General features: G+C 53.0%; 45 protein-coding genes (2 of these 45 only partly in view). 34 read left to right on the top strand and 11 right to left on the bottom strand.

Annotated features, from left to right (window positions below; translation table 11 throughout):
• The 8 genes from ACFE8Q_RS19870 to ACFE8Q_RS19835 all read left to right on the top strand — a co-directional run.
• Window positions 1-159 carry the 3' portion of a hypothetical protein gene (locus tag ACFE8Q_RS19870; protein WP_375447183.1) on the top strand. The gene continues 1110 nt to the left of window position 1, outside the view, so the window shows 159 of its 1269 coding nt (coding positions 1111-1269); its start codon lies off the left edge, out of view; its stop codon occupies window positions 157-159.
• Window positions 160-311: 152 nt separating this feature from the next.
• On the top strand, window positions 312-686 hold the full coding sequence (locus tag ACFE8Q_RS19865) for a hypothetical protein (RefSeq protein WP_375447182.1): 375 nt from the start codon (window positions 312-314) through the stop codon (window positions 684-686).
• A gap of 96 nt (window positions 687-782) precedes the next feature.
• Window positions 783-2276: a hypothetical protein gene (locus tag ACFE8Q_RS19860; protein WP_375447181.1), complete on the top strand. Its 1494-nt coding sequence runs from the start codon at window positions 783-785 to the stop codon at window positions 2274-2276.
• A gap of 163 nt (window positions 2277-2439) precedes the next feature.
• Complete coding sequence (locus ACFE8Q_RS19855) at window positions 2440-6153, top strand: hypothetical protein (protein ID WP_375447180.1); 3714 nt, start codon at window positions 2440-2442, stop codon at window positions 6151-6153.
• Between the two features lie 146 nt (window positions 6154-6299).
• The gene (locus ACFE8Q_RS19850; protein ID WP_375447179.1) at window positions 6300-6680 is read left to right on the top strand and encodes an endonuclease domain-containing protein; all 381 of its coding nucleotides are present in this window, start codon (window positions 6300-6302) and stop codon (window positions 6678-6680) included.
• 80 nt (window positions 6681-6760) lie between these two features.
• Window positions 6761-8272 carry a hypothetical protein gene (locus tag ACFE8Q_RS19845; RefSeq protein ID WP_375447178.1) on the top strand — a complete coding sequence of 504 codons (1512 nt, stop codon included), beginning with the start codon at window positions 6761-6763 and terminating at the stop codon, window positions 8270-8272.
• A 92-nt stretch (window positions 8273-8364) separates the two neighbouring features.
• Entirely contained in the window at window positions 8365-9453 is a 1089-nt protein-coding gene (locus ACFE8Q_RS19840; RefSeq protein ID WP_375447177.1) for a glycoside hydrolase family 130 protein, read from the top strand.
• A gap of 57 nt (window positions 9454-9510) precedes the next feature.
• Window positions 9511-10797 carry a WG repeat-containing protein gene (locus tag ACFE8Q_RS19835; protein WP_375447176.1) on the top strand — a complete coding sequence of 429 codons (1287 nt, stop codon included), beginning with the start codon at window positions 9511-9513 and terminating at the stop codon, window positions 10795-10797.
• A 115-nt stretch (window positions 10798-10912) separates the two neighbouring features.
• Here the strand turns inward: ACFE8Q_RS19835 and ACFE8Q_RS19830 are convergent, their stop codons facing one another.
• The 3 genes from ACFE8Q_RS19830 to ACFE8Q_RS19820 form a co-directional block, all read right to left on the bottom strand.
• Complete coding sequence (locus ACFE8Q_RS19830) at window positions 10913-11776, bottom strand: hypothetical protein (RefSeq protein ID WP_375447175.1); 864 nt, start codon at window positions 11774-11776, stop codon at window positions 10913-10915.
• Window positions 11777-11784: 8 nt separating this feature from the next.
• The gene (locus ACFE8Q_RS19825; protein WP_375447174.1) at window positions 11785-12618 is read right to left on the bottom strand and encodes a hypothetical protein; all 834 of its coding nucleotides are present in this window, start codon (window positions 12616-12618) and stop codon (window positions 11785-11787) included.
• A 69-nt stretch (window positions 12619-12687) separates the two neighbouring features.
• Window positions 12688-13020 (bottom strand): PKD domain-containing protein, encoded by a 333-nt coding sequence (locus tag ACFE8Q_RS19820; protein WP_375447173.1) that lies wholly within the window; start codon window positions 13018-13020, stop codon window positions 12688-12690.
• A 327-nt stretch (window positions 13021-13347) separates the two neighbouring features.
• On the opposite strand from ACFE8Q_RS19820, the gene ACFE8Q_RS19815 reads away from it, so the two are divergent.
• From ACFE8Q_RS19815 to lpdA, 7 genes are all read left to right on the top strand, one after another.
• Entirely contained in the window at window positions 13348-16125 is a 2778-nt protein-coding gene (locus ACFE8Q_RS19815; RefSeq protein WP_375447172.1) for a 2-oxoglutarate dehydrogenase E1 component, read from the top strand.
• A 111-nt stretch (window positions 16126-16236) separates the two neighbouring features.
• Entirely contained in the window at window positions 16237-17868 is a 1632-nt protein-coding gene (gene odhB / locus ACFE8Q_RS19810) for a 2-oxoglutarate dehydrogenase complex dihydrolipoyllysine-residue succinyltransferase (protein ID WP_375447171.1), read from the top strand.
• Window positions 17869-17976: 108 nt separating this feature from the next.
• On the top strand, window positions 17977-18207 hold the full coding sequence (locus ACFE8Q_RS19805; protein WP_370721182.1) for a DUF4177 domain-containing protein: 231 nt from the start codon (window positions 17977-17979) through the stop codon (window positions 18205-18207).
• Entirely contained in the window at window positions 18200-18406 is a 207-nt protein-coding gene (locus tag ACFE8Q_RS19800; protein WP_375447170.1) for a hypothetical protein, read from the top strand. The genes ACFE8Q_RS19805 and ACFE8Q_RS19800 overlap by 8 nt, the downstream gene beginning before the upstream one ends.
• Window positions 18407-18418: 12 nt before the next feature.
• The gene (locus tag ACFE8Q_RS19795) at window positions 18419-19423 is read left to right on the top strand and encodes an ATP/GTP-binding protein (protein WP_375447169.1); all 1005 of its coding nucleotides are present in this window, start codon (window positions 18419-18421) and stop codon (window positions 19421-19423) included.
• A complete protein-coding gene (locus ACFE8Q_RS19790; protein WP_375447168.1) occupies window positions 19420-19881 on the top strand; it encodes a hypothetical protein in 462 nt (153 codons plus the stop codon). The genes ACFE8Q_RS19795 and ACFE8Q_RS19790 overlap by 4 nt, the downstream gene beginning before the upstream one ends.
• 12 nt (window positions 19882-19893) lie before the next feature.
• Window positions 19894-21297, top strand: a complete 1404-nt coding sequence (gene lpdA, locus ACFE8Q_RS19785; protein ID WP_375447167.1) for a dihydrolipoyl dehydrogenase — start codon at window positions 19894-19896, stop codon at window positions 21295-21297.
• A 115-nt stretch (window positions 21298-21412) separates the two neighbouring features.
• Here lpdA and ACFE8Q_RS19780 read toward each other — a convergent pair whose 3' ends face one another.
• Entirely contained in the window at window positions 21413-22270 is an 858-nt protein-coding gene (locus tag ACFE8Q_RS19780; RefSeq protein ID WP_375447166.1) for a neutral zinc metallopeptidase, read from the bottom strand.
• 417 nt (window positions 22271-22687) lie between these two features.
• Here ACFE8Q_RS19780 and ACFE8Q_RS19775 point away from each other — a divergent pair, with 417 nt between their 5' ends.
• The 4 genes from ACFE8Q_RS19775 to ACFE8Q_RS19760 all read left to right on the top strand — a co-directional run bounded on the left by ACFE8Q_RS19775 (window position 22688) and on the right by ACFE8Q_RS19760 (window position 30726).
• Window positions 22688-25102 carry an FtsX-like permease family protein gene (locus ACFE8Q_RS19775; RefSeq protein ID WP_375447165.1) on the top strand — a complete coding sequence of 805 codons (2415 nt, stop codon included), beginning with the start codon at window positions 22688-22690 and terminating at the stop codon, window positions 25100-25102.
• 18 nt (window positions 25103-25120) lie between these two features.
• On the top strand, window positions 25121-25750 hold the full coding sequence (locus ACFE8Q_RS19770) for a GIN domain-containing protein (protein WP_375447164.1): 630 nt from the start codon (window positions 25121-25123) through the stop codon (window positions 25748-25750).
• Between the two features lie 75 nt (window positions 25751-25825).
• Complete coding sequence (locus tag ACFE8Q_RS19765; protein WP_375447163.1) at window positions 25826-28210, top strand: ABC transporter permease; 2385 nt, start codon at window positions 25826-25828, stop codon at window positions 28208-28210.
• Window positions 28211-28275: 65 nt separating this feature from the next.
• Complete coding sequence (locus tag ACFE8Q_RS19760) at window positions 28276-30726, top strand: ABC transporter permease (RefSeq protein WP_375447162.1); 2451 nt, start codon at window positions 28276-28278, stop codon at window positions 30724-30726.
• 35 nt (window positions 30727-30761) lie between these two features.
• On the opposite strand, the gene ACFE8Q_RS19755 is transcribed toward ACFE8Q_RS19760, so the two are convergent.
• Window positions 30762-31985 carry an ABC transporter permease gene (locus ACFE8Q_RS19755; protein ID WP_375447161.1) on the bottom strand — a complete coding sequence of 408 codons (1224 nt, stop codon included), beginning with the start codon at window positions 31983-31985 and terminating at the stop codon, window positions 30762-30764.
• A 329-nt stretch (window positions 31986-32314) separates the two neighbouring features.
• On the opposite strand from ACFE8Q_RS19755, the gene ACFE8Q_RS19750 reads away from it, so the two are divergent.
• The 9 genes from ACFE8Q_RS19750 (at window position 32315) to ACFE8Q_RS19710 (ending at window position 42344) form a co-directional block, all read left to right on the top strand.
• Window positions 32315-32764, top strand: coding sequence for a MarR family winged helix-turn-helix transcriptional regulator (locus ACFE8Q_RS19750; RefSeq protein WP_375447160.1), 450 nt, complete (start codon window positions 32315-32317; stop codon window positions 32762-32764).
• A gap of 4 nt (window positions 32765-32768) precedes the next feature.
• Complete coding sequence (locus ACFE8Q_RS19745) at window positions 32769-33212, top strand: organic hydroperoxide resistance protein (RefSeq protein ID WP_375447159.1); 444 nt, start codon at window positions 32769-32771, stop codon at window positions 33210-33212.
• Window positions 33209-34210, top strand: a complete 1002-nt coding sequence (locus ACFE8Q_RS19740) for an NADP-dependent oxidoreductase (RefSeq protein WP_375447158.1) — start codon at window positions 33209-33211, stop codon at window positions 34208-34210. Before ACFE8Q_RS19745 ends, ACFE8Q_RS19740 begins: the two co-directional genes overlap by 4 nt.
• A 326-nt stretch (window positions 34211-34536) precedes the next feature.
• Complete coding sequence (locus ACFE8Q_RS19735; RefSeq protein WP_375447157.1) at window positions 34537-35154, top strand: DUF4145 domain-containing protein; 618 nt, start codon at window positions 34537-34539, stop codon at window positions 35152-35154.
• A gap of 286 nt (window positions 35155-35440) precedes the next feature.
• Window positions 35441-37864, top strand: a complete 2424-nt coding sequence (locus tag ACFE8Q_RS19730) for a beta-L-arabinofuranosidase domain-containing protein (RefSeq protein ID WP_375447156.1) — start codon at window positions 35441-35443, stop codon at window positions 37862-37864.
• A gap of 51 nt (window positions 37865-37915) precedes the next feature.
• The gene (locus tag ACFE8Q_RS19725; protein WP_375447155.1) at window positions 37916-40276 is read left to right on the top strand and encodes a beta-L-arabinofuranosidase domain-containing protein; all 2361 of its coding nucleotides are present in this window, start codon (window positions 37916-37918) and stop codon (window positions 40274-40276) included.
• A gap of 132 nt (window positions 40277-40408) precedes the next feature.
• A complete protein-coding gene (locus ACFE8Q_RS19720; RefSeq protein ID WP_375447154.1) occupies window positions 40409-41308 on the top strand; it encodes a helix-turn-helix domain-containing protein in 900 nt (299 codons plus the stop codon).
• Between the two features lie 238 nt (window positions 41309-41546).
• Window positions 41547-41744 (top strand): hypothetical protein, encoded by a 198-nt coding sequence (locus ACFE8Q_RS19715; RefSeq protein ID WP_375447153.1) that lies wholly within the window; start codon window positions 41547-41549, stop codon window positions 41742-41744.
• A 255-nt stretch (window positions 41745-41999) separates the two neighbouring features.
• Window positions 42000-42344 carry a nuclear transport factor 2 family protein gene (locus tag ACFE8Q_RS19710; protein ID WP_375447152.1) on the top strand — a complete coding sequence of 115 codons (345 nt, stop codon included), beginning with the start codon at window positions 42000-42002 and terminating at the stop codon, window positions 42342-42344.
• Between the two features lie 166 nt (window positions 42345-42510).
• On the opposite strand, the gene ACFE8Q_RS19705 is transcribed toward ACFE8Q_RS19710, so the two are convergent.
• The 5 genes from ACFE8Q_RS19705 to ACFE8Q_RS19685 form a co-directional block, all read right to left on the bottom strand.
• Window positions 42511-43452, bottom strand: coding sequence for a hypothetical protein (locus ACFE8Q_RS19705; RefSeq protein ID WP_375447151.1), 942 nt, complete (start codon window positions 43450-43452; stop codon window positions 42511-42513).
• Window positions 43449-44435 carry a DNA-methyltransferase gene (locus tag ACFE8Q_RS19700; protein WP_375447150.1) on the bottom strand — a complete coding sequence of 329 codons (987 nt, stop codon included), beginning with the start codon at window positions 44433-44435 and terminating at the stop codon, window positions 43449-43451. The genes ACFE8Q_RS19705 and ACFE8Q_RS19700 overlap by 4 nt, the downstream gene beginning before the upstream one ends.
• Window positions 44436-44534: 99 nt before the next feature.
• Window positions 44535-47408: a carbamoyl-phosphate synthase large subunit gene (gene carB, locus ACFE8Q_RS19695; RefSeq protein WP_375447149.1), complete on the bottom strand. Its 2874-nt coding sequence runs from the start codon at window positions 47406-47408 to the stop codon at window positions 44535-44537.
• 298 nt (window positions 47409-47706) lie between these two features.
• Window positions 47707-47970 carry a hypothetical protein gene (locus ACFE8Q_RS19690; protein WP_375447148.1) on the bottom strand — a complete coding sequence of 88 codons (264 nt, stop codon included), beginning with the start codon at window positions 47968-47970 and terminating at the stop codon, window positions 47707-47709.
• Between the two features lie 134 nt (window positions 47971-48104).
• Entirely contained in the window at window positions 48105-48926 is an 822-nt protein-coding gene (locus ACFE8Q_RS19685; protein WP_375447147.1) for a hypothetical protein, read from the bottom strand.
• A 245-nt stretch (window positions 48927-49171) separates the two neighbouring features.
• Here ACFE8Q_RS19685 and ACFE8Q_RS19680 point away from each other — a divergent pair, with 245 nt between their 5' ends.
• The 6 genes from ACFE8Q_RS19680 (at window position 49172) to ACFE8Q_RS19655 (ending at window position 56809) form a co-directional block, all read left to right on the top strand.
• Window positions 49172-50353 (top strand): CaiB/BaiF CoA transferase family protein, encoded by a 1182-nt coding sequence (locus ACFE8Q_RS19680; protein ID WP_375447146.1) that lies wholly within the window; start codon window positions 49172-49174, stop codon window positions 50351-50353.
• A 290-nt stretch (window positions 50354-50643) separates the two neighbouring features.
• The gene (locus tag ACFE8Q_RS19675; RefSeq protein WP_375447145.1) at window positions 50644-52350 is read left to right on the top strand and encodes a gliding motility-associated C-terminal domain-containing protein; all 1707 of its coding nucleotides are present in this window, start codon (window positions 50644-50646) and stop codon (window positions 52348-52350) included.
• Between the two features lie 173 nt (window positions 52351-52523).
• Window positions 52524-54938: an OmpA family protein gene (locus ACFE8Q_RS19670; protein ID WP_375447144.1), complete on the top strand. Its 2415-nt coding sequence runs from the start codon at window positions 52524-52526 to the stop codon at window positions 54936-54938.
• Window positions 54939-55021: 83 nt separating this feature from the next.
• The gene (locus ACFE8Q_RS19665; RefSeq protein WP_375447143.1) at window positions 55022-55330 is read left to right on the top strand and encodes a DUF3784 domain-containing protein; all 309 of its coding nucleotides are present in this window, start codon (window positions 55022-55024) and stop codon (window positions 55328-55330) included.
• A gap of 172 nt (window positions 55331-55502) precedes the next feature.
• The gene (locus ACFE8Q_RS19660) at window positions 55503-55877 is read left to right on the top strand and encodes a nuclear transport factor 2 family protein (RefSeq protein WP_375447142.1); all 375 of its coding nucleotides are present in this window, start codon (window positions 55503-55505) and stop codon (window positions 55875-55877) included.
• 203 nt (window positions 55878-56080) lie between these two features.
• Complete coding sequence (locus ACFE8Q_RS19655) at window positions 56081-56809, top strand: SDR family oxidoreductase (RefSeq protein ID WP_375447141.1); 729 nt, start codon at window positions 56081-56083, stop codon at window positions 56807-56809.
• Between the two features lie 78 nt (window positions 56810-56887).
• Here the strand turns inward: ACFE8Q_RS19655 and ACFE8Q_RS19650 are convergent, their stop codons facing one another.
• Window positions 56888-57671, bottom strand: the 3' portion of a protein-coding gene (locus ACFE8Q_RS19650) for an NAD(P)-binding domain-containing protein (RefSeq protein WP_375447140.1). Its footprint extends 383 nt past the window's final position; only the last 784 of its 1167 coding nucleotides appear in the window; its start codon lies beyond the right edge, outside the window — the gene reads right to left on this strand; the stop codon is at window positions 56888-56890.

Genomic DNA, 57671 nt, shown 5'->3' with positions numbered 1-57671 from the left:
GATTCATGGTACGCCGACTGGTCAACGATGGATGACAGAACGCCTACAGGGCGACGCAATAAAACGTTCGCCCTCGAACACCTGATGACCGGCGTTCGCGAGGCATACCAGACCAACGGCAACGAGTTTGCTTCGATGACTATTAAACTAAGTAAATAAATCAAATGAACAATGGCTTCGCGGGCGGTTTACCTCCAATCCCCTGAAGGGGGCTACTGCGTTGCCACGGTCATTTCGCGAAGCTTTAACCCCCTTCAGGGGATTGGGGGTAAACCGCCCGCGAAGCCATTGTTCATTATATTCTCCCTTCCATGTTCACATCTATCTACGAACTCTTCCTTGGTCAAAATAACGACCCGATCTACGTCGATGAAATATTTACGCCCGTTGGCACCGTGACGCTGCTTGTGGCGCTGGTGGTGGCTGTTCTTTTTTACGTGGCGCTGGGCCGCTGGAAACCCGTTTTTCACCGTGTTCTGCACTGGGCGATTACGCTCGTAGGTACGTTGATTTTTGCCTATGCCTATGCCGTCTGGTATGCCAAAGACCGCACCGGTGCCGATGATGCCGACTCGTACATGACTGGTTTCGGTGGAGTCAATGTATTACTAGCGGCTGTCCTGTTTTTTCTGTTTTCCCTGGCCCTGAAGAACGCATCCATCTTCGCCAGGAGAACGCCATTTTAAACAGTTGGTCAGTCTTCTGTCCTCTGTTGCGCTGCTAATTCACAGTTCTCGAATTAGCAGCGCAACAGAGGATAGAAGACTGACCAACATTTTCTTATGAAACTCTTCTTATTCGGTATTGGTGGTACGGGTGCCCGCGTGTTGCGGTCATTGACAATGTTGCTGGCCTCGGGGGCCAACGTACCCAGCGATCTGACGATTATCCCGATTCTGCTGGATATGGATATGCAGAACGGCGACACCGAGCGCGCTCTGCGGCTGGTGGAACTGTATCGTAGCCTCCGCACGGCGGGTTACCCCAATGGTCCGCAGGATCGTAACGGCACCAACGGTGGCACAAAGCGTCCATTCTTCGGTACGTCGTTGCAGCCGCTGGGTACGTTGCAAGCCGAGAATGCCCAACAGCAGATTGGTGATTCGGTATTGCCGAAACTGACCGATCATCAGGGCACGTTCGAGGAGTTTCTGAATGTGAGCAGCATGGAGGAAATCGACCGTGAATTTCTGAAACTGCTATACGATAACTCGGCCAAACCGACCAACGCCGAACTGAAGCTGAACCTGTCGGTAGGCTTTAAAGGCAACCCGAATATCGGTAGTGTGGTGTTCAATGCCCTGGAAGACTCGCCAGTCTATAAGTATTTTATCAGTGCGTTTAACGATCAGACCGACCGGATTTTTGTCATTAGCTCGATCTTTGGTGGAACGGGCTCGGCTGGCTTTCCGCAGTTGGTGAAACTGTTGCAGCATCCCAGCCAGAAAATGCCGATCCGCAACGCCAAAAAGGGCGCGGTAACGGTGATGCCCTATTTTGCGCTGGAAGAAAATAGCCAGAGCGCTATTGACCAGAACCGGTTTCTGTCGAAAACGAAAGCGGCGCTGTCGTACTACCAGAGCCAGATCGACCTCGACGCGCTGTACTACATCGGCGACCGGCCGGGTGCCAAGCTGTACCCAAACGTGGAAGGTGGTGCTAAGCAGGCCAACAATGCCCACGTGGTGGAAATGCTGGCGGCCGAAGCCGTGCTTGATTTTGCCCGTCGTGGTCCCGGTGAGTTCAGTTCAGACAAACGGTACCTCGAATACGGACTTCGCCGCAACGACCGGAGCCTTGACCTGGCGCATTTTGGCGATGTAACGTACCAGAACCTGCTTGAGCCGATGGTTCGCTTTACGTACGCCGCCAAATTTTACACCGATTTTGTGCCGAACAACCTCAGCGAAGCCTTCGCCAAAGAACTGAACCTGCCCCAGACACTGCGCTCAGGTACGTTCTACACGTCGCTCGATAACTTCATCAATGCCTATAAAACGTGGCTCCGCGAACTGGCCGTAAATGACCGTAGCTTTGCCCCATTCGATTTGGAAAGTGATTTTAATGGCCTTATCCGGTCGAAGCGAATCGAAACGAGTTTCTTCAGCAAAGGCATCAGTGAAGGCTTTTTGCAGGAAGCAGCGGGCAAAGCGCAAAACAATCTGAAAGCAGCTTTTCCAACCAACGAAGCCCGCTTTATGCAACTTCTGATGGAAGTTGCCGACAAGTGTATCGAAAAATTAGGTCCGCTGAATCGTCAGCTGGCAGACGCGTAAACAGTAGTTTAATGGTTCAGTATTACTTCACGTGCGGTATTACCCCCAACCCCCTGAAGGGGGCTAAAAGCTTCGCGACAGAATCTTGCAGCGCGTTAGCCCCCTTCAGGGGGTTGGGGGTAATACTGCACGCGAAGCAATACTGAACAGTAAACTTAAAAAAATGCCTCACATCCTTCGCATTGATACCGACCCAAACGTTAGCCAGCAGAACCATAATGGCTGGACGGGGAGTCCGGCGGGCCTGACGGGCAACCGCATTGAACATATTCCCGATACGCTGACGGCCGCCGCGGGTGGTGCGGCTGGGTCGGCGGGAAAGGCAGGTACGTCTATTCCGTCGCCGTTTGCGCGGTTATACCTGTTCGATACGGCGTTCAGGATGGTGAAAAATAACCTCCAGCCTGCCGAACTCAGCATGTACCACGTGCTGGTATCGCACACCCTCGATTTGCTTGAATTGCTGTTTCAGGCGGGTAACTCCGATGACCTGACCTATAAGCTCTGGAACCGGGGCGAACGGCTGGGCAAACTCGCGTCGGCAACGGGCGGGGGCGGTGCGACGGGCCTGACGCGGCATCCGCATCAGGTGCTGGCCAAAGCACTGGAGCTTGATTTTCGGAATGAACTGGCGGCGGTGCAAACCACTACGCTGATTTATTACAAAGGGGCGTTGCTCGGCGGCACGTCGCCGCTGACGCTGGTATTCACGACCCCAAACTGGGAGCAGGAACGCCAGAATAAGTTTATCGATCCGCCGAAGAGTAGCACCGGCCGCACGCTGTTTCAGAATGATTATGTGCCGCTGAGCGCCCGCGACGAAGGGTTTACGACGTACCTGCGCCGCTGGTATGAACAGTACAATAACCTGATGCCAGCGGGCGGTTTCAAGGAATATCTGTACCGCGTTTTCTTCGATAGTGCCGTGGTGCCGCCCGTCACGGCGGGTGTAACGCTGAGCAACTTTGAGCCGATCCAGGTACGTGGCGAGAGCACGTCTGTACTGCAGGTGTTGCCGGGTATGCCGCTCTACCGCGTTCGGGAAGACGATGTGCTGAACGACATCGAAGAAAACTCCGATTTCCTGATGGTGCCAACGGTGGATTACTACACCCGCGAAACCAGCAACGGAGCTGCAACCGGCGTACGCAAGCCGTTGGCGCTGGCCTCCCGGATGGACATGACAGGCCGGTACGTGAAGAACACAAACTGGAACACCAACACGGTCATTATGCGTCAGCGCGATCTGGGTGGTGGTTTCCTGCTGTCGGAGCGATTCCTGCCGGGGGTCGACAACGTGAAATACCCGTTTGTAACGACCGATGATTTCCTGGAGGATTTCCTGATCAAGATGCCCTACAAGCTCAACAGTGGCCGTTTCTTCACGGGTACACCGGGCGATATGGAGTTTCTGTTGCCAGTTCGGAAAGAGTATTTTAGCTTCTTTCGTATGGAAGATCTGGCGAAACAGCTTACCCTGCGCACCGAAGACCGGGGTATGGACCGTATTATCATTGCGGCGCTGAGTATTCCGGTGAAGAACAACCGGACGGTCATCTTCCGTAAAGAATATAACCTCGGCAACCCCGATACGATGATCGAGTTCCGGGCGGGGCTCGCGTGTTTCCCCTTCTATAAAATCACCGTACCCGACGCGACGCTACAGGCACTGAACGAGTACAACGTGATGCTGCTGGATGCCAGCAAAGACGACGCGAACTTCCACGCGGGCCGGTCGGTACGGTTTTTCCAGTTTCCGCAGGTGGTCAACAATCAGCCGTTGCTGGTGCCTGCCCCCGACCATCGTACCCCCAAGTCGGGGCCAACACAGGCGGCTTCGTATTATTACAAAGTACCGCAGGCGTTTGATCTGATGGAGGTTCAGCTTCAGCGAAATGGTGTGCCGTATCGCGGGCTGGTGCTTCCGAAATTTACGATCATCAGCGAGCGGGGCTACAAGCCGTTTACCTTCGCCATCGACTTCGGTACGTCGAACACGCACGTGGCCTACGTGGATACGAATCTCGGTAACGCCGATCCGAAGACGCTGACAATCAGTGACGATAAGGTCAACCTGGATGCCGACGAACTGCAAATGGTGTCGCTTGTGAAACCCTACGATGGCTACGAAGCACAGACGCCTTATGACCGGTATCGGTTGGGCGCGAAGCAGGGTCAATTCACTGAATTCGACACGTTTGTTCGCCGGGAGTTTGTACCGGCCATTATCGGTGGTCAATATGGGTCGCCGTTTACGTTTCCGTTGCGAACAACCGTCTACGAAAAAACGGGATCGGCTGACTCGGGCGATAACCTGTTCAGTAAGATCAACCTTGGCTTCAACATTGACCTCGAAACGGGCAGTACGGGTGTAAACAGGTACGTTACGAACCTGAAGTGGCTGTTCGAGAATCAGCCCGGCGACCCCATGAATCGGCCGCGCGTTCGGGCGTTCTTCGAGACGTTGCTGTTGATGATGCGGAACAAGATTCTGCTCAATCAGGGCAACCTCACCGATACCAAAATCACGTGGCTAGCCCCAACCAGTATGCAGGCCGACACGGAAGACAAGCTGGTGGCCGAGTGGGAAAACGCGTTCCGTCGGGTGTTTAAGTCCACGCAGTATTTCCGGCCAAACCCGATTCCTGAATCGCTCGCGCCGCATTTCTTCCTCGTCACCAAAGGCGTTAAATCCTTTGCCGACGCGGTAAACGTGGACATCGGCGGTGGTACTGCCGACATTATGCTGTTTATGAAGCAGCAGAATAAGTACCTCAACACCTCGTTCCGGTTTGCGGGGTACGATATTTGGGGCGGTGGCCTGAATCAGCAGGGGCATCCATCGCATCTGAAAGATAACGGCTTCATTCTGAACTACCTGCAATACCGCCGGACGCTGACGCAGGCCCCCGCACCAGAAGATCAGATCCTGGATACATTCCTGGCCAACAATGATTTGAGCGCCGAGGATATTGTCAGTTTGCTGTTCCGAAATGATACGCACTACAAGTTCACGCAGTCGATTGTGGATGGTCGGCCCGCGTTGCGTATTGTGTTGTTCCTGCATTATTCGGCCATCGTTTACCACCTGGTTCAACTGATCGAGGCGAACCAGATGGGCCTGCCGCGTTACCTGACCTTTACGGGCCGGGGGAGTCAATACCTGAAAATGCTGGGTTCGTCGCGCCGGTTGATCGAGTTTACGAAGATGTTGTTCCGGGCGTACACCACGCTGCCCGTACCGCCTGATTTCGAGGTGGTGCTCAGCGAAAACCCGAAGGAGACGACGGCCAACGGAGCGGTGTTGTTCGAGAATGCCAGCGCGATGGAGAAAGACAAGTACAACAGCCGCCAAACAACCTGCTACTGGGGCAATTCGCCAGTTGAGCAGAAGGCGCTGCCATCACCCGCCGAAGCATCGCCTACGCAGGATGCCACCGGTTTCGGTGCGCCCGTCGCGAGTTGGGGAACGTACCCAGGCCAGCCGGGTCAGGCTGCTTACGGATCAGTGCCTGCGCAGCCTACGTCGAAAGTCGTCAACGCACCATTCGAATACCGCCGGACAAAAATTGGCGAAGTAAGCGGCGACCGGGCGTTCCATGATTCGGTGCTGACCAACGTGAAAACGTTCCTCGAAAAAACGCTGACGGACCGTGATGTGGCTTATTTCCTCAGCGAGCACAACATCCAGACGCCCGAGCAATACCTGTCTTTCCTGGTTGGGCCCGACGTTACGCGCAGCGGTGCGTTGTATGACAGCTACATGCTGGCCCGGACTGGACTGGAGCAGGAACCGAATCAGGCAGTATCGGAAACGTACTTCTTCCTGCCGATCAAGCACGCGTTGTATGAACTATCGAAGCAAATAGCTTCCTGAACTGGTTACCCTGCCTCGGTTTTACCCCCAACCCGCTAAAGGGGGCTAAAGCTCCGCGATGTCAGAAGGCAACGCAGTAGCCCCCTTTAGCGGGTTGGGGGTAAAACCGAGGCAAGGTAAAGCCAACTGATTAAACGTTGTTCAATATGCCAGCGGACATGTTTTTTGGAGCAACGCCAACCATCTTTGCTAATGCAAAGCAATTAAGGAACGCGTTGACTCCGGCTGAAATGTTGCTTGGACGAAAATTGAAAGAACAATTCTCCAGCTATCGTTTTAGAGCACAACACCCAGTCAACTATTTCATTGCGGATTTTTATTGCCATCAAGCCAAACTGATTATCGAGATAGACGGAAGTGTGCATGATACAGTAGACCAGGTGGAGTATGATGCTAATAGAACCTATATATTGGAGGAGTTCGGGTTGACAGTCATTCGCTTTCGTAATGAAGAAGTCGAACAGGATATGAAGCAAGTGCTCACTAAAATAAGCCAGTTTTTGACAAAATTACCCTCAACCCCCTGAAGGGGGCTAAAACTTCGCGACAGCATCTCGCAACGCTTTAGCCCCCTTCAGGGAGTTGGGGGTGAAACTCCTTGACCACTATGAAAACTACCTTAACCCTTCTCTTTTGTGTGCTGACTGTAGCCGCCAACGCTCAGACGGCACCTGCTTCTGCACCGACCGGTATCGACGCAGGTACGTTCGGCATGGCAAAAGCAACGCTGGAATTTCTGGCGACTGACCAGAAAACGTTCGGTGCCGCGAAAAAGCTTGCCTGCGATGGCTGCACAACGTATGGTGATCTCACGGAATTCATCAAAGCCAATAACCTGAAAAAAGCCGACGGGCTGGTCAACGACATCAAGAAGCACAGTATGATGCTGAATGACGAGTTTGCCGCCGACGCGTTCTCCAGCGAAGGAGCCGTGTTGGATAGCCTGCGTCGGTACGTGTTGAAGCGGGTAACCAGTGGTGACGAACGTGTTCATCGTACTAAACTGGCTTCGTTTGGTGCCTATCAAACCCGCATGACTGCCCTGGCTGGGGGAGCCGATCCCGACAAAGCGGTGTCTGAGCAGGAGGCGGCCTTACAGGAAGGTGATGCACCCGTTGAGACGGCCGGAACGGCTGCGCCATCAACGGGTATGTCGCTGGGTACGTGGGCGTTCTGGCTGTCTTTGCTTAACCTGCTAGGGCTGGGCTACTTACTGCTGACACGTCGGCAGGGGGGAGGCACTGCTGCTGTATCAGATAAAGAAGATGCCCGCCTGGCTGGGTTGCAGGACGAAAACAGCCGGTTGAGCAGCACCGTTTCAGAACTGGCCAACCGCCTGACGATCACCGAAAAGAAACTGGCCGGTTCTGGTCCTGCTGGCCCCACCAACCGACCTGTTGAACGCCCCCCCGTTGCTTCTCAACCAATGAATGATCGTGGTCCGGTTGAGCGGGGTATGATGCCGCAGACGGAACCAGCCCGTCGGGCCGACGTACCTGCCGAACGTAGTCCGGTGCCTTCTCCGGCGCAGGGTGCTGGTAATCAACCGCGAACGGGTTATGGAAATCCGGCGAACCCCGTTATTCCAACTCAGTCTGTACCGGCTCCTGCTTCGGCAGCCAATGTACCGGTGGGCCCGTCGGCCAGCCAGATGCAGGGATCGCCTTTGCGCACGACGCCTGTTGTACCGCCTGCTCCGCCTTTGTCAGGTACGTTGTCTGGATCAATGGAGCAACCGGGCACGTTTGGGGGCCGTGATGCCGCTGCAACGCCTCCGCCACCATCCGCGCCGCCTGCGGCTCCGACCAGGCTGTTTGCCCGTACTGCCGATCTCGGGAACGGCTTCAGTGTGGCGGGGTTACTTTCTATGGCTGAACGCGGCACGGTCTATGAGATTGACTTGACGGGTCCCGGCACGGCTACCTTTCGTGTGAGCCAATCGCCCGAATCACAACAGTTGGCCATGAGTGACCCATATTCCTACCTTAGTGATGCCTGTTTGTACGAAAACCAGCCGGGTGGACCCAATAGCCGAATTCAAACCGTTACCCCCGGCCAACTGGCGTTGCAAGGCGATAAATGGCAGATTACGGATAAGGCTCGCATTGGCTTCATCTAGCGCAATTCTTTTGCTTGAGGCTGGTTAGAGTTATGCCCTATCTCGGAGATAGGGCATAACTCTAACCAGCCTTTTCCTCCTAACCCTACCTTATGAACAAGCGTCTACTCGTAGTATTCCTACTTTCTTTACCAACCTGGCTGTCAGCCCAGAAGACGCTTGAAAAACCGTGGATGATCGGGCCATTCCAGAAGCAGAATGCCGTTAATCCCATTCTGGACGCTAAAGCCAGCACTACGTTCTTTTGCCCGGTACGTCAGGCAACGGTGCGTTGGGAAGAGAAAGACGTATTCAATCCGGCCACGGTGGTACGGAACGGGAAGGTGTATATGCTGTATCGAGCCGAGGATACCGTGGGCAAGTTTGCCGGTACGTCGCGGCTGGGCCTGGCCGTTAGTACCGATGGTATTCACTTCAAACGCCGTCCAACGCCCGTGTTCTATCCCGAAAACGACGCGATGAAGGTGTATGAGTGGGAGGGTGGCTGCGAAGACCCCCGCGTGGTGGAAAGCCCGAACGGGGTGTATGTCATGACCTATACGACCTACGATGGCGACAAGGCGCGGCTGTGCGTAGCTACCTCCAAAGACCTGGTTGACTGGCAAAAGCAGGGGCTGGCTTTTGGGCAGGAAACCTACCGGAATAGCTGGTCGAAATCGGGTGCTATTGTCTGTCGGCAACAGGGCAGCCGGGTGGTGGCTCAGAAAATCAATGGTGTGTACTGGATGTACTGGGGCGACCAGCCTGATTTACGCATGGCTACATCGCCCGATCTGTTGCACTGGACGCCACAAACGGGTAACACTCCATCGGGATTTCTGCCCGTAGCCGAATCGAGGCCCGGTAAACATGATGCCCGCCTGATCGAGCCAGGACCGTTTGCGCTGTTAACGCCCGCTGGTATTGTGTTGATCTATAATGGGATGAACAACAAACAAGGCGACCCCGCCCTGCCTGAAGACGCGTATGCTGGTGGTCAGCTTCTTTTCGACAAGCAAAATCCTGCGAAGCTTCTTGATCGGTCGGCCTCGTATTTTATTAAACCAGATCAACCCTACGAAACGCAGGGACAGGTAAATCAGGTCGTTTTTCTGGAGGGTATGGTGCCGTTTAAGGGCCGTTGGTTTCTGTATTATGGCACCGCCGACTCGAAGATTGGCGTTGCCACCGCCCCCCACTGAACAGTTCAACGCTACCCGTTAACTTAGCAGTTTAAACGACAAACGTCGACGAAGTCAATGACGCTGGACGAACTCCGCGAACGGATCAAGAATGAATTTGTCCTGCACGAAGGCAATGTGGCCGACTGGCAGTGGACCCGGACAGGGCTACCTGCGGAAGCGGCCGAGCTTGGCATTCCCGACTTTCTGCGGCTGGTCGATGATGTAAGCCGACCACTGAATGCCCAGTTTGGCAAGATCCTCGATTTACAGGCGCAGATTCGGAAGGTGGCTACCGACAATCAGAAAAAGCTGTCGGATGTGCAGATTGGCGGTTTTGCGCTGGATGCCGAACGCCTGGGCCTTTCGCGCGCCTTCGTGACCGAGCAGTGGGTGCCGCGCCTGGTTGCTCAGCTTCCCGACGCGCCAACGACCGAATCACCAGTCGGTTCGGGTTCATCAGGTACGTCGACTGCCGCTACAACTACTGATCTGATGGGTGCAGGTACGTTGGCTTCGCCGGTGTCGGGCACTGGGCAGGCAGGTACGTTGATGGAGACGGCGGAGACGATGCAGCAGAAAGTCTGCGATATTCTGGACGATTATAAAGAACATATTCCGGCTCCCGCCATCAGGGCCTTGTTTCGGGCGATCAATTACGATGAAAAAGCACTTGCCGATGCGGTACTGGCTTACCTGACCGCTAATTTCTACGCGTCGGAAAAGGAGCCGCAGGGCAGCACACTACGCGAAAAGCTGACCTCGACCGACTGGCGGCATCTGGTCTGGTGGGACCGGGCAGGCCAACCCACCAACGTATCCCCGACGCCAATACCGGTTCAGGCAAGTGCCAGTCCGGCGCTGGGTACGTTGCCGCCAGTAGTAGCTACGAAGTCATCTTCTGGCTGGCGCGATTTTCTGGTGGCCCTGCTCATCGCCGGTGGCCTGATTGGCTTTGTGATCGTGCTGGTGAAAAGTAATGGCTCGTCGAAAACCGAAGAACCGGTTCCGGCAGAACAGGTTCAGCGCACGAATGACGAGGAGCCGCGTAAGAGTACTAAGCCGAAGCGAAAGAAACGGACGAAACCGCAGCAGGAAGTAACCCGGAATAACGACATTGAAGCAACGGCTACCGCACCCGCCTCACCGCGTGACGAACCCTACGAGGTCATGCTCGATGAGGTGGGGCAATATGGTGAACGCCCGGCGAAAAAAGATGGTCAATGGGGACTATGGCGCAAAGGCAGGTGGATGATTTTGCCGGTTTACGACAAAATAGACGTCTACAAAGAAGGCCGTGCCCGTGTCACAATCAATGGCAACAGCTACGACCTGGACCGAAACGGTGACCGGATCAGGGAGTAAAGTCGTACACGGCACCAGCCGTGTAGTCAGGGGAAAGTCAGCTTTTAAACGATGATTTCCTGAGCCAATCGTATTGTCATCTTACTACAAGGCTGGTGCCGTGTACGACTTGGGTTCACTTCCCTAACTGAATAGTCAGGTATTGAAACTTGACGGCTTCGGCAAAATTGATGAAGCCAATTCCGGTGCCTTTAAACGGCCGGTAAGGGTGCGGGCTGTCTTCGACCTCATTGCCGTTGATGTAAAAATGGAGTTGCTCACCCGTGCGACGAATCGTGAGGGTGTTGCGCGTGGGGGAGATGGCCACCTTGGCCGACGTTGGTTTACCCATCATGTAGCTGGCCTGAGCCACGCCATTAACCCGCGTATAGAGCGCCACCTTCGAGGTGCCGATCAGCCGGAACTGGCAGTAGTTGCTGGTGTCTTTCACGCCGATCAGCAGCCCGCCATCTGCCTCAACGTTGGGCGGAATAACCATTTCTACGCTGACTGTAAAGGTGTCGGCTTTGTTCAGGTTAAACTCGTCAGGGAGCTTGATGTAGCTTCGGCCGGGGCGGCTGGTAGTTTCTTTCTGTTTACGGACATAATAGCTGTCTTTGGCTATTTCCAGATCGAACCCATTGCGTTTGCCCGTCAGCCAGCCATTACGATTGTCGGCAAACGTTTCCAGAAAGGTACGCGTCGCCGTTTTGGTTGGGTTTGTCGAGCGGGTTGGAATTGTTGAGGCTGGCTTCTTTGAGGTTGCTTTTACATCCGTCGACGCTACGCTGGTTTTGCTGGCTGTGGTGGTTATTGTAGCCGATTTGGGCTTCGCTGTTCTCGCCGATTTTGTTTTAGCACTGGTAGTCGCTATCGTATCTGTGGCCGTAATGGTCAGCGTCGTCCAGTCACTGGCCGACGATACGACGGTTGGTTTCTGCGTTTGACAAACGCAGAAGGCTGGTAGTAAGAGACAGAGATAAACGAAAAAATAACGCATGGTATGGGTTAGAATATGTACCGAAACACGGCTACGGGGGTGTTGGCCTGGTAGTTCAGGTGATACGAAAGAGGCTGAACACTGCGTTTCTCGTCGCGCTGGTTGCGGAGGCCCCGGATAAACGTCAGTGTGAGGTCGGTCACCCAGATCGCTGCTGCCGCACGGGTAGCTATGTAATACCGCTGGTGGGCTGCGTTGGCTTTCTGGTAAAACGGCTCAGCGGCGGGTTCATTGCCTGCGCTGGCGTAGTCGGTGTAGGCTTGTGCGGCTTCGCCCTGCTGCCCGGCTCCGTAGATCAACAAACCATACGCCGCCACGGTCACCAGAGGCCGCAGGCCCACGCGAGGTTTGGGCGTTTGCACAAATATATTGCCTACGCCCGGAGCCAGCAACGACAACAACGTCCAGGCGGGGCCGCGGTAGGGTCTTTCAGAGGCCAATGCGGCTGAGTCGGGCAGGGCCGGGGCCATTTCGTCGGCCGGAGCCTGATTGAGCAGGCCGCCCTGCTTGAGCAGGACTACGGCGCGCACTTCTTCTTTAAGCAGCAACCCATTGCGGCGTAGGTTCCACACGATCCGCCGGTCGCGGCCATCCACACGGTTGGTACCCAGATCGCCACTGACACTCTTCAGGTCAGGCGCCACCAGTTTGCCATCGCGTCGTTGAAGCCTCACATAAATTGAGTCGGTGGGCGTACTATTCCGAAGATCATAGAATACCTCGATCGATTGCTGGTCGATGGCCCGCATCCGAACGTTACTGACCCGACCCTGCGCGATGCCGGCGCGTGAAAGGGTGAATAAAACGAAGAAGAGGAAGAGAGATCGTAGAGGAACTGTCATTTCGCTTACGCGGTCATTAAGTGGTCGTGGACTTGGGTTGTCAATAGGTGGTCTTTCTGACTATACCGGCTAGTTGGCTACGGTAATGGTTCGGGTTGCCGTAAAGGTCTGGTTACACCGGTTGGTTAGCGACATGGTCACCGTATAGCTGCCCGGCCGGTCGTAGGTATATGATACCTGAGCGCCCGTTTGCGGCAGACCACGCCCGTCGCCGAATGTCCAGCTAACGGTATTAATATCGCCGGTCGATTTGTCAACAAAGAAGTTAGCCTGAAGTTTAGTGATGGTTGCCCCAACACTGGCCGATGGGTTAGAGCACGTGCTAAAATTTATTCGCTCCAGATTAAACGGTTCGCAACTTAACAGCAAAACCGATAGCAAGAGCAGGAAAGTGGTTTTCATACAAATAGAAGGATACACGGCAAAGTACATTAATAACGCAGAATCCAGTTGGTCAGTACGCAATCTTCTGGCTTCACCGTTGGGTTAACAAAGATCTTTGCTAGTTTCCACAACTATTACGCCATGATTAGCGTGTTATACTGTGCGCGTTTTGCGCTTCTTTACCTCGTTATGGCGGGATTATTGACAGCAACTGGATAACCAATAAGTTAGTTAGTGCGTTAGTTGATCAGTGAATTGCTAAATAGGATAAAATCAGGAAGTTTTCACCCCGGTTCGTAGGGTTTACCTTACCTTTGTCGGCCAAACAGTGCGTTGAAACCAATCATGGATCAGTATTCATATGTAGCCAACTCTGATGCGGCTTATATCGACCAGTTATATCAGTCGTATAAGCAAGACCCCGCGTCGGTAGATACCAGTTGGCAGCAGTTTTTTAAAGGATTTGACTTTTCGCTTGCCTACGGCGAACACGGAGAGTCGGCCAATGGAAACGGAGCCACCGCCAATGGAACGGCTCAAACGGTTCCCGTTGACGCCAAACATAGTGAGAAAGAAGTATCGGTAGCCAGCCTTATCAAGGCCTACCGGTCGAGGGGCCACCTGCTGGCCAAAACCAACCCGATCGGTCCACGTAAAGATCGTAATCCACGCCTGGGCCTGGCCGATTACGCCTTGTCGGAAGCCGATCTTGACACCGTGTTCGAGTCGGGCAATTTGCTGGGTATTGGCGCCGCCACGCTCCGCAAAATCATGCAGTCGCTGGAAACCATCTACGCGGGTCGTATTGGCTTCGAGTATATGTACATCCGCGAAATCGACGTAAAGAACTGGCTGCGGAACAAAATTGAGAAAGAGGCGCTCACTTTTAGCCCCACGCCCGACGAGAAAAAGCGGATTCTGGAGAAGCTCAACGAAGCGTCGATCTTTGAGAACTTCCTGCATACCAAGTATTTAGGCCAGAAACGGTTTTCGCTGGAAGGCGGTGAAACAACCATTGCCGCGCTGGATGCCATCATCACCCGCGCGGCTGATATGGGCGTTGAGGAAGTGATGATCGGCATGGCTCACCGGGGTCGCCTGAACGTGCTGACCAACATTTTGGGTAAATCGTATGAAGCGATCTTCGACGGGTTTGAAGGCAGCGTACCCACGCAGGTGCACGGCGATGGTGACGTAAAATACCACCTTGGCTACACCAGCCTCACCAAGACGCCAAGCGGCAAAGAAATCAGCGTAAAGCTGGCACCAAACCCGTCGCACCTCGAAGCGGTAAACCCCGTGGTTGAAGGCTTTGTGCGGGCGCAGGCCGACGAAGAATACAAAGGTGACTTCGCCAAAATTATGCCTATCCTGATTCATGGCGACGCCGCCGTGGCCGGGCAGGGCGTGGTATACGAAGTGACGCAAATGGCCAAACTGGCTGGGTACCAAACCGGGGGTACGTTGCACTTTGTGATCAATAATCAGGTTGGTTTCACCACCGATTTTGACGATGCCCGTTCATCGATCTACTGCTCAGACGTAGCCAAGATCATCGACGCGCCGATTTTTCACGTCAATGGAGATGATCCGGAGGCGGTGATTTTCTGCGCCAAACTGGCCGTTGAGTTCCGCGAGATGTTCAAGCGCGACGTGTTCATCGACATGGTGTGCTACCGTCGCTACGGCCATAACGAATCGGATGAGCCGAAATTTACGCAGCCAACCATGTACTCGGTGATCGAGAAGCATAACAATCCCCGCGAGATGTACAGCAAGCTGCTGATTGAGCGTGGCGATGTAGATGCTGCCCTTGCCGCCAGCATGGACGCTGAGTTCAAGCAGATGCTTCAGGATCGCCTCGATCAGGTGAAGCAGAAACCCGGCCTGCCTTATAAGCCGCTTCGCCTCGACCAGCAATGGGCCGAACTACGCTACGCCGAACCCGCCGATTTCGATCAGTCGCCTCAAACGGGCGTGCCGATCGAAACGCTGGAGAAAATTGGGCAGGCACTTTCAACCATTCCGGCAGGATTCAAGCCGCTGAAACAGATCGAAAAACTACTGGCCGACCGCAAGAAGATGGTGTTCGACTCGCGGATGGTGAACTGGTCGGTGGCCGAGCAAATGGCCTACGGGTCTATTCTGCTTGAAAATAAAGTGGTTCGCCTGAGCGGTCAGGATGTGCAGCGGGGTACGTTCTCGCACCGGCATGCTGTATTGCATGATTCGACCAACAACCAGCTCTACACCCCACTGAACAATATTCAGGAAGGTCAATTACCGATTCAGATCTATAATTCGCACCTCTCTGAGTTTGGTGTACTGGGCTTTGAATACGGCTATGCCATGGCTGCTCCGCACGCGCTGGTGATCTGGGAAGCTCAGTTTGGTGATTTTGCCAATGGGGCGCAGGTCATTATCGACCAGTTCGTCACGGCGGGCGAATCGAAATGGGGTATTCAGAACAGCCTCGTTATGCTGTTGCCGCATGGCTACGAAGGGCAGGGGCCTGAGCACTCGAATGCTCGCCCGGAACGGTTCCTGCAATTGTGTGCAGAAAACAATATTGTAGTGGCTAACATCACTACGCCAGCCAATATTTTCCACGCTATGCGTCGGCAGTTGGCCTGGGAATTCCGCAAGCCGCTGGTGATCATGTCGCCTAAATCGTTGCTGCGTCATCCGCAGGCCATCTCGTCGCTTGATGAACTGGCCTCAGGTACGTTCCGCGAGGTGATCGGTGATTCATTTGCCGACCCGAAAAAGGTGAAGCGTGTGTTACTTTGCACGGGTAAGGTGTATTACGACCTGCTTGAGAAGCAACAGGCTGATAAACGCGACGATGTAGCAATTGTTCGGATGGAGCAGTTGTATCCATTGCCGCTGAAACAGCTTGATGCCGAACTGTCGAAGTATAAAAAGCCGGAGATTGTGTGGGTACAGGAAGAGCCCGAGAATATGGGTTGTTTCTCATTCATGCTGCGTCGGTTCCGTGAGCGCTTCACGGGCGCTCAGTCGCTCAGGTACGTTGGTCGTGAGTCGGCTTCATCGCCTGCAACTGGTTTTGCCAAACTCCACACGCAGGAGCAGGCTGCACTGGTTCAGAAAGCATTTGAATAAAGGAGTTTTCTGTCTTCTGTCTTCTGTTTTCTGTTGCACTGCTAATTCACGATTCTCGAATTAGCAGTGCAACAGAAAACAGAAGACAGGAGACTTTTTCAAACTGAGAAAATGGCTATCGAAGTAAAAGTCCCCGCTGTGGGTGAATCCATCACCGAAGTGACGGTGGGAGAATGGTTGAAAAAAGAAGGCGATGTGGTGAAACTCGACGAAGTGCTCTGCACACTCGATTCCGACAAGGCCTCATTTGAATTGCCTGCCGAAGCAGAAGGCACGCTCCACATTATGGCGCAGGCCGGTGATGTGCTTCCAATCGGAGCGACCATTTGCACCATCTACGCGGTAGGTGCCTCGACGGGTGCTGCTCCGGCCGCTCCAGCTCCGGCGCAACAGCCTGCCGAAGCGCCCAAAGCGCCTGCGCCCGAACCCACGCCAGCCGTTCAGCCAATTGCTGAGCCAGCCGCTGCTCCTTCGACAACCGCGTCGGCCAGCACCATCGAGGTGAAGATTCCATCGGTTGGTGAGTCGATCACTGAGGTGACCATTGCCGCCTGGAATAAGCAGGATGGCGACACGGTGAAGATGGACGAGACGCTCTGTGAACTGGAGTCCGACAAGGCCACGTTTGAACTACCCGCCGAAGCCGCAGGTACGTTGCGCATTGTGGCTCAGGCTGGTGATACGCTGGCCATCGGTGCTACCATCGCCCGCATCGAAGTTGGCGCGGCGTCAGGTACGTCGGCACCTGCTCCACAGCCTGCTGCTACTGCGCCTGCCGCTCAAAACGGAAGTGCTAACGGATCGGCTAGCTATGCAGCTAATTTCCCCTCACCAGCAGCAGCCAAAATTCTGGCTGAAAAAGGCGTTGAAGCCTCGCAGGTTCAGGGTACAGGCGTAGAAGGCCGTATTACGAAAGAAGATGCGATGAAGGCCAGCCCAACTCCTGCACCACAGGCCGCACCGGCTCCTGCCACACCAGCCCCTGCTTCTGCAAAGCCACAAGCCGCCCCAACCCCCGCACCGCAGGCCCCAACTCCCGGCGCACGTACGCAACGTCGTGAGAAGATGACGTCGTTGCGGAAAACGATTGCCCGTCGTCTGGTTGCGGTGAAAAATGAAACGGCCATGCTCACGACCTTCAACGAGGTAGACATGAAGCCGATTATGGATCTGCGAGGCAAATACAAAGACAAGTTCAAAGACAAGCACGCGGTTGGCCTTGGCTTCATGTCGTTCTTCACCAAAGCCATCTGTATGGCCTTGCGGGAGTTTCCGGCGGTGAACGCGATGATTGACGGAGACCAGATTGTATTCAATGATTACTGCGACATTTCGATTGCAGTATCGTCGGAGCGGGGTCTGGTGGTACCGGTGATTCGGAATGCCGAGCAGATGAGCTTCTCGCAGATCGAGAAAGAGATCGTCCGGCTGGCGGGTCTGGCCCGCGATAACAAACTGACGATCGAACAGATGCAGGGCGGTACATTCACGATCACCAACGGGGGAACGTTCGGTTCTATGCTGTCGACCCCGATTATCAATGCACCACAATCCGCTATTCTGGGTATGCACAACATCGTTGAGCGGCCGGTAGTAGTAAATGGTGAAATTGTCATTCGTCCGATCATGTACGTGGCCCTAAGCTACGATCACCGGATCATTGACGGAAAAGAGTCGGTTAGCTTCCTGGTGCGCGTAAAGCAACTCCTGGAAGACCCAACCCGAATTTTACTGGAAGTCTAAACAAAAGGGGAGTTTACTGTCTACAGTTTGCCGTTTATTGTTTCTCTGCTAAGTGGCGAAGCAACCGTAAACGGCAAACTATAAACAGTAAACTCTTTTTTCTTACTTATGCCCTGGGAATATAAAACACTGAAAACGAAGGTGATGGCGCAGTCACAGTCGATGTTTCGCAACGACGATGCTGCCGAAAGCCCGATGATTCCTTCCGAAGTAGTGGAAGATATTCTAAATGAGCAGGGCGAACAGGACTGGGAACTGGTCAGTTGCGTTCAGCTTGGCAATAGTTCGGTCGGTATTGAACTGCTCTACTTCTTCAAACGATTCTACAGCAATGACTAAGTGGGAATATCTCTCCTTCGATTTGCGGATTAGTGAACTGACTGAATTTCATCAAAAGCTAAACGAGTTCGGTGAGTCAGGCTGGGAGATGGTCGGTATGGAGTCCATAGAATCGAAAAGTATTGGCCTGTTCGACAGTGGAGCCGCCACATCCATTATCGTAGTCGTGTTCAAGCGACCGAAGGAAGACGTTTTATAAAGTGAATTAGCTATGGTAAAGACCGTTTCAATAACTAATTTCAAATCGATTCGTGATTTGAAATTTGATGCAAAGCGGGTTAATCTGTTTATCGGTGAACCCAACGCAGGCAAATCGAATATAATAGAAGCGTTATCTTTATTAAGCCTGGATTCAACGAAAAATCTGTCATCTGTAGTGCGGTTCGACCGGCTTGCCAATTTGTTTTTAGACAACGATATAAAAAACAATATTGCCGTTTGTATTGATGAGCATTGCCTTGCGATCGAGTCGAAAAGCAGAGAAATTTATATAATGCGCTCGGGGCCGGGTTCATCGGCAAAAGATGAGCTCGTCATTCAGCCTAGTGGAAAGCTTCTCGATAAAAAGGGTTTGCTTTTTGAGTTCACTTATTTCGTAGTAGATTCAGAGAAATATAAGCCTTACCATTTTAAACGATATGAGGCTGTTACCGCTACTGAAGACGATTATTCATCTACGTTAAAAGCCCCATATGGGGAAAATTTAGCTGAACAGTTAATCTATCATTCGGCGCTCAGGGAGTTTGTTTCTTCAATGCTACAGGATAAAGGGTACAAGTTGAACCTTGATCCATCACGCGGCGAAATAAACATGATAAAAGAGCAGGATGGTGTTTTGTATACGTACCCATATCGCCTATTCTCCGATACACTTCAGCGCATTATATTTTATTTTGCAGCTATCGAAAGTAACCAGAATGCTGTGCTACTTTTTGAGGAGCCTGAAGCCAATACATTTCCTTATTACACAAAGCAACTGGCCGAGCGGATTGCTTTAGATACAGCGGGCAATCAATTCTTTATCGCCACGCATAATCCTTACTTGATTGCATCGATGGTTGAAAAAACGCTTATCGCTGATATGTCGGTAAATATTGTTTACATGAATAACTATCAGACTAAGTTATATCAACTTGCCGATGAACAGCTTGATGAAATACTTGATCAAGGGCCTGATGTTTTTTATAACCTAGAGCGTTTTCTTCCTGAAGTATGAAGCAAATTCATCTGGAATGTAAGCCCGATGAAGTGTTGGTCAGAGCATTAGGGTTTCCACGCAAAGTAGTCAATCACCATAATGATAAAGGCCGGGTTTGCAACAAACTGGAGAAAGAGCAAGGTGCTATTGGTATGATCGATGAAGATCCTGCATCGCCACAGCCAACGTACCTGAAGCAACTAATAGAAGTGGAAAACAGACACGGAATTCGTTTACTAAAAGACGATAATCGGTCGCACCACGTAATTGTTATACGTCCCAGACTAGAGGAATGGATTTTAACGGCTTGTGCGCGGCAACAAGTCGATATAAAGCTGTTCGGTTTGCCTGATAAGCCTGAACGCCTGCATCAGCTTGTGACCAGTCGGTTAAAGCAATTCAACGAGTTGATCGATCACTTGCACGCCGTAAACTGCGAACCAATTTTGCGCATACAACGCTTACTGAATAGCTAATACACAATACATATGCAATACGACGTTATCGTCATCGGCTCGGGGCCGGGCGGCTATACGGGTGCAATCCGGTGCGCACAATTAGGGCTGAAAACAGCCATCATCGAAAAATACCCTACGCTGGGCGGAACCTGCCTCAATGTAGGCTGTATTCCCTCAAAAGCGCTGCTCGACTCGTCGGAGCATTATTTTAACGCCAGCCATACCTTCGCCGAGCACGGTATCAAGCTGGATCACCTGGCGGTAGACCTGCCGCAGATGATCGCCCGTAAACAGGACGTTGTTGACCAAACGACGAAGGGTATCGTGTATCTGATGAAGAAAAATAAGATCGACACGTTTTACGGTGTTGGCTCGTTCGTGGATGCCAATACGGTGAAGATTGCCAAAACCGACGGTAGCGCCGACGAAACGATTACGGGTAAAAACATCGTGATCGCCACGGGGTCGAAGCCAATGTCGTTTCCGTCGATGCCGCTCGATAAGCAGCGGGTCATTACCAGCACGGAGGCCCTGAAACTACCTGAGATTCCCAAGCATCTGATCATCATTGGCGCTGGTGTGATTGGTGCCGAACTGGGTTCGGTTTATGCTCGGCTTGGTGCCAAGGTATCGTTCATCGAATTTGCCGACTCGATGATTCCGACAATGGACAAGACGATGGGTAAGGAGTTGCAGAAGGCTGTGAAAAAGCTGGGTGCCGACTTTTACTTCAAGCACAAAGTCACGAAAGTGGAGAACACCGGCAACGAGGTCGTTGTCAGTATCGATAAGCCGAATGGGGAGCCGATGACGCTGACAGGCGATTACTGCCTGGTGTCTGTTGGCCGTAAGCCGTATACGGATGGCTTAAATCTGGAAGCCGCCGGGTTGGCCGCCGATCAGCGCGGTAAGATTGAGGTGGATGAACATCTTCGCACCAGCGTGCCGCATATCTATGCTCTGGGCGATGTGATCCGGGGGGCTATGCTGGCGCATAAAGCGGAAGAAGAAGGCGTGTTCATTGCTGAAACCATTGCCGGTCAGAAACCGCATATCCATTATCGCCTCATTCCGAACGTGGTCTATACCTGGCCCGAAGTTGCGGCGGTGGGCTACACGGAAGAAGAAGTAAAAGAGAAAGGCATTCCGTATAAGCTGGGTACGTTCCCGTTCAAAGCGCTGGGCCGTGCCCGTGCGTCGATGGACGTCGACGGGTTGGTGAAGGTGCTGGCGCATAAAGAGACCGACGAAATCCTGGGCGTACACATCATCGGTCCGCGCGCCGCTGATATTGTTGGCGAAGCCGTTGTGGCGATGGAGTTCCGGGCGTCTGCCGAAGATGTGAGCCGGATGTCACACGCACACCCGACCTATACGGAAGCCTTCAAAGAAGCCTGCCTTGCCGCAACAGACAACCGGGCGATTAATATGTAGGCTTGTTAAGTTCAAAGGCTAAGGGTCCAAAGTTCAAAGTCGCGTTGCTAACCAACCCTATTGTGGCGGTGCAGCGCGACTTTGAACTTTGGACCCTTAGCCTTTGAATTCTCTTCTATTGCAACCTCGCGTCTTCTTTACTGTTGAAGGTGTCGCCCTGATTCATATCGCCGGTTTGAAATCCTTTCTTGAACCAGTAAGCGCGTTGGGCAGCCGTTCCGTGTGTAAAGCCTTCAGGAGTAACGTACCCCTGGTTAGCTTTCTGAATATTATCGTCGCCGATAGCACTGGCCGCATTCAGGGCTTCTTCCACATCGCCTGGGTCAAGAACGTTCTTTTGCTGAGCGTAATGTGCCCAGACGCCCGCGAGAAAGTCGGCCTGTAGCTCCAGCCGAACTGATAGGCGGTTCGCATCGGCTTCGCTCATTCGTTCCTGGGCCTGGTGCACCTTGTCCAGAATTCCCCATTGGTCCTGAATACTGTGGCCAATTTCGTGGGCAATGACATAGGCCATCGCAAAATCGCCTGGTGCATTGAAACGCTGCTTCAACTCATCATAAAACGACAGATCGATATACAACTTTTTGTCGCCGGGGCAGTAGAAGGGCCCCGAAGCGGCCGATGCCGTGCCACAGCCCGATTCAGTCTGGCCCCGAAAGAGAACAAGTACAGGCTTACGATACTGTTGTCCTTCCTTCGTCATCACGTCCGTCCAGATGTCTTCAGTGTATGTCAATACGCGGCGGGAAAATAGGGCTGCTTCATCGTCGGGCTGGGGACCCGATGGTGCCTGCTGCGAGGTAGCCTGCTCACTGCCACTACTGTTGAGAATTTGCGATGGGTCGCCACCGAGTAAGTAAATGACGAGGGCAATGACCACGGTGCCAATGCCACCGCCAACGACCATGCCTCCTCCGCCGCCACCCCGACGGTCTTCTACGTTATCGCTTTCGCGTCCACCTAACCAGCGCATATGTATCGAATTGTTAAAATTGGGTACAGTTGTCGATGTCGTTCAACACTGCAAGCTTACCGTTTATACGGGTAAAATGTTTAATCGATTTAATAAAAGTTACAGTCATAAAGGTTAGTAGGGCTGTTTTAGAAGCTTGAAACACGTTTTTTTATCAAAATAGCCACTAGAGGACTGACTGGTCATAGTGCCAAAACGTCGGCTTTGCTGGCTTACGGATTTTAATCCGTGATACAGTTCTGCCGTACATCAGCGGACAGCCAGATGTCCATTTTCGGACAAGTATTTTACGCAAAAACGACATTTACAGCCAATAGAGCCTGTTTTTGCGTCGTGGCACGGGTGTTGATCCTGCCAACAAGCAACCGGTCGCTCATTTCCTCTACGTCGAAGTGCCTGCTAGCAACAACGTTTCTTATGCTCCAATCTTACCTGACCATCGCCCTCCGGACCCTTCGCCGTAATAGTCTGTATGCCCTGATCAACGTTACCGGGCTTGGGCTTGGCATTGGTTGTGCGCTGCTGCTTTTTGCGCTGGTACGCTACCATTACCGTACCGACACCCACCATACCAATTACGACCGGATTTATCAGTTCACGTCGGCTTTTAAAACACCCGATGGCGATTTCTTTACGCCCGGAGTGCCCGAAACATTTGGTCAGGCGTTGAAGACAGACCACCCGGAGATCGAGCATTTGGCCATAATCGAAGAGTGGGAGGAACCAATGGTGATTGTGCCGGGAAAAACTGGTGCAGGTACGTCGGGCAACGACAAAAAGTTTAAAGAGTCTCATACCAATGCTGCCTTTACCGTACCCGACTATTTCCAAATCTTCGATTATAGCTGGGTAACTGGTGGTCCCGCCGACCTGAATCAGCCCGGCACAATGGTATTGAGCGCGAAGCTGGCTACGAAATATTTCGGTACTACCAATGTGCTGGGTAAAGTACTGAAACTGGATGGCCGCACGTCGGCCCGGATCGTGGGCGTCTTTACCGACTATGCCGATAACACCGATTATGCATACGAACTTATTGCCTCGCGTGCTTCGCTTAAGGATTTTTTCGGTCGCCCGTTTGACGAAAGTTTTACCAATACCAACAGCAGTACACACTGCTTTGTGACGCTCAATGAGGAGTATACAGCCGCTAACTGGAATCGTGATCTACCTCCTTTTCTGAAAAAGCATAACCCGACTAACACTAAAACAACCCGTTATCCTATCACACCGCTGCGTGATCTGCACTTTGCCACTGACTACAATGGAGTAAGCAAGAACCTGATTCTGTCTCTGCTTGTAATTGGGCTGTTTCTGGTCATTACGGCGAGTATCAATTTCGTGAATCTGGCTACGGCACAAGCCATGAACCGGTCGCGCGAGGTGGGCGTGCGGAAAGTGTTGGGAAGCACACGAAACCAGCTACTGGGGCAGTTTATGGGCGAAACGGCCCTGATTGTTGCGCTGTCTATGGTGCTGGCTATCGGTATTTTTAAGTACGGCCTATCGCTGGCGCAAACGTACCTGCACGGAGCTTTTCGGTTCACGTTTTATTACTCGCCTTCGGTGCTGGGCTGGTTGGCGTTGCTGGTCATTGGCATCATTTTACTGTCGGGTCTGTATCCGGCTTTGGTGCTGGCTGGTTTCCGTCCGGTGGTGGCACTGGCGGGTAAAATCACAACCCGGCAAGCGGGCGGCTTCACCATTCGTCGTGGCCTGGTCGTTACGCAGTTTGCCATTTCGCAGATGCTCATCATCGGGCTAATCGTGGTAGCCAGCCAACTTCATTATGTGCAGACAAAAGACCTCGGCTTCAAAAAAGAAGCCCTATTAACCGTACGGCTGCCTCTTTTGCCTGAGCAGGACATTAGCAAGATGACTACGTTCCGCAACCTGGCAACAGCATTGCCCGACGTGGCTGGACTTAGCTATTCGATGAGCGGCCCCCCCCAGTCGGGATGGGTAAGCACTACCAGTATCAGGTTCGATACACGGCCGGAAGAAGAGAAATTTGGCCCACAGCAAGCCTGGATCGATGATAAGTACGTGGCACTATTTGGGCTGAAACTGGTAGCTGGCCGTAACTTAAACCCGTCGGACACGGCACGTGAGGCCTTGGTCAACGAAGCAATGGTGCGGAAGCTCGGCTTCAGCGATCCGGCGCAACTGCTGGGTAAATTCATTCATAAACGCGGCCGGGGACCCCTTGAGATTGTGGGTGTATTGAAAGATTTTAACCAGAGTGATCTGAAAAGCGCCATTGGTCCGTCATTCTTCAGTACGTCGGCCAGAGATTATTTTAGCGCAAACCTACAACTGCGGACGGGTAACTTCCAGCGGGTGATCAGTCAGCTTGAGGCGGCCTATAATCAGGTGTATCCCGAAAGCTACTTCGATCACCAGTTTGTAGACGATCAGATCGAGGAGCGGTATCAGGAAGAACAAACGATGGGCCGGCTGGTCAATTTTTTTGCGGCGGTGGCGTTGCTGATCGGTTGCATGGGTCTTTATGGGCTGGTGTTGTTTATGGTAATGCAGCGCACGAAAGAGATTGGGGTGCGTAAAGTGCTGGGTGCCAGTACGGGTAGTATTCTGTGGCTGTTCAATCAGGAATTTGCGCGGCTGATTGCGATTGCCTTCCTGCTGGCAGCACCGGTTGCCTGGTGGGTCATGAGCCAATGGCTAAAATCGTTTGAATACCGCATCGATGTTGGCCCGGCTATTTTCGGCATCGCCCTGCTGGCAACTGTTGTCGTCGCCGTGCTGACGGTGAGTTACCAGAGTATAAAAGCGGCCCTGGTGAACCCTGTGAAGAGTTTACGATCAGAATAAAGTCATTCATCCCCAGCCATGAAACCTGTACTGATTGCATTCGCTCTATTGCTGCCGTTTGGCCACTACGCCCAGACTGCCAGGCACGATCCCGGTTATGAACTACGGGGGAATGGCCGGGTTGTTCGTGAAACCAAACAGGTAAAGTCCTTCGAGGCGATCGAGATCGACCAGTTTCCGGCCCGGGTCGTAGTCGAGGCGGGTGCTTCCGAGTCGTCGGTAACGATTAGTATCGACGATAACCTACGGTCGTGGCTCGTAGTCGATGATCGGAATGGGACACTACGGCTTGCGTTTAAAAGTCCAGGCAATAGACCATTATGGGTGAGCAAATCCAGCATCGACGTAGTGATCAGAACGTCGACGTTGCAACGTTTCAGACACGGATCGAACAGTGATGTGGCCGTGAGAGGTTTGCGGGGCGAATCATTTGCGTTTGTCAATGGGGCAAATGGCAATGTACGGCTGGAGGGCAAGGTGAAAACCTTCGATCTGGTTAGTAATGCCAATGGACATATAGATGCCGCCGGGTTACTGGCGACAACAGCGAATGTGCTGACGCAGGCCAACGCCACCATTCGAATCAATGCCAGAGACGTAAATGAAGTACGGAATGCGAATGCCGAAGTGATCAACGTTGCGAATTAAGTAGCACCGACGCTCCAGCTTCGGTGGTAAGAAGACTACTTTAACTACCGAAGCTGGAGCGTCGGTGCTACGCTTATGCTCAGATCATACATCAAAATAGCCTTCCGCAACCTCTGGAAGAACCGCCTGTTCAGCGCCTTGAATATTATTGGGATGGGCGTTGGTATGGCGGCTGTCGGGCTCATGAGCCTGTACATTGTCCACGAACTCAGCTATGACCGGTTTCATGCCAATGCTGATCGCATCGTGCGCGTGGTGCACTACGCCAACTGGCCGGGCGGAAACCTTCAACTGGCTCCCACGTCGGCACCTTTCGCGTCGGCACTGAAAAGCGACTACCCGGAGGTGGAACAAACCGTTCGGATTCAGCCGGAGGGCGGCGGGCCCATCACCTACAAAGACAAAAAGCTGAACGTCGGTGATATCCTGTTCGCCGACCGGACGATGTTCGAGGTGTTCTCGTTTCCTTTTTTATATGGTGACCCGAAAACCGCACTGGCACAGCCGCAAAGTATTGTGTTGACGAAAAGCCTGGCCGAAAAGCTATTTGGCCAGGCCAACAAAGCCGTTGGACAAACCGTCGCGTTCTCGAATAACTTTCCGAACCGGGTTACGGGCGTCATCGACGACGTACCGGCCAATTCGCATCTGCAGTTTAGTGCGCTCCGGTCGTTGCCGGCTAACTACACCAGCGGCTGGCAGAATTTCGGGATGTATACGTACCTGCTGCTGGCCAATGGGAGCGACCCTAAAACACTGGAGGCCAAACTGCCCGGTTTCTACGAGAAGTACCTCAAGAAAGAGATGGGTCAACTGACCTACCGGATGGAGCTTCAACCACTGACAGCTATCCACCTGAATTCGCACCTGGATTACGAAATCAGCCCGAACGGAACACGCAGCACCGTCTACACGTTTGCCGTCGTGGCCATGCTGATCTTGCTGATTGCCGGTATCAATTATGTGAATCTGTACACCGTGCGCGCCATTGCCCGAACGCGGGAGGTGGGCGTTCGGAAAGCGATTGGTTCGCGACGCGGGCAACTTATCAGCCAGTTTCTGACCGAGTCGATGCTGATGGCTTTTTTTGCCAGTGTTGCCGGTCTGTTGCTGGCCAACCTGTTTCTGCCCCTATTCAATGAGTTGACGGGCAAATCGTTTGGTATAACGGCTCATGGTCCGGTACTAACCGGCCTGTTAATTTTTGCATTTACCGGGTTGCTTGGCTTGGTAAGTGGCCTTTATCCGGCCCTGTTATTGTCTGGTTTCAAGCCGGTAATTGCCTTACGGGGTCGGCTGACCAATCAGTCGGGTGGTGGGCAGTTCCGTCAGTCGCTGGTGGTGTTTCAGTTTGTGGCGGCTGTGGCGCTGATCAGTGGCTCGTGGGTAATTTACCGACAGTTGAACTTCGTGGCGCATAAATACCTGGGCTTCAATAAAGAGCAGGTACTGACGTTTCACCTTGATGGCGATCAGGTACGTACCCAGGTGCAGGCCTTGAAAAATGAACTCCGAAAAAGCCCGCTGATCGAACAGGTGGCGGCGGCGAGCAACCCGATTGGCAACAACAATATCGGGGCCGACGGTATGTTTTTCGAGCAGAACGGCGTCATGCCTACCAGTACGCAAGTGGTACAAACCTTCTCGGTCGATGCCGATTACCTGAGTACGTTGCAGGTCAGGCTGCTGAGGGGGCGGCATTTCACCGAATCAGTGAGCGATCAGGTGGGCGCGGTGCTCGTCAACGAGTCGCTGGTGAAGAAGCTTGGCTGGCAGGAGCCAATCGGTAAGCGCGTCAAGTATTTTATGGGCAAAGACCAAACGGTCGAAGCACGGGTAGTGGGTGTTGTGAGCGATTTTCATACGTATTCGCTCCAGCATAAGATCGAGCCGCTGGTGTTGCGAATGCCCGCGCCGACGGATAAAGATAATCTGTATGTCAGGATTCAGCCCGCCAAAACGGCCGAAGCATTGGCGTACATCAAGTCAGTGTACCAAAAATTTGATCCGAGCGCCGAGGTGACCTTCCACTTTCTGGACGAGAATTTCTCGCAGCAGTACAAAGCCGAACAAAAGCAGGGGCAGGTGTTGCTCGCCTTTACCACCCTCGCCATCCTGATCTCTTGCCTTGGCCTGTTCGGTTTAGCTGCGTATGCCGCTGAAGTGCGGACCAAAGAAATCGGCGTTCGTAAAGTGCTGGGTGCCAGCGTGGCCAGTATTGTCACGCTACTCTCAAAAGACTTTCTGAAACTGGTGATCATTGCCATCGTGATTGCTTCGCCATTGGCCTGGTTCGCCGTAACTCACTGGCTACAGAGTTTTGCCTATAAAGTCGATACTGAGTGGTGGGTCTTTGCCCTATCAGGTACGTTGGCGGTGGGCATTGCCCTGCTGACGGTGAGCTTCCAGAGCGTGAAAGCCGCCCTGATGAATCCGGTGAAAAGTTTACGAAGTGAATAGTCATACATAGCTCCAGCTATGGACTCAGATAGACACACCAAGGCTGGAGCCTTGGACGACTGTATATGCTACAGAGCTACATCAAAATTGCTTTTCGAAACGTGCGGAAACACCGCGTTTTTACCTCGGTAAATGTGGCCGGATTAGCTATAGGCATGGCTACCAGTCTGTTTATTCTGGAGTACGTGAGTTTCGAACGAAGTTACGATTCGTTCCACCGGCAGGCCACCAACATGTATCGAATCCAATACAATCAGGTGAACGACGCCGGTGCAGTTACGGCCAAAGCCACCACGTTCGCGTCGGTCGGAAAGGGGATACAGAACACCTTCCCGGAGGTCGCTTCCGTTATGCGTTTCCACCGGTCTACGGCACTCCTGAGCTACGAAAAACCCGGTCAGGTCAGGCTGTTCCGGGAAGAAAACATCCTGGCCGCCGACCCATCGTTCCTGACGTTTTTTTCGTTTCCACTGGTAAAGGGAAATGCCAGTACGTTGTTGCGCGATCCAAAGTCGATTGTTGTTACACAGGCACTGGCGCAGAAGTATTTCGGTACAGAAGATCCCATTGGCAAAACGCTCAAGATGACGGGTGGTTACGGCGACTGGACGGGTGATGACTATCAGGAGGTCAGCTATTATACCGTGACGGGCGTGTTGGCCGATACGCCTGCCAACTCTCACCTACAGGTCAACGCACTGGTATCATTTAACCTGTTTTCGCGGGGCGAGGCCGAACTCTCGAACTGGGGTGATACTTTCTACACCTACGTGTTGCTCAGGCCGGGGTCGTCTGCGGCGGCGCTGGAGGCTAAATTGCCCGGCTTCGTTAAGCAGGCAATGGGCACAACAAGCAAAGATGCCTTGCTGCTTCAGCCGTTAACCACTATTCATCTGGATTCGCCCCTGCTGGGCGAACTGAGCCCGAACGGGAGCCGACTGATGGTATCGGTACTCCTGCTTGTTGCCTTGTTTACGTCGCTGATTGCCTGGATCAACTACGTTAATCTGACCACAGCGCGGGCTAGTGAACGAGCCAAAGAAGTTGGGTTACGAAAAGTGACGGGCGCGTCGGGCGGTGATTTGATCCGGCAGTTTTTGGTGGAAGCATTGCTTCTGAATGGGTTGAGTTTCTGCCTGGCCGTTCTGCTGGTGACGCTGGTGCAACCAGCATTTAATGAGCTGGTTGGCCAACCGCTAACGCTCGGTATGCTGCTGAATCAGGCGTGGTTGCCAGTAGGCGTTGGGTTATTCACGGTCGGCCTTTTCCTGAGCAGCGTTTACCCGATTTTTGTCGGCCTCAGGTTTCAGCCAGCCTTCGTATTACGTGGGCAGTGGCTACAGGCCGGGCATGGACTTTCGCTGCGGAGAGGGCTGGTCGTATTTCAGTTCATGTTGTCGATGCTACTGATAGCCGGTTCGATGGTCATGTATCGCCAGCTTACATTCATGCAGCGGTATGATATAGGTGTCAAGCTAGAGCAGCTTCTTGTGCTCAACGGCCCGGCCGTAACCGATTCGACGTACCTGACCAAATTGCAGCAAATTAAAGTCGGGTTGCTGGCAATGCCTGCCGTTAAACAGGTAACTGCGTCTAATCTGATTCCGGGTAAACCTATCGCAGGGCTGTCTAAGGCAGGGCTTGTAAGGCGGCTCAACCAAGGGGAAGAGGAATCGGCTGGCCGTTTTTATTTTTCACAGGTCGACTATGATTTTCAACGCACGTTTGGTACTCAATTAATAGCGGGGCGTTGGTTTTCAAAAGCCTATGGTACTGATGCGGTATTTGGCCAATCGGTGGTGATCAACGAAACGGCGGCTCGTTTGCTAGGGTACGCTACAGCCGGAAAGGCTATCGGACAGCGGATAAACTATCGGGTTCAAAGCACGCCAACGATTATTGGCGTATTGAAAGACTACCACCAACTGTCGCTTAAAAAGGCCCTTGACCCGGTAATTTTTGAGTTGGGCGATGCTCCCGACGGCTATTTCACGGTCAATGTAGGCCAGCAGAACCTGCCGCAGACCATTGTTGCCATTCAGCAGATCTGGCAGAAAACGTTTCCTGATAGCCCATTCTCCTATTTCTTCCTGGACGATTTTTTCAACCAGCAATATCGGATAGACTGGACGTTTGCGCAATTAACAGGCCTTTTTGCCATGCTGGCAATCATCGTGGCGTCGTTAGGCCTATTCGGTTTGACGTACCTGACAACCATTCAGCGCACGAAAGAAATTGGCGTTCGGAAAGTGCTGGGTGCCAGCATAGGTAGCATTGTGGCCCTGTTATCGAAAGATTTTCTGAAACCAGTTCTGGTCGGGCTCGTCATCGCTAGTCCCATTGCCTGGTACGCCATGAACAACTGGCTGGCCGATTTCGCCTATAAGATCGACATCGAGTGGTGGGTCTTCGCCCTGTCAGGTACGTTGGCCATTGGCATTGCCCTGCTCACGGTGAGTTTCCAAAGCCTGAAAGCCGCACTGGTGAATCCGGTAAAGAGCCTGCGGACTGAGTAGAGACGCATCCTTGCGTCTCTACTCAGTCCTGCCCATCACTCCCGGCGGATGGCTTCGACGGGGTCGAGGCGGGCGGCACGCATGGCTGGGTACGTGCCGAAGATGATGCCGATCAGCATGGCAATGGCGATGATGAGGCCGAACGTATTCCAGGTGTAGGCAGCCTGAAAGGGTACATCGGTAATGGCTTTAATGATGGGAATAAACGCCAGCGTGCTCAAAACCCCCAGTGTCAGGCCCAGCAAACTGCCCAGGGTGGAAATGGTGATCGACTCGGACAGGAACTGCCAGAGAATATCCCGGCGTTTGGCTCCGAGTGCTTTACGAACGCCAATTTCTACGGTTCGTTCGGTGACCGAAATCAGTAGTACGTTCATGACGCCAATGCCACCCACCAACACCGAAATGCCGACGATCAGACCCATGATGAGCCGGAACAGCAGAAACCCTTTTGCGGCCTGATCAACGCGTTGTCCGTTGGTGATAACCGCAAAATCGGCCTGCTGACCGTTCATGTTCGTCTTTAGCCAGCCTTCGACTTCGGTTTTCAGCGCGGGTACGTCTTCAACCCGGTCGGCTTCAATCACGCACATAGGCGGCGTTGCGTTCAGCGTGCTGTCTGATATCAATGTGATGGGCATCAGAAGTTGCCCCGCCTTGGCGTCTTTGTCGGCCGAAATACCAATGATCGTCAGCTTCTTCCCGTTGTAGGTTACCTGCTGGCCAATTGCTGTTTTTTCGGGTTGTTTACCCGCCAGTTGCTTCGCCAGTTTCTGGTTGATGAAAGCCACCGGGCGCTGACTGTTCAGATCGGCTTCGGTAAATGTCTGGCCGTGAATAATCGTTAAATCGGGATGAAGGGGTAAGGTTAGGCCGGTGATAATAGCGCCCGTTTTGCGAGCTGGTGCCTGTAATACCAACTCGCCGTTCTGCCGACAATACAGGTACGTCATGGCGGGTTTGGCCAACGACGTACGCATTTTCTGGAACGACTGAGGAGTGAAATGCGCATAATCGGCCTTACGTACCTGCACATCGTTCACCGTTTTATACGGGTTCGATTGCACGATAATTGCCTTCAGCGACGTCGTTTTGGTAATCTGTTCCTGCGCGTACTGCTCCATGCCGTCGATCAGCGAGAGAATAGCAACCAGCGCCGCCACGCCAATAACAATGCCCAGGATCGACAGCACCGTATGGAAAAACCGGCTGCGAATGTTTTGCAGAGCGGTGGCAAACGAAACAAGGATTTTCTTCATCGGAGGGTGCCACCCGCGCTTATGTGCGGCTTTCACGAAATAGCACGGTTTGTCGCATCCAGACAATGGGTATGTGATAAGCGGCTGATGACGCAGGCGTATTTGGTCCAGCCTGGGGTGCATGTCTACCAGGGTTATTCGTTGTTTATCTGTATGCTGTGTTGCTGTAGGCTTCGCGCGGTGTGTTGCTGACGCCTGGTCGAAGGACCTGCCTCGTGAAGCCTACAGTACACCGTGCCAATTCCTCATTCACAAGAAAACAGCAACCAATACGAAACTTTACTGTCCTCTACTTGTTGAATATATTGTGCACAATTTAATTGTGAAAGATGAAAAAATTACTGCTGCAAAATCAACTCTGCTTTCCACTGTATGCCCTGTCACGGCAGTTGACTGCGTTGTATCGGCCGATGTTGGAAAAGCTGGAATTGACCTACCCGCAGTATCTGGTTATGCTGGTGCTCTGGGAGGCCGACACCAAAACGGTGGGGGAGCTTGGTGCTAAACTGCTGCTCGACTCAGGTACGTTGACGCCGTTGCTCAAACGGCTGGAGCAGAAAAAGCTCATCACCCGACAGCGTAACCCGGCCGACGAGCGGCAGGTAACCATCCTGCTTACCGAAGCAGGCCGGAACCTCCGGGAATTAGCCGCCGACATTCCAACTCAGCTACAGGCCAGTCTGCACATGGATGATCAACAGGCAGTTAATCTTCAGCAGCAACTCGTCACACTTTTATATCAGATTTCACAAACAACAACAACCGATTATAACCAATAAAACCATGTTTCAAGCACTCTACACGGCTCAGGCCACAGCTACCGGCGGCCGCGATGGCCACGTAACATCATCTGATCAGGTTCTGAACCTCGACGTTCGCGTACCGCGCGAAATGGGCGGCGCGGGCGGGGCCTACACCAACCCGGAACAACTATTCGCCGCCGGCTACGCGGCCTGCTTCGATAGCGCCCTGAATCTGGTGACCCGGATGGCGAAAGTGAAAACCGGTATCACCACCGTAACCGCCGATGTAAGTATTGGTAAACTGGAAGCCGGCGGTTTCGGGCTGGCCGTCGCGCTCAACGTGAACGTACCCGGCGTTGAGCAGTCGGTGGCCGACGAACTGGTTCAGAAAGCGCACCAGGTTTGCCCCTATTCAAATGCGACCCGTGGCAACATCGACGTGGCACTGACGGTAACCACCAACGAAGCGTCGGTAGCGGCATGAGTGATCAGCAGATTGTACTGGCATCACGTCCAAAGGGAATGCCCGATGCGGCCACATTTCGCGTCGAAGACCTGACGTTGCCCGAACTGACCGAAGGCGACGTATTAATCAAGGCGACCTACTTCTCCGTTGATCCCTACATGCGTGGCCGGATGAACGAAGGCAAATCGTACATACCGCCGTTTGAAGTGGATCAACCACTAGCTGGCGGGGCTGTTGCTACCGTGATTGACAGTAAGTTCGGCGAACTTACGGCTGGTGATCTGGTAACGGGTAGCCTTCCGTGGGCCACCCGTTCGGTGCTGCCGGGCAAAAGCCTGAAGAAGATCGACGCCAGCCTGGTGCCGCCAAGCTATTACCTGGGTATTCTGGGTATGCCTGGCCTAACGGCCTATTTCGGCCTGCTCGATATTGGTAATCCGCAGCCCGGCGAAACCGTGGTTGTATCGGGTGCGGCTGGTGCGGTGGGTATAATTGTTGGGCAGATTGCCAAACTAAAAGGTTGCCGCGTAGTGGGTATTGCGGGGTCAGACGACAAAATAGCCTTGCTGAAAGACGAGTTCGGGTTCGATGCCGTGGTGAATTACAAAACGGCCGGGAATCTGGCCGATGCCATTGCCGAAGCCTGCCCCGAAGGTGTCGATGTGTACTTCGACAATGTGGGCGGCGAGGTATCTGACGCTGTTATCAGGAACCTTAACTTTCACGCCCGTATTCCGCTTTGTGGCCAGATCGCCCTGTATAACACCACAGAAGTGCCGATGGGACCACGCATTCAACCCATGTTACTGACCCGAAGCGTACTGATGAAAGGCTTTACCATTGGTAACTATCAGGCGCGGTTTGGGGAAGGCATGAAGCAACTTGCCGCCTGGGTCAACGAAGGCAAATTGCACTACAAAGAAACCACGCTCAAAGGCTTCGATAAACTACCAACGGCCATGCTTGGTCTTTTCTCGGGCCAGAATACCGGTAAAATGATCGTTGACGTGCAATGATGGTCAGCGGTATGTAGCTTAAAAAGGCCAGTCCACATAAATGGGCTGGCCTTTTCGATATGGCACTATTGTTGCGATTAGGCATGATTTTAGCTGGTTACGCTATATAGCCAATAGATTTAAATATGTTAATTTGCTATTGCGTACCGTAGTGACCCAACCAGTTCAGCCTTCCCCATCGAATGTTAAGACATATACCATCCCAGTGTTATGTTGTCCAGGTACTCAAGGATAACTATAACCTCCCTGTCTCAATCGATACAACGTGTCCCCACTGCCGACGCCGCGTTAACCTGTCGTTGCCGTGGGACAACCCAAAAACGTATGTGGTAGAGCATTGCAGTGCGCATTGTCCCGCCTGCCAGAAAACGGCCACGCTCATTCTGATGACAGACAGCACCACCGAGAAAGGCGTTCGATCGGGGCAGTTGTTCATCACGCCTAATGACGATATTCGGCAACCACTACCGGGCATTGCCGAAACGGGCAAGATAGAAGAGGGCTTGAAACGTGCCTATTTCTCAACCATCAACGTGTTGAATGCGCAGGAATGGACAGCCACCACCATCCTGTGCCGGCGGGTGCTGGAAGGAATCACCCAATCTATTGTTGCTGAGGAACATAAGAACAAAAACCTGCCCACTCAATTAAGGGCGCTACTGACACAGATCGACCTGTCGAAGCCCATTTCAACGCTGGCCGATGCTATTCGGAAAGGCGGGAATATCGGCGCGCATTTCGATCTGGAGAAAGAGCCAAATCAGGAGATTGCCTCTCTCATGGTCGATCTGCTCGACGATCTGATCGAGTATATTTTCATCCTGCCCGGCCGGATTCAGCAACTGCACGATAAAATGGAAAAACTGTCGGAGCCTAAACCGATCGTGTCGCCTCAGGCGGGTATCAGCCTGAACGGTGCCGCCAAATCGGTTAAGCATGAATAGTCACGCCCAAAAGCGATCAGCGTAGGTACGTTAATCAGGTAGAAAGAATCGGCGAATCAGACGAGATCATTGCTTTATTGTATAGTATGCTGACTCGGAGAGCTTTAGCATAAAGTCACTTATGTGCGCACTGGTTAAAAAACTATCAGGTTCGGCGAATTGTCGCGCAACGTTAGGCAGCCGCACACGCTATCTTCGTATCGGTAGCCACGTTGCCCTACTGGTTGCCCTGTTTTGCCTTATTCCGGTCCGGCTTTATGAACAGATATCTGGGGGCCATCCTGTCATGCGCGCTATCTCGCCTAAAAAACCGGTCAACTACCTGCTGGCCATTGTCTGTGCCGGGCTACTACATTCGGGTTTTGCCCAAACCGGGCAGGGGGGAGATTACCCCATTCAGCCGGTCCCGTTTACGGCCGTCAAGGTGACCGATACCTTCTGGGCACCGCGAATTCGGCTCAACCATGATGTGACCATCCCGATTGCGCTGAAACACTGCTACAGTACGGGCCGGGTCGACAATTTTCTGGTAGCCGGACATTTGAAGCCGGGGACCAAATTCTGCACCGAGTTTCCTTTCGATGATACCGACATCTATAAGATCATCGAGGGAGCCAGTTATTCGCTGCAAACGTACCCGGACAAGAAGCTGGAGGCGCGCGTCGATTCGCTCATTACCTACGTGGCCAGCGCTCAGGAACCCGACGGTTATCTCTACACGGCCCGCACCATCGACCCGGCCCACCCGCACCCGTGGTCAGGGCTGAAACGCTGGGAGAAAGAATCGGACCTGAGCCATGAACTCTACAACAGCGGGCACCTCTTTGAAGCGGCCGTAGCGCATTACCAGGCAACGGGCAAAAAGACCCTGCTACACGTAGCCCTGAAAAACGCCGATTTACTGGTGCGGGATTTCGGTCCCGGCCGGTTGCACTACTCGCCGGGCCACCAGATTGTGGAGATGGGGCTGGTAAAGCTCTACCGCACAACCGGTAAGAAAGCGTATCTCGACCTGGCCAAATTCCTGCTCGATGTGCGGGGGAAAGGCCAGGAATACAGCCAGGACCACAAGCCCGTTACGGAACAGACCGAAGCCGTGGGGCACGCCGTTCGGGCCACTTACATGTACTCGGGCATGGCCGATGTGGCCGCTATTACGGGTGATAAAGCGTACGTGAACGCCATCGACAAAATCTGGCACGATGTAGTCGATCGGAAATATTACCTCACCGGGGGCATCGGAGCCGAGGGCGGACACGAAGGGTTTGGGCCGGACTACAGCCTGCCCAATATGAGTGCCTACAACGAAACCTGCGCGGCCATCGGCACGATCTACTGGAATCAGCGGCTGTTTCTGCTTCACGGTGATGCCAAATATTACGATGTACTTGAGCGGACGCTTTACAACGGGATGCTATCCGGTGTGTCGCTGAGCGGCGACCGGTTTTTCTATCCCAATCCATTACAATCGCAGGGCCAACATGCCCGGTCGGCCTGGTTTGGCTGCGCCTGTTGTCCCAGTAACGTGTGCCGCTTCATTCCCTCGATGCCCGGGTACGTATATGCGCAACGCGGCGACCGGATTTATGCCAATCTTTTTGTCAACAGCACGGCCAGTGTAACGCTCAGCGGAACGCCCGTAAGTCTGGCGCAGGAAACGAAATATCCGTGGAACGGCGACATCGCGTTTACGATTAATCCGGCCAGTAGCAAAGCGTTTGAACTGGCCATCCGTATCCCTGGCTGGGCGCGAAATGAAGCTGTACCAGGTGAGCTGTACCACTTTGCCGCCCAGTCTGACAACCCCGTTACGCTGACCATCAACGGCAAAAAGGTCAGTTATAAGCTGGAAGATGGGTACGCCGTATTGCGCCAGACCTGGAAAAAAAATGATGTGGTCCGGCTGTCGCTGCCGATGGATATTCGGCGGGTGCAGGCTAATCCGCAGGTCAAGGCCGATCAGGACAGGGTCGCGCTGGAACGCGGGCCGATCGTCTACTGCGCCGAATGGCCCGACGCACCGGATGGACACGTGCTCGACTACATGTTGCCCGATCAGGCGCGGCTTCAGGCTACCTATAAGCCAACTGTGTTGGGGGGCGCGGAGATCATCACGGGTGAGGCCGCCAAGGTAAAACGGACCACCAACGGGCAACTGGAAACCACACCGGCTCCATTTACGGCTATTCCGTATTATGCCTGGGCCAACCGGGGAAACGGCGAAATGGCCGTGTGGCTGGCCACAAAACCCACCTCGGCCAAACCTACACCGGCTCCTACGCTCGCCTCATCGAGCACGATCTCGGCTTCGCTCAAGACAAAAGCCCTGGCTGCGCTGAACGATCAGGATACGCCCAAAAATTCCAACGACCACGACAATATCTACTACCACTGGTGGCCCAAAAAAGACACGATGCAGTGGGTGCAATATACGTTTGCCAAACCCGCCACGGTGTCGTCGGTCAGCGTATACTGGTTTGACGATGGCCCGTGGGGAGGGTGCCGCATTCCGGCCTCGTGGAACCTGCTCTACCAGACGGCCGGTGGCGAATGGCAGGAAGTAAAAACCAGAACGCCCTATACCGTCAGTAAAGACAAGTTCAACGAGGTAACCTTCGAGCCCATCCAGACCGGCGCTTTGCGAATGCTCGTGCAACTGCCCAAAGACGCTTCCAGTGGCATTCTGGAGTGGAGCGTGGGCGAGAAATGAGTCCACTTCCCGCCTCGACTGGTGTTCCAACGTACCTACTTTTCATAGCCCATGCCGTACCGTTATTCAGTAACAGGCGCCTTGGTAGCTGCCCTGCTTGTGGCGGGCGTTGCCTGTGCCCAGACGTACCTGCCGGAGGAAAATGACCCGCGTATTCATGTTAAAACGGCGGTGTCGATGCAGGCATATTCGTTTCCGCTGTCGGCGGTGAAATTGCTCGATAGTCCATTCAAGCGGGCAATGGAAGCCGACGCGCGCTTTCTACTGGCGCTAAATCCCGACCGGCTGCTGTCGGAATTTCGGGCGCATTCGGGGCTGAAGCCAAAGGCCCCAAAATACGGCGGCTGGGAATCGTCGGGGCTGGCGGGCCACTCGCTGGGGCATTACCTGTCGGCGCTGGCGCTGCACTACGCAACCACCAACGACCCCGACTACCTCAGGCGGGTCAACTACCTGATCGACGAACTGGCGGCGTGTCAGCAGGCGCGAAAAACGGGCTATATCGGGGCCATTCCGAAGGAAGACACCGTATTTGCCGAGGTGGCGCAGGGCAACATCCGTTCGCGGGGTTTCGACCTGAACGGCGCCTGGTCGCCCTGGTACACAGTGCATAAGGTCATGGCGGGGCTCCTCGATGCGTATCTGTACTGCCATAACGAAAAAGCGCTGGCCATCAACGTGGGCCTGTCTGACTGGACCGGTCAAACGCTCAAAAACCTCAACGATGCTCAACTTCAGCAGATGCTGCTCTGCGAATACGGCGGCATGAACGAGGTACTGGTGAACACCTATGCGTTGACGGGCAACAAAAAATACCTCGACCTGTCCTGCAAATTCCACGATCGACGGGTACTCGATTCGCTGGCGCACCAGAAAGACATTCTCCCTGGTCGGCACTCCAACACGCAGATTCCCAAGTTGGTAGGCACCATCCGGCGGTATGAACTGACGGGTAATCAGCCCGATCTGGCTATGTCGGATTTTTTCTGGAGTACAGTCGTTAACCACCACACCTACGCGCCCGGTGGCAACAGCAACTACGAATACCTGAGTGCGCCCGATCAACTGAATGATAAGCTGACCGACAACACGATGGAAACCTGCAACACGCACAACATGCTGAAGTTGACCCGGCATCTGTTCGCGCTGCGGCCCAACGCGGCCTACATGGATTTTTATGAACGCGGGCTGTATAACCATATTCTGGCGTCGCAGGATCATCAGAACGGCATGGTCTGCTACTTTGTACCGCTCCGAATGGGTACGCGCAAACATTTCAGCGACGAAGAAGAGAGCTTCACCTGCTGCGTGGGCACTGGCATGGAAAACCACGTTAAATACGGCGAGAGCATCTATTTTAAAGGTGCCGACGGAAGCCTGTACGTCAACCTGTTTATTCCCTCGGAGCTGACCTGGGCAGAAAAAGGACTACGCCTGACGATGAACGCGAATGTACCGACAGACCCGAAGGTCTCGCTGACGATGCAGCCCGACAAGGCCTTAAAAATTCCCGTTCGGATTCGGAAACCTGCCTGGCTGGCTGGTGCGATGACCATACAGGTCAATGGAAAAACGGTTCCGGGCGTCATGCAGAATGGCTATCTGGTTGTGGAACGTACCTGGAAGAAAGACGACCGGATCGACCTGACATTACCGGCTAACCTGCGTTACATGGCGATGCCTGACAATCCGGCAAGGCAGGCGTTTTTCGCTGGTCCGGTGCTGCTGGCGGGTGATCTGGGCGAGAAAGAACCGGACCCCGCTCAGGGCGTACCTGTATTTGTGACCACCACCGCCGACCCAAACGCGTTTATCAAACCCACCGGTACACCGCTGGTATTCACGACCGGCAGCACCGGTACGCAATCGGTCGTGACGCTCCGACCTTTTTACGAGTTGCAGCGTAACTTCTATACTGTGTACTGGGATGTCTTCACGCCCGACGGCTGGCAGAAGCAACAAGCCGTATATGAGCAGAAACGCCGCGATGCCGCCGACCTCGAAAGCCGGACCGTCGACTTGCTGCGGATGGGCGAGATGCAGCCCGAACGCGACCACAACCTGACGGGCGAGAAAATGGAGACTGGCGAAGACCATACCCGCAAGTTTCGGGTAGCGACCGAGGGGAATGCCCTGACCTTTACGATGAAGACCGACCCAGAGGCGCAGAATATCCTCATCGGTACGTACTGGGGCATGGACAACCGGGGCCGACAGTTTGAAGTGATGATCGACGGAAAGGTGGTGGCAAACGAAGACCTTAACAAGTATAAGGAAAGCCGTTTCTACGAAATTCCGTATAAAATTCCCACTGAACTGACGAAGGGTAAATCGGCTGTCACGGTGAAGCTACAGGCTAAGCCTGGCAATTCGGCCGGGCCTGTCTACGGCGTCCGCATGGCGCGTGAGTAAACACGTACCTGAATAAACCCGGTTTTACACTACAGATGCATTGATGAGGGATAGTTGATGTACTTGACCCGTAGTGATAGTATATTCACTAGATTAGCAGGTAAGCTGACGTTGCCTGTAAAAAATCTATCAATGAAGCCACTATTATTCAAAGTTCCCGCTGTAGATGATCGCTGCTTTCGTCTTGAACAGGACAACTTATCCCACTTTTACGGCCATCTGCATTTCCATCCAGAAATTCAGTTGACGCTGATTCGGGAAGGGGAGGGAACGCTGATCGTGGGCGATAAGATAGATCGCTTTGGCCGGAACGATATATTGATGCTGGGGTCGAACCTGCCGCACGTACTGCGCAATGACCCCGACTATTTTCTCCCCCAGTCGACCCGGCGTTCGGCCTCAGTATCTGTACTTTTCAGGGCCGAACAACTGGAGCAGACGGTACTTAACATGCCCGAAACCCGGCACCTGCTGATACTGCTGAGCGAGTCGCAGCATGGCATTCGGTTTCGTTGCCAGGAGGGGCACCCGCTGATTGCCAAGTTTGAGGCCCTACCGCTGCAACGCCCCTTCGACCAGTTGCTGACGCTGCTCAGTATGCTGGATTATATGGCCGTCAATGACGGGCGGGAGATGCTGTCGGTGTCGGCGTTTACCCAGCCCCAACGGCCAGAAGATCACCAGCGACTTGAGCGGGTGTTTGCCTACATGCTGGAAAACTACCACTCCCCAATCACGCTGGAAGACGTTGCCAGCCGGGCCAATCTAACGCCGGGTGCTTTTTGCCGGTTCTTCCGCCAGCACACCCGCAAAACGTTTTCAACGTTGCTCAACGAAGTGCGGGTCGAACACGCGTGCCGGAACCTGCGCGAATCGAAACAAACCATCAGCCAAATTGCCTTTGCCTGCGGGTATACGAACCTGTCTAACTTCAATCGTCAGTTCAAAGAAATAATGGGTATGTCGCCGGGTCAGTATATCCGCCGGTACAACGCGTCGCCTGGTGTGGCTTTGGAAGGGCATTCGCTCTAACCTACGCCACCAGCCGGGCAACGACGATCAGCGCCAGTAAGGCTCCGGTTTATATGGTCGATCGCTGTCGACGCCCAGGGCGTGTTCAGGCTATAGCCAATCAGGGCTGACATCGGTCTACAGGCCAGTACAGGTACGTTGTTACAGAAGCATGCAGTTAGTTACTAACTCTATACCTTGCCGGGGCTGTGCTTGCTATCGGCGAGACAGATTAGCTACATATTGACCTTGCTGAGCAATGCGTTTATTCGTTATCATACTTGCCCTATCAATAGGAATGGAAAGTGAAGCCTGGACTCAGGCCTGGCTGAATCGGTATACCATCGAATCTGTGAAAGCGCAGCCCCTGACCGATGAGTTGTTCCAGATTGATCCGAAGATGAGAGTGTTGACCAGTGAACAGATGATTCAGGAAGCAAACGATCTCATGAAATAGCGCAGGCTTTATATAACCTCTCCTTAGTCACCATGTCTGATTAACGTACGGTCGACGAACTATCTGCCTACTTGTGTTTCCACTACCAGCGTCCGGGTCGATCGTGTTTCTTCCTGCTTTAGGCAGCGTTTTTCACCGATCATCCAGTCATCTCAGGAAAATCTGTTAAAATCTCAATTACTACCGACGCTCGACCGTAACGGCCTGATCTAGTTTTGATCCACTTACCGATGTATCAAAACGTTTCATCAAATCATGGATTACCAACCACTACTGCGTCAACTGTATCAGGATTTTAATGCGCGTCAGATCGATGCCGTCTTAGCTCACATGCACACCGATGTGGCCTGGCCCAATGGGTGGGAGGGGGGGTATGTGGCTGGCCACGACGAAGTACGGGCGTATTGGCTACGCCAATGGCAGCAAATCAACCCTAAGGTGGAACCCCTCTCCTTTGAGACGCTCCCCGACGGCCGGATTTCTGTTAAGGTTCACCAGGTTATTAAAGACCTGGATGGCCAGGTGCTGAGCGATGAACAGCTAAACCATGTTTATCGCTTTGAACAGGACAAAGTGCAGACGATGGTTATCGACCATTAACTGGTTCACACAACCCCTTATCGTCGGCCAGCCTGACTAAAACAAATCGGCCAACGTACCTGATGATCCGGGTACGTTGGCCGATTTGTTATGCACTACGTCCGCGCTTTCTACCAGCTCAGGTACAGATTGCGCTCCGAGTATACTTTCTGGAAGAAATCGCTATCTAGCTAGATACCTCACTTTTAATCTCTACTGGTAGGTCATCCTTGTGTTTTAGAAATTTCCATATGTCCGTGCAAAGCAAATGATCAAACGTTTTGATATGATCCCTCAAAATTGGCTCTGTAACCATGTTAGGCCGGATGTCACAGTAGTAAACGCCGTCCAGCGGATTCAACTTCACCGTGTAGCCTCTGAAATGACCGGGCAGAAATGTAGAGCTAATACCGTATTTTGGAGATACTCCCTTGCGTTGCACGTCATTCAGGAATATGGCAATATGGGGCAAGTCACTACCTGTTAGCTTCGAGTATAAAAACTTATCAATGAAGATCTTATCGATCCGGTCTTTGCTTGATGTTTTGACACTTCCAATTGCTTTCACGTCTCCCTGATAACTGACAATCAGGTCGTGCTGGTAATTCATCTTAAATGAGTCCCCGTCGTCCATACTAACGGGGACTCGTACTGTCCCTGCTGTTGCATCAATGCCAATTTCGATTAAAATCAGACGAATGAAATTCTCAAACAACGTACCGTTAATCTTACGTGCTTTATTACTTTGGCCAACTGGTAGTGCATCTAATGCAGCACCAATGCTCTGTTGAATAGTATAAACGGCTTTGTTTAGTTGAGTACGCAACTCAATATCGGCGGTTGTACGATGCAGCGTTTGTAAAGTCGATACGAACGATTTACGGATCGGATCAAAATCTCCTGCCTCGTACATCAACTGGGAATTAATTGGGCGCGTTATCTGGTAATTGCCCGACTTTCCGTACTGGAAGAAATGGTAGTGATTCTCATTCTGTGACACAATAACTGCCTGTAAACTGCCTTCTCTAATCACAAATTCCAAGTAGTGCTGGCAGAATTCCAAGAAACCATTTAGCGTCTTGAACTTTGTTTTATCAGTAGCGTGCTCCGCCAGTTGCTTAATAGTCATCGAATAGCGGTCCGTCGCTTCTGGTTATCGAAATCATACTTTTTCCACTTTTCAATTGGCCATCTTTCAACCAGTTCTAAACGGTCAACTGCCCATCCAATATATTCTGGGCTTAAGTCGCACCCAAGCCATTTTCTCTTTAATTGGTCAGCACATACGGCTGTTGTGCCTGAACCTAAAAAAGGGTCTAAAATAGTATCTCCTTCATTGGAAGAAGCTAATAAAATCTTTCTTAATAATTCTTCCGGTTTTTGAGTTTTATGAGGCGTTTTCTCATGCATCCCATTACAAGTTGTCGGAATTTCAATTAAATCTTCTGGTATATCCATCACGTCTTTTGGTTTGGCCCCATTAGGATTTGGTGACCAAACGTGACTTGCTTCACGACCTTTTCCAAATTGACTTGTTTCTGCCTGGGGATGAGTGGGATATTTGAGTGTATGTTCACCGTAAGGTATTCTTACATCATTTATGTTGAACGTGTGACTTTTAGATTTTCTAAGGTGCAAAATACTTTCATGGCTTCTGCCCCAGTCATTTCCTAAATTTGCTTTGTTTTTATAATGCCAAATTATCCACCGACAGCCTGTGAAAAACCGCATAGATGGGCCTTTTAAATCGGCCAAAATTTCAGAGAAGCCGCAGATGTACAACGTACCTGATGGTTTCAAGATCCGAGCCGCCTGCTCAATCCATTGTATAGACCAGGCAACATATGCTTCGTGACTTGCAAAGGTATCCCAGTCTGCTTTTTTGATATTATAAGGAGGGTCGGCAAAGACAAGGTCAACTGATTGATCAGGGAGGGTCTTCATCCAACTTATCGAGTCGCCTTGCCAAAGTTGCCCGTTTGGATGCGTATAAGCTAGTTGAGGTTCGGTCGTATCATTAGGCATGGAGTGTATCTGACCCCTCTGTAAACTTTCTTGAAAAAGAGGAGGTAATTCTTTTTGGCGAGTGGCCGCCCTTATAGTCGGATTCATCGAAGACTGTTCGTTGTTACTTATACAATAATAAGAAAAAGCCGCATAGCTTCCGTGGACGGAAGCTATGCGGCTTAAAAAACGGCCTGCTTACAGGCCCTACCGGCTCAGGTACAGATTGCGCTCCGAGTATACTTTCTGGAAGAAATCGTCGGTGAGGTCGTCGATGAAGTAAATGCCTTCGCCGGTCGACTTCATTTCGGGGCCGAGTTCCTTGTTTACGTTCGGGAATTTGCTGAACGAGAATACCGGAATCTTGATGGCGTATCCCTTCTTCACGGGGTTGAACGTGAAATCGGTCACCTTGGCACCCAGCATCACTTTTGTGGCGTAGTTCACATACGGCTCCTGGTAAGCTTTGCAGATGAACGGCACCGTGCGGCTGGCGCGGGGGTTGGCTTCGATCACATACACGGTCTCGTCCTTGATGGCAAACTGAATGTTGATCAGCCCTTTCGTTTGCAGCGCCACGGCAATCTTCTTCGTGTATTCTTCTATCTGCCGGATCACGTTTTCGCTCAGATCGAACGTGGGCAGCAGCGCGTACGAGTCGCCCGAGTGAATACCCGCCGGTTCGATATGCTCCATCACACCGATGATGTACACGTTCTCACCGTCGCAGATGGCGTCTGATTCGGCTTCGATGGCGTTTTCGAGAAAATGGTCGAGCAGGATGTTATTGTCGGGAATGTCGCTCAGGATCTTCATCACGTGCTGTTCCAGCTCCGTTTCGTTGATCACGATCTTCATGCTCTGCCCACCCAGTACGTAGCTGGGGCGAACCAGCAGCGGGAAACCTAACTCGCGTGATAGATCAATCGCCGCTTCCGATTCGCGCACTGTGCCGAATTTCGGATACGGAATGTTCAGGTCGTGCAGCAGGCTGGAGAAGCGGCCCCGGTCTTCGGCCAGGTCAAGGGCATCCCAACTGGTGCCGATGATCTTGATGCCGTAACGGGTTAGTTTCTCGGCCATTTTCAACGCCGTTTGGCCACCCAACTGTACAATCACACCCTCGGGCTGCTCGTGCATGATGATGGCGTGAACGTGCTCCCAGAAAACCGGCTCGAAATACAGCTTGTCGGCAATATCGGGGTCGGTCGACACGGTTTCGGGGTTACAATTGATCATGATCGTTTCGTAACCCGCCTCTTTCGCCGCCAGTACACCATGGACACACGAATAGTCGAACTCGATTCCCTGACCAATGCGGTTTGGACCCGAACCAAGAATCACCACCTTTTTCCGGTTCGACCGGATCGACTCGTTACCGGGCAGATCCGATACGGGTTCGGGCCGGTCGAGGGTGATGGGCAACTGGTTATTGAAGGTCGAGTAGTAATAAGGCGTTTTGGCTTCGAATTCCGCCGCGCAGGTATCCACGCACTTGTATACCCGACGAATATTGTGTTCCTGGCGGTACTGGTAAATCTTGCTTTCACGTACCTGGAGAATATGCGCGAGCTGACGGTCGGCGTAGCCTTTCTGCTTGGCGGTGCGCAACAGTTCGGGTGGCAGATCGTCGAGGTCGTACTTCTCAATCTCGCGCTCCAGGTCGATCAACTCCTCAATCTGGTGCAGGAACCAGGGGTCAATTCGGGTCAGCTTCCGAATGGTACTGAACGACATACCCGCCTTAAACGCATCGTAGATATGGAACAGACGATTCCAGCTTGGATATTGCAGGCTATGCTTCAGCGCGGCTATGTCTGACAGCTCGCGGCCATCAGCACCAAGTCCATTGCGGCGAATTTCGAGTGATTGACAGGCTTTTTGCAGGGCTTCCTGGAAGTTCCGGCCAATACCCATTGCCTCGCCCACCGATTTCATCTGTAACCCCAGCGAGCGGTCGGCCCCCGGAAACTTATCGAAGTTCCAGCGGGGTACTTTCACGATCACGTAGTCGATGGCTGGTTCGAAGAAGGCCGATGTAGTGCCTGTGATCGGGTTGATCAGTTCGTCGAGGTTATAGCCAATGGCCATTTTCGCCGAAATCTTGGCGATGGGGTAACCCGTTGCTTTCGACGCCAGCGCCGACGACCGGCTTACACGCGGGTTCACTTCGATCACGATAATGTCGTCGGTCTCGGGGTTGACCGAAAACTGGATGTTACAGCCACCGGCAAATTTGCCAATGCCGGTCATTACCCGGATCGACAGGTCGCGCATTTTCTGGTAGAGCGTGTCGGGCAGGGTCATGGCCGGGGCCACCGTGATGGAGTCGCCGGTGTGGATGCCCATCGGGTCGAAATTCTCGATGGAGCAAATGATGATAAAGTTACCGTTGCCGTCGCGGAGAAGCTCTAGTTCGTATTCTTTCCAGCCACTCACGCTTTGTTCCACCAGCACTTCGTGTACGGGTGAGGCATGGAGGCCCGCCGTCAGGGCTTTGTCGAAGTCTTCAGGTACGTTCACGAAGCCGCCGCCGGTGCCGCCAAGCGTGAACGAAGGGCGAATAACAAGTGGGAAACCAATTTCCTGGGCAATCTCTTTGCCTTCCAGGAATGACCGGGCGGTACGGCCTTTGCAGACACCCGCGCCCAGTTCGAGCATTAACAGCCGGAATTTCTCGCGGTCTTCGGTGGTTTCAATTGCCTTAATGTCCACACCGATGATCTGCACACCATACTTCTTCCAGATGCCCGCTTTGTCGCAGTCGATGGCGAGGTTCAGGGCCGTTTGGCCACCCATTGTAGGCAATACCGCGTCGATGGGCCGACCCATAGCCCGGTGTTTTTCCAGAATTTCGACGATCGATTTCTTCTCCAGCGGCAGCAGGTACACGTGATCCGCGTTGATGGGGTCGGTCATGATCGTGGCCGGATTGGAGTTGATCAATGCTACCTCGATGCCTTCTTCACGAATGGAGCGGGCCGCCTGTGACCCGGCGTAATCGAATTCGCAGGCCTGACCAATAACGATGGGGCCGGAGCCAATAATGAGAACCGAGCGGAGAGAGGAATTTTTTGGCATAACGGGGCCGAAAAGAACGGATGGAACGATGGACAACAACGAGCCGATTCTGGCCACTTACCCCTGAGGGGTATGGGCAAAAATCCCGCAAAAGTACGGGCTACAGGCAGGCAAACCAACGATACCGTTCATTAAATTGTATCCGTGTTATACAGGGCACCAGCCCTGCAGCTCTGGGTACGTTCAATGGCTCCTTTACGATTCGTACAGGGCATCAGCCCTGTACGACTAAAAAAACGGTGTTCCACGCTTGTGCGCCAGAACACCGTTTCTGCTGTTGATCGATTGAGAAAAGTCCTTACTTCCGGCTGCCGTTGCGGCTGCTGCTATGCCCGGAGTGGCCATGCCCGCCGCGCTCCTCGGCCAGTTCGCTCTTTGGTTCGCTACTGGCTGGATTGTGGTCTTCTTCAGGAGACTGCTTGCTTTTATTCGACGACTGCATCGTCTGTTCGCCATTGGGGCGCGTGAAACTCGTATCGTGCGCCTCGTGATTGCGGGTCCGTTCGCTATGTGGTTGCTTATCGTTCGACCCAGGTTGGTCTGTGGTTTTGTGGTTAGCCATAGTCGTTATCAGTCTAGTAGTTGAATAGGCTTATAACGCAATGACCTGACTATTGTTTACAGGAGTAAGTAGTTATTGAGCGTTGGATTTTGCCACGCCAGTCACCGGCCTCCGGAGGACAACGTACCTGCGAGCTAGAGCGGAAAATTCATGCCAAAGCGGTACATGTAGGCGTAGGAGAGGAAGTGGTGTGTGGCGCGGCCAACGCGGTCGGCCCCAATTTCGGCACCCGTATAGTTGGCAAAGGCAAGTTGGCCATCGCCCTGAATAAAGAAGCGCTTGTAGATGTTCAATTTCAGGCCAGCCGTGGTACCCACAACCCAGCCCTGTGGATGAAAATGACCTTTCTGATCAGAGCTGCCCAGAATGGTTGAAATGGTAACCGAATACAGCATGCCCGCGCCGGCTTTGGTAACCACATCTAGCGAGAAATGCTTACCACCCTGCCAGACCGGCCACTTTTTCACGGCGTTGATCATTAAGTAATTGTTGCCATTGGTGTGCTGAAGATGCAGAAAGGAAGGCGTCAGGGTGGTGTCTTTATCGACCGCTTCGCCCCGGATATTTCCCTGGATGTGCACCCGCTGGTAATCATCGACGGTGTATTTGAGGTGATCCCAGGATAGCTCAATGCCCCATCCTTTCGCTTTTTTGAAATAATACCCCCCATTCATCTGATACTGAGGGATAGTCAGGTACGTTATCCGCCAGAAATCGTGCATATCGGGCGATTCGTGTGCGTGGGCATTCGCGATCGTAAAATCGTAGTTGTCGGTTGTGGTATTCTGAAAGCGAATGGTACTGCGTGAATACGTCTCATGGTTGTATCCCCACGAAAAGTAGAATGTGCCTTTAGTTGGTAACGAAATTTTTTCTGGAGTTGATAAAACGGGTTGGGCACTACAGGATATTGAACCCAGCAGGGTACAAAAAATAAGCGATAAAACTGATCTCATAGGTAGTGAATGGCTTAACCACAAGGATAAGTACTAATTACAATCAGTGTCTAAAGAGATAAATACCAGTAGTCAGTTCCAGTAACTATAGTTTAGGCAATCAATTAACTTTTGGCTAAAAATAACCATACATAGCTGAGTACTTTAGTTTACTCATTTTTAGAATTTTCAACTAGAAAAAACGGTCTATCGCTACGGGTGTACCCCGTGCAGTCTGATAAAATGGATTAACGTAACTTGCCTGTATGTCCCGAATCCCTACCACCGGTCCCTTATGCGGGCTGCGCATTCTTGATCTTACGAGGCTGCTGCCCGGCCCATTAGGTACAATGCTCATGGCTGATATGGGGGCGGAGGTGCTGAAAATCGAGCATCCTGCCAGCCCTGACTATGTACGTATGTTTCCGCCACACATCAATGGTGAGTCGGTGAATTACCTGGCCTACAATCGCTCCAAAAAGAGTGTTCTGCTCGACTACACCACCGACGAAGGCCGCGAGACGTTCCTGAAGCTTATTGAAACCGCCGACGTACTGGTCGAGCAATTTCGGCCCGGCTACCTCGACCGGCTGGGTCTTGGTTATGCCGTTGCCCGCGCCCGGAACGCCCGGATCATTTACGTATCGGTGACGGGTTACGGCCAAACGGGACCGTACGCACATCTGGCCGGGCATGATCTCAATTATCTTGGCCTGTCGGGTGTGCTCAGCCTAACGGGCGAACCAGACCAGACTCCTGTAATGCCCGGCGTTCAACTGGCCGATATTGCGGGTGGGTCGTATGGCTGTGTGATGGCTACGCTGGCGGCGGTCTACGCCCGTCAGCAACGTGGTGAAGGCCAGCACGTCGACGTGTCGATGACCGACTGTGTGATGCCCCTGCTGTCGGTAGCTCATGCGCTTTTTGCGGGAACCGGCAACGTACCTGAACGGGGTCATCTGCCCCTGTCTGGTGGACAGCCTAATTACGGCGTATACCGCTGCCGGGATGAGGATACGGCCAGGTACGTGGTGTTGGGTACGTTAGAGCCAAAATTCTGGCAGAAGTTCTGCACACTCGTTGATCGGCCAGACTGGCTGGGCTTCATGCTGCCGCAATCACCCGATCGGGTAAACCAGTGCCAGCAACTGATTCAACAATTGATGGCCGAACGTACTCAGGCTGAATGGGTGAAACTGGGCACTGAACACGACCTGCTGATTACGCCCGTTCTGACGCTCAATGAACTAGCCGACGACCCGCACTTGCAGGCCCGGCAGATGATCGTGACGCAACCTCACCCTGTAGCCGGACCGGTGGCGGGCGTGGGTGTACCCATCAAGTTTTCAGAAACGCCCGCGCAACCTGCCTGGTCTGCTCCGCAGTTGGGAGAAGATACTGACGCGATACTAGCCCAGCTTGGCGGTTCATTCAATCGATTTTCGTGACTTTTAGGTGTGCTATCTGTGTGACTAATCGTCTTTATGCTGTCTTAAAGAATAGTAGTCTAGTGATTAAGGAGAGTTGATGGTGCCTGTCTGGCATGATTTGTGATGTTCTGGCGCGCTGAAAAATGGGCCGGTTTTTACGGAGGTATTTAAGTAAGAAAGCTCCGTAAAAATGATCTATAAGTCCGTAAAAAAGCTATCATGTTGGGAGGATACAAGCTTGGCATGAAATTTCGTCACAAAAGCAAACGTGAGTATAAATCATGAAGTGCTTGGTGAAAAGGTATACATTGAACGTTATTAAGTTTACGGTTCTGGGTTGGTTGATCCTGATCTCGTCGGTATGGGCTGTGGCCTCGCCGGTGCGTACCACACCCTCCTCCCTGACCTGCCAGCCCCCCGGCCCGCCTATCGTGTCTGGAGAGCGGGCCCGCATCTGTCGGGGCGAGACCATCGCGTTAACCGCGTCGGGGTGCCTTGGTACGGTTATCTGGTCGACGGGTGAGCAGGGAATTGGTATCCGGGTTACGCCATACCAGACAACCCGCTACACGGCAATCTGCCGATTGCCGGAGGGGTGCGTCAGTTGTTTTGCCGATGCTTATACCGTCACCGTTGGCACGCCCGAAGCACCCAAACTGACCACGGACACGCCTGTACTGTGCGCCGGTGATGCTGCCACGCTCACTGCCGCCAATTGTGCCGGTACCATTCGCTGGTCCGATGCTACCCTTGAAGGGGCTACCCCTACCGTACGGATCAGTCAGACAACTGTTTATCAGGCCACTTGTGTGCATGAAGGCTGCGCTGGGTCGCCCTCGTCGCCACTAACTGTGCAACTGGCCGTGCCTACCGTTCCTACACTCGTGAGGCTATCGGGCAGCGGCGATTTGTGCCTGGGGCAGTCGGTGCAACTGAGTGCCGGTCAATGTGCAGGCGAGGTACGTTGGTCTGACGGAGCCGTTGGTGCCGACCGCACATTTGCGCCCCGCCAAACCAGTCATTTACGGGCCGTATGCCGCGTAGGTACGTGCCAAAGCGACAGTTCTGCGGTACTGACGCTTCGGGTACAGCCCGCCCAACCAACGCCTCTCCAGAAAACAACAGTGCAGAATACCTGCCCTTTCCTGACGGCTGATCTGTCCAGCGCGATTGGTACATCGTTTCAACAGGCATTGACGTATGAATTTAGAACTGGCCCATCGGTCGATGCTCCTGAAGTAAGTTCGGTGGGAGCCGTTCTGGCTGGTGTTTACTACCTGTCGGCCCGAAGCCGGGAGGGGTGCCTGAGCCAGCCGGTAGCGGTATCGGCTCTGATTACGCCCTGTGCCAACGGAATTGCCCCCTGCCTGAGTAACCCGCCCGCTATCAGCCTTACGCTCGACTCGCTGGATCAGAAACGGGGGGTGGTTTGCCTCAAAGCCCGCATCCGGGGAATTGGTACGGAAAGTATCCGGCTCGATTCGGCCTGGGCCTGTTCCGGAACGGGTTTGTTTACCGGCCAGACAACGCTACAGCCCCGTTATGTGGCTTCTGAATCGGATCGGAATAAAGGGATTGTCAATTTTGCTATTTCCACCCCCGACCCCGACGGGCTGGGGCCGTGCATAGCCGGTGCCGCCAAACTGGCCGTGACACTCTCGCAAAGCAACACACTCACTGACGCTGACAGTACAAAGCTTGTGATTAAACTTCCCGATGTTCCCGATGCGGGCAGTATATTTATACCCGAGGGTTTCTCGCCTAACGGGGACGGTATTAACGACCGTTTTGTGATTCAGGGAGTACCAACAACAGCCACAATTAATCTTGAGATTTTTAACCGATGGGGCCACCGGGTGTATGCTGATGCAAACTACAAAAATGATTGGGAGAGTCAGACAAACCAGGGAATACGCGCTACCAACAGCCAGGGGCTTCCCGATGGGACCTACTTCTACGTGGTACGTGTCAGCGACGGTCGCGAGTACGTTCGATTTTTAACCATAGCCCGATAGACAGCCTCATATCCGACTAAACCTTTAGACAAAATCGTTATCTCAACTGCATTAGTACTATCCAACTGCCAGCAGATGAGATTAACACCGCATCAGTACTTATGAGACGGCTTTTTCACTTATTTTTTTGCTTGCTTCTGCTAGGCTGTTGTAGTCCGGCGGTAGCTGGCTCAATGCAACAACCCGACTCATTGCTGATTCAGGCCGACCGGATGCTTAGCTATAAAGCCTATGGGCGGGCTATTGATCTATACACACAGCTACTGAATAACCCTAAACTGGATGTGGCGCAGCGTAGTGGCGCGCAGGTTTCATTGGCCCAGGCTTACCGCGCTGTGGGCGACAATGTGAAAGCCGAACGGATGTTCAGGGAGTGGCAAACAACGATAACGCCCGGCCAGGAACAACCTGCGGCCGTTCTGGCCTATGCACAGACGCTGGCCAGCAATGGTAAATTTAAGGAAGCGCAGGAACAGTATGAACGCTATCAGGTGCTGAAGGAACAACAACGTACCCAGCGGCTGGCTACCGTTCCCAGCACCGCCAATGGCCGACCTGCCGGAGCACGGGGCGAGGTGGTGCGCTATCAGGTTGACGATCTCAGCCTGAATACCTCCAATGAAGAGTTTAGTCCCATGTTTTACCGTGATGGGCTGGTTTATGTGGCTGGCAGCAAAGGGGGATCGACCATTGAAACGAGCGGGAGCGGGGGAGGGGCCGGTTACCTTGATCTCATCTACGTACCTAACCGCGCCCAACTCACAGCCAAGCGGCGGATGAACGCCGACGGCGAACTGATGGATGTGAAAAAAGAAACGGCGGCAGCACGGGCAGCGTCGGGGCCACGGCCGGTTGGCAGCGATCAGTATACGGCGCCTACCGCCAACGATTCCCGCACATCGGTCACGTTTCAGGGAGGTATCAACGTGGCGCAGGGACTCGGTTACGACAAACGCCCCGTTAATGCTGCCCGCCAGTTTACGCAGTCGCTGAACACAAAATACCACGAAGGGCCTGCTACCTTCTCGGCCGATGGGTCGCAGATCATCTTCACCCGCAATAATTACAACAACGGCAAAGCCAAAACCAGCGAAGAGAATGTCAATACGCTGAAGCTTTACACCGCCCGGCAAGTCAATGGGGCCTGGACCGACATAACCGAACTGCCTTTCAACAGCGATGATTATGCCGTGGGCCATCCGGCGTTGTGTAAAGGTCGTGACGGCACGCCCGACCAGTTGCTGTTCTTCGTCTCAAACATGCCCGGTGGAATAGGGGGAACCGACCTCTATGTGTCGAGGTGGGTAAACAACCGCTGGAGCGAAGCCATGAACCTGGGGCCAACCATCAATACCAAAGGCAACGAGCTTTTCCCTTTTGCCGACGAAAACGGAAACCTATATTTCTCAACAGACGGGCGGCGCGGGTTGGGCGGGCTGGATATTTTTTATGCTGCTATGGATGGACCAACCGTTCGTGCGGTGGAGGCCATTGATGCGCCCATAAACACCAATGCCGACGACTATGGCCTCATCACCGACGGCACCCGCCATTCGGGCTACTTCAGCAGTAACCGCAATGGTTCGGACGATATATTCCGATTCACGCGCGAGAGCTCGCTCTTCGGTTGCCGTGACCTCACCGTCCGGGTGTTCGATGTGGCAACCGATATGCCTATAGACAGCGCCGTGGTGACGATCAGAGGCAAGCGCGTTGGACAAACAGACCAGGTACTGATGGCCGATAAAAACGGTCAGGTCAGGCTCTGTGTCGAGGCGGAGAGCGATTATATCTTTACGGCTTCGCGCGACGGCTACATCAACAGTACCATCGGTTTATCGACCCGTGACCTCACCGACGATCAACCGTCGCGGCTCGAGATGTCGATGATGCGGCCTACCGTAATTGTCGATACCGTGTATACCGAGGCCGCTAAACCTTCGCGGCCGCTGGTCAACTCGCGCATTCGGGGTACCGTGCTTGGTGAGCGTGATGGCTCGCCAATCGAAGGGGTTATCATGAAGCTGAAGAACGACTGCAACGGGCAAATTGAACTGGCCACGACCGATGCGAACGGAATGTATGAGTTCGATATCATGGAAGGCTGCGATTATACGCTTACAGCCAGTAAGCCGCTCTATGGAACCAGTACCAGCAAGGTAAAGCGGGTTGCGAAAAAATCGAAACCGAAAGAACTGGTGGCGATGGTCAGAATGTTGCACGTAGGTGATGTAGTGACCATCGACAACATTTACTATGACCTCGGCAACTCCACCATCCGCCCGGATGCGGCTCGTGAGCTGAACAAAATGCTGGCAACCATGCGCCGGTACCCGACGCTGGTCATCGAAATTCGCTCCCATACCGACAGCCGGGGCGAGGCGGGTGCCAATAAGGAACTATCGACGCGCCGGGCCAAAGCCGTAGCCGATTACCTGGCTTCCAAAGGCATCAGCCGCAACCGGATGCTGGCAACTGGCTATGGCGAATCAATGCTGGTCAATAATTGCACCGACGGTGTGATCTGCACCGAAAATGAACACCAGCGCAATCGCCGCACCGAATTCAAGGTGCTGGCAATCAAATAAAAAGCTCAGGCTACATCAATATAGCTTGGTCGTAAAAATCCAGCCTATTGCCACTCGTCTGGTGTTGAGCGAAGGGACCGAAAATGGTAGCAACAGTAGTTTTATTGATCATTGGTACATTGTTTGTCCTGATGGGCTTCTTCATTATCAAGTTCAAACTGGCTAATCTGATTGCTGGCTACGATCCTGGCCAGGTAAAGGATAGCGATGGATTAGCCACATGGATGGGGAAATGTGCCATTGGCACGGGGGTTTCCGCTTTGGGCATAGCGGTGCTGAATTACCTTTTCTTATCTGCTAGCTCTGACATATTCTCCTTTGTGGCTTTTATGGTCCTGTCCATGATCAGCGGTGTGGTAGCTCTGGCCGGTGCTCAAACGTATTACAAGTAGTTTAGCATTGCGGGTTTAGCATTGCGGGGTTTATTTATCGCTGACAGGAAGCACTTGGGTAGTTCAAAATAGGTTTACCTGGCTATCTGGGGAGATTTTAGCGTATTTTCAACTGTTTTTGTTTTCCAAGACGATGCCAGTAGTTTTAGCTGCTGGCCCGATTCAAATAAGCATGGCTGATAAACTGGAACAATTGCTGGAAGATAGCCTTCTGAACGTGTGGAGTGAACGTGATGACGCCCATCGGCTCGAAGTGATGGCGCAGATTTATGCCCCCGACATTGTCTTTTATGAAACGGATGAGGGAGAAGCCATCAGGGGGCATCAGGGGATCGATGCACTCATTAAAACGCTGCAAGCCCAATGGCCACCCGAGTTCGTCTTTACGCTGAAAAAGCCAGCCGTAATCAACCATGGAGTGAGTCATGTAGCCTGGACATTGGGGCCGGCCGATGCAATCCCTGTTGCCAGCGGAATGGACATCGCCATCATTGATAACGGACTTATCAAAGCGCTATATCTGTATTTAGATGGCCCCACGAGTTAATCTGGCCAACTGGATTATCGGTCAGGCTACTGTCCATTGGATTGACTAAGTACGGCCAGGTACGTTCCGCTTGCCATGAGATTGTGTCAGAGTGGAAGAGAGCCCACGGATGCGTTGAATTTTGCAACTCTTCGATTGATGAGTGCAAGCGCCTACTGTAGGTTCGGCTCTACCTTTGTGCTGTCAATTTTTGCAACAAAGCGATGGAGATTACAAACAACAAAATTTTGATTACCGGCGGCGCGTCAGGCATTGGCCTGGGCCTGACCGAGCGGTTCATTCAGGAAAACAATACCGTAATTATCTGCGGCAGAAGGGAATCTGTGCTGAATGAAGTGGCCGCTAAATATCCTTCGGTGATTACCCGGACGTGTGATTTGTCGGTTGCCGAAGAAAGGGAGCAACTCTACCAGTGGATTGCCGATGAACACCCCGATGTAAATGTGCTGGTCAACAACGCGGGTGTTCAGCAATGGATGTCTGTGTCAGATGAGGATTTTTTTCAACGGGCGAAAAGTGAACTGATAGTCAACGTGGAGGCACCGCTGCACCTTACCTCGCTGTTTATCAAGTTGCCCGCTCTGACCTCAATCATCAACGTAACGTCGGGACTGGCGTTTGTGCCGTTCACAAAAGTGCCCGTGTACTCGGCCACCAAGGCGTTTTTCCATTCGTTCACTCTGTCGTTGCGTTCGTTATTGACAGATAGAGGCATCGAAGTCATCGAACTGATTCCTCCCGCCTTGAACACGGATCTGGGCGGAAAGGGGTTACACGATCACGCGCCGCCCGTTAGCGATTTCATTAACGGCGTATTCGACCAGTTGAAAGAAGGAAAAACAGACGTGACGTTCGGCCCCAGCGATGCCATGGCCAACGGTACACCTGATGAGCTACGCACGATATTCAGCCGAATGAACGCTGCCCGTTGATTCGTTAAGCGGTTGTGTATGACTCTGAGCACGACGCACGGAGCCATACACGACCACAAAAAAGCAAGGCATAAGTGACTACTGCCCCAACGGGATGGGCATTCGTTCACAGAGCGATTTGCCGATGAGTAGAGCGGCTGTACGAACAGCTACCGTGAAGCCAAAAAAAGGCCCGAACGACTGCCCGGCGGGGAAACTGCTAAAATACAGGCCAGGTACGTTACTCTGAAAGTCTGTCTCTAGTAGTGGGAAACCATTGTTTACAGCCAATGACTCCTGGAGCGATGCTGACAGAAAAGGTAGCCGCTTCACATCTACCTGGTAACCAGTGGCCAGCATCACATCGTCGACAAGAAGTTGCTCGCCCGAGCTAAGGCTGACGCGCAGGGAATTATCTGTGTCCAGGCTTGCCGCAATGAGTTCGGTGTGCGGATGCAGCGTCACGTTGGGCTGGCAAACCCGCGCTTCGAGCCACGGCTCGACTTTTAGCCTGCCTTCTGCCCATAACTTATAGCGATACTGTTCCTGCTCTTCGGCCGATAACTCCCGAAACCAGGCGGGCTGATTAGCCATTTGCGCCACAATCGTTTCTACCCACGACCAGTCTGCCTCCTCGAAGCGCGGTGTGTCATGGCGGTAACTGACGTGGACTGCTCTGGCACCTGCCTCGCGCAGTAGTGCAGCCGACTCGAACGCGCTCTGCCGACCGCCCACGATGAGCACACGCCTGTCGCGGTAGACGTCCATCTGAACGGCGTGGCAGGTATGCTGGAAACGCCCCGCTGGCAACAGCGCCAGCAGGTTGGCAGGGAAACAGGTGAAATACTGAAACCCTGTGGCCAGGACCACGTGCTGTGCCTGA

The sequence above is a fragment of the uncultured Fibrella sp. genome, from assembly GCF_964250085.1.
Classification (GTDB): Bacteria; Bacteroidota; Bacteroidia; order Cytophagales; family Spirosomataceae; genus Fibrella.
This window is presented reverse-complemented; position numbering and strand designations above follow the sequence as displayed.

What these genes read in the sequence shown, in the direction of transcription:
- ACFE8Q_RS19865 (WP_375447182.1), top strand. Translation starts at nt 312, where the DNA reads ATGTTCACATCTATCTACGAACTCTTCCTTGGTCAAAATAACGACCCG.
- ACFE8Q_RS19860 (WP_375447181.1), top strand. Translation starts at nt 783, where the DNA reads ATGAAACTCTTCTTATTCGGTATTGGTGGTACGGGTGCCCGCGTGTTG.
- ACFE8Q_RS19855 (WP_375447180.1), top strand. Translation starts at nt 2,440, where the DNA reads ATGCCTCACATCCTTCGCATTGATACCGACCCAAACGTTAGCCAGCAG.
- ACFE8Q_RS19850 (WP_375447179.1), top strand. Translation starts at nt 6,300, where the DNA reads ATGCCAGCGGACATGTTTTTTGGAGCAACGCCAACCATCTTTGCTAAT.
- ACFE8Q_RS19845 (WP_375447178.1), top strand. Translation starts at nt 6,761, where the DNA reads ATGAAAACTACCTTAACCCTTCTCTTTTGTGTGCTGACTGTAGCCGCC.
- ACFE8Q_RS19840 (WP_375447177.1), top strand. Translation starts at nt 8,365, where the DNA reads ATGAACAAGCGTCTACTCGTAGTATTCCTACTTTCTTTACCAACCTGG.
- ACFE8Q_RS19835 (WP_375447176.1), top strand. Translation starts at nt 9,511, where the DNA reads ATGACGCTGGACGAACTCCGCGAACGGATCAAGAATGAATTTGTCCTG.
- ACFE8Q_RS19830 (WP_375447175.1), bottom strand. Translation starts at nt 11,776, where the DNA reads ATGCGTTATTTTTTCGTTTATCTCTGTCTCTTACTACCAGCCTTCTGC.
- ACFE8Q_RS19825 (WP_375447174.1), bottom strand. Translation starts at nt 12,618, where the DNA reads ATGACAGTTCCTCTACGATCTCTCTTCCTCTTCTTCGTTTTATTCACC.
- ACFE8Q_RS19820 (WP_375447173.1), bottom strand. Translation starts at nt 13,020, where the DNA reads ATGAAAACCACTTTCCTGCTCTTGCTATCGGTTTTGCTGTTAAGTTGC.
- ACFE8Q_RS19815 (WP_375447172.1), top strand. Translation starts at nt 13,348, where the DNA reads ATGGATCAGTATTCATATGTAGCCAACTCTGATGCGGCTTATATCGAC.
- odhB (WP_375447171.1), top strand. Translation starts at nt 16,237, where the DNA reads ATGGCTATCGAAGTAAAAGTCCCCGCTGTGGGTGAATCCATCACCGAA.
- ACFE8Q_RS19805 (WP_370721182.1), top strand. Translation starts at nt 17,977, where the DNA reads ATGCCCTGGGAATATAAAACACTGAAAACGAAGGTGATGGCGCAGTCA.
- ACFE8Q_RS19800 (WP_375447170.1), top strand. Translation starts at nt 18,200, where the DNA reads ATGACTAAGTGGGAATATCTCTCCTTCGATTTGCGGATTAGTGAACTG.
- ACFE8Q_RS19795 (WP_375447169.1), top strand. Translation starts at nt 18,419, where the DNA reads ATGGTAAAGACCGTTTCAATAACTAATTTCAAATCGATTCGTGATTTG.
- ACFE8Q_RS19790 (WP_375447168.1), top strand. Translation starts at nt 19,420, where the DNA reads ATGAAGCAAATTCATCTGGAATGTAAGCCCGATGAAGTGTTGGTCAGA.
- lpdA (WP_375447167.1), top strand. Translation starts at nt 19,894, where the DNA reads ATGCAATACGACGTTATCGTCATCGGCTCGGGGCCGGGCGGCTATACG.
- ACFE8Q_RS19780 (WP_375447166.1), bottom strand. Translation starts at nt 22,270, where the DNA reads ATGCGCTGGTTAGGTGGACGCGAAAGCGATAACGTAGAAGACCGTCGG.
- ACFE8Q_RS19775 (WP_375447165.1), top strand. Translation starts at nt 22,688, where the DNA reads ATGCTCCAATCTTACCTGACCATCGCCCTCCGGACCCTTCGCCGTAAT.
- ACFE8Q_RS19770 (WP_375447164.1), top strand. Translation starts at nt 25,121, where the DNA reads ATGAAACCTGTACTGATTGCATTCGCTCTATTGCTGCCGTTTGGCCAC.
- ACFE8Q_RS19765 (WP_375447163.1), top strand. Translation starts at nt 25,826, where the DNA reads ATGCTCAGATCATACATCAAAATAGCCTTCCGCAACCTCTGGAAGAAC.
- ACFE8Q_RS19760 (WP_375447162.1), top strand. Translation starts at nt 28,276, where the DNA reads ATGCTACAGAGCTACATCAAAATTGCTTTTCGAAACGTGCGGAAACAC.
- ACFE8Q_RS19755 (WP_375447161.1), bottom strand. Translation starts at nt 31,985, where the DNA reads ATGAAGAAAATCCTTGTTTCGTTTGCCACCGCTCTGCAAAACATTCGC.
- ACFE8Q_RS19750 (WP_375447160.1), top strand. Translation starts at nt 32,315, where the DNA reads ATGAAAAAATTACTGCTGCAAAATCAACTCTGCTTTCCACTGTATGCC.
- ACFE8Q_RS19745 (WP_375447159.1), top strand. Translation starts at nt 32,769, where the DNA reads ATGTTTCAAGCACTCTACACGGCTCAGGCCACAGCTACCGGCGGCCGC.
- ACFE8Q_RS19740 (WP_375447158.1), top strand. Translation starts at nt 33,209, where the DNA reads ATGAGTGATCAGCAGATTGTACTGGCATCACGTCCAAAGGGAATGCCC.
- ACFE8Q_RS19730 (WP_375447156.1), top strand. Translation starts at nt 35,441, where the DNA reads ATGCGCGCTATCTCGCCTAAAAAACCGGTCAACTACCTGCTGGCCATT.
- ACFE8Q_RS19725 (WP_375447155.1), top strand. Translation starts at nt 37,916, where the DNA reads ATGCCGTACCGTTATTCAGTAACAGGCGCCTTGGTAGCTGCCCTGCTT.
- ACFE8Q_RS19720 (WP_375447154.1), top strand. Translation starts at nt 40,409, where the DNA reads ATGAAGCCACTATTATTCAAAGTTCCCGCTGTAGATGATCGCTGCTTT.
- ACFE8Q_RS19715 (WP_375447153.1), top strand. Translation starts at nt 41,547, where the DNA reads ATGCGTTTATTCGTTATCATACTTGCCCTATCAATAGGAATGGAAAGT.
- ACFE8Q_RS19710 (WP_375447152.1), top strand. Translation starts at nt 42,000, where the DNA reads ATGGATTACCAACCACTACTGCGTCAACTGTATCAGGATTTTAATGCG.
- ACFE8Q_RS19705 (WP_375447151.1), bottom strand. Translation starts at nt 43,452, where the DNA reads ATGACTATTAAGCAACTGGCGGAGCACGCTACTGATAAAACAAAGTTC.
- ACFE8Q_RS19700 (WP_375447150.1), bottom strand. Translation starts at nt 44,435, where the DNA reads ATGAATCCGACTATAAGGGCGGCCACTCGCCAAAAAGAATTACCTCCT.
- carB (WP_375447149.1), bottom strand. Translation starts at nt 47,408, where the DNA reads ATGCCAAAAAATTCCTCTCTCCGCTCGGTTCTCATTATTGGCTCCGGC.
- ACFE8Q_RS19690 (WP_375447148.1), bottom strand. Translation starts at nt 47,970, where the DNA reads ATGGCTAACCACAAAACCACAGACCAACCTGGGTCGAACGATAAGCAA.
- ACFE8Q_RS19685 (WP_375447147.1), bottom strand. Translation starts at nt 48,926, where the DNA reads ATGAGATCAGTTTTATCGCTTATTTTTTGTACCCTGCTGGGTTCAATA.
- ACFE8Q_RS19680 (WP_375447146.1), top strand. Translation starts at nt 49,172, where the DNA reads ATGTCCCGAATCCCTACCACCGGTCCCTTATGCGGGCTGCGCATTCTT.
- ACFE8Q_RS19670 (WP_375447144.1), top strand. Translation starts at nt 52,524, where the DNA reads ATGCAACAACCCGACTCATTGCTGATTCAGGCCGACCGGATGCTTAGC.
- ACFE8Q_RS19665 (WP_375447143.1), top strand. Translation starts at nt 55,022, where the DNA reads ATGGTAGCAACAGTAGTTTTATTGATCATTGGTACATTGTTTGTCCTG.
- ACFE8Q_RS19660 (WP_375447142.1), top strand. Translation starts at nt 55,503, where the DNA reads ATGGCTGATAAACTGGAACAATTGCTGGAAGATAGCCTTCTGAACGTG.
- ACFE8Q_RS19655 (WP_375447141.1), top strand. Translation starts at nt 56,081, where the DNA reads ATGGAGATTACAAACAACAAAATTTTGATTACCGGCGGCGCGTCAGGC.